A 54,213-nucleotide genomic window follows, 5' to 3' on the forward strand; every position below is an offset into this window, starting at 1 on the left:
GCCGGTGGCCGTCTTACGTTCTCAGGCGACACCCGCTACCGGGACGAAACCCCCGGAACGGGTGGAACCCGTACACCACTTCCCTGGACGCAACCAGGAGGCCGGGATAGCGCCGAGTGACGTCACTCCCTGGAACGCCTGCCCCTGGTACATCAACCGTTCACCGAACGCGGCTGAGCTCCAGGCTGGTGCCGAGGTCCTGAAGCAGCTGCTGGGGCTGATGCCAAAGGCACAGGTCGTGCTCCTCCAGGGCAACCAAGCCCAAGACGTGTGGCGCCGCCTGCTCAAGACACACCCCGAAGCCGTCCGTGATAGGAGCCTGGAGGTGGTCAGCACCTACCACCCCGGTCGGCAGGCTCTCTTCGTGCGAGATCCGGAGGAACGCGTCCGCCGCGCGCAGCACCGTATCGACTCCTACCAGAAGGTCGGTGACGTGCTCCGCAGCACAGGCGCACAGTTGTAGAGGCCCTGTTCTGGGGGGCCGGCCAAGGCGAGCCCCAGAAAGGCAGTGAGATGATCTTGGAGGCGTGAGAACTGGCGGTGCGCCCTCAGCGCTGGGGATCGTCGCCGCCTTCCGATTCCGTCGGGCTCCTGGTCGTGTTCGCCGGTCCATGTACCGAACGGTTCGGGCCGGGCTCCTCGGTGCCGAGCAGTGGGGCGCCACCCTTGCGGCGGAAATCGGCGGGGATCCTCGGGTGCCGCCTTCGAGCTGGGCGGGGATGCGGCTGGCACGGAGTTCGCGCAGGTCGGGATGTGGTTGTAGAGGGTTCCGGGGCTGACCCCGAGGAGCTTGGCGATCGAGGTGATCGAGTTGTCGGGGTTGGGGAGCATGTCGCGGGCGGCCCTGATGATCTCGGGTGTGGCGACGGTGGGCCGGCCCTGCTGCTGGCCGTCCCCGGCATCGAGACCCGGGCCGCCCAAGTCGTCCTCGCCGAGATCGGCCCGGACGCCTCCCGCTTCCCCACCGCGGCGGACCTCGCCTCCTGGGCGGGCGTCTGCCCCGGCAACCACCAGTCCGGCACCCGGCGGGGCAGCGGCACCACCCGGCACGGGGATCCCTGGCTCAAGGCCGCCCTCGGGCAGGCCGCGGTCAGCGCGTCTCGCACCAAGGACACCTACCTCGCCGCCCGCTACCGACGACTCGTCGCACGCCGGGGCAAGGAACGTGCCCTGGTCGCCCTGGAGCACTCGATCCTCATTGCCGTCTGGCACATGTTCACCCGCGACGCCGAATACACCGACTTCGGCGGCCACTACTTCATCGAGCGCACCGGCAGAGCCAGGCAGACCCGACACCTGGTGAGCCAGCTGAACCAACTCGGCTACCACGTGACCCTCCAGGCCGAAGGAGCTGTCTGACCAGCCGCAACGCTCAACGAACGGAGGATTTTCGAATCAGGCGGTGTGCAGCGCGGGGTCTGCGGTGCGGAGTTGTTCGAGGACTGCGAGGGCTCTGTCCCGGCCCGCGGATCGCGACACGGTGTTCTTGAGACCGCCGATCGCGCGCCCGAGGGCGGAGGAGCCGACCGGGACGAGGCTGACGGTGCGGGTGTCCTGGTCCTCGGTGATGTAGATCTGGACGATCCACCCGCCGGTGAAAGTCTTCAGGGAGGCGTAGGCCTGGAAGACCGGCGCGGTGTCGAAGGGGTTGTCGTCCGGCTGCACGGGGCCGAACTCGACCTTCGCGGAGTAGGCCTGGAGGACGGAGTTGAAGATTCTCTTCACCTCCTCGACGCCGAGCGTGGTGCGTGCCTCGATGATGTCTCTGCTCATCCGTTTCGCTCCTTGTGTCGCGGGGTCGGCCCTGTCGGTGGTGGGCGGCCGCCGGGTGGGTTGCCCGGCGACCGTGGTGGGTGGCTCAGCCGGTGCGCCAGGTGCTGATCCGGGCGGAGGCGCTGTGCAGGGCCATCTGGACACCGGCGTTGATCTTGATGGCGTTTCCCGTCCAGCGGCGGATCTGCCGCTCGGGGCGGTCGTAGTAGGCGTGTCCCGTGCAGCCGGTCGCCGTGGGGGTCAGGTCGACGTGGAACGCGAAGTACGTCTCGGCCGAGTTCCCGGCGGTGACGGTGATGCCGTCCACGCCGAGGCGGCTGAGGTAGATCGCCGCCATGGGGCCCGGCTCCGTGACGGCGAACTCCTGGACGGAGAGCTGCGATGCCAGGCCCGCGTAGAGGACCTGCAGGGTTTCCCGGGGCGGGTGCGGGGACTCGAAACGCCCCACGTCGCCCGGTGCCCGGGATGATCGGAAGAGTCCCATACGATATTTCCTCTCTGCTCGGGCCCGTTACTTGCCGTCGACGATCCGACGGGCGCGGTTGCCGCGGGAGCCGGCCTCCCGGTAGATCCGCATGAGGAGTTCGACCTCCTGCTTGGTGAGTGAACCGAGCCCGACGTGCTCGGCCTTCACGAGTACGGCCTCGTACTGCTCCTTGGTGGCCACGGCTGTTCCTCCCGATGGTGCGCGGGGCTGCTCCGGTGTGTCGTCCGCACCGGTCTGCCATGAGTCTTTCGCCGCCGGGGCGTTGGCGGTACCCGCGAAATCGGGGGGTCGGTGGGAGCTCAGCGCGGGTCGGTCGTCGATGGCTGCCAGTCGGTCAGACCGGAGGGCTCCAGGCCGAGGTAGTACTCCAGGTCGGCGGGGGAGTGGTCGCGCAGGTAGGCCGCGAACTTGGTCTTGACGCTGTTCATGTAGCCGGTCGCGGTCTGGGGCGTGATGTACAACCGGCGGGCGATGCTGCGGAAGGACTCGCCACGGGCACGCCCGGCCAGCACCTCGCGTTCGCGCGGCGACAGATTGGGCAACTGGTCGCGGCGCTCGGCGAGTTCGGCCAGCCCGGTCAGCTCCTGGGTGATGACGACCTGCCCTGCCGCCACGGCGTCCACCGCGTCGCCGAGCGCCGGCAGCGGCTCGGCCTTGTGCACGATCCCCTGGGCGCCCGCGGTCAGGCAGTCGACCAGGATCGTGCGCCGTACCTCGCTGGTGTAGACGAGCACCCGGTATCCGGCCTCGGCCACCGCTCTGACGGCGTCGGGGCCCTGGAGGGCAGGGGCGGGGCCGGTGCCGGCGAGGTTGAGGTCGACGATCACCACGTCCGCTTCCGGGCGTGCGGCGAGCAGGGCCTCGGCGTCCCGGTAGCAGCCGACGACGTTCCATGCGGGGAACAGCGGGCAGAGCGAGTCCCGGATGATGGTGTTGTCGTCGACGGCCGCCACTCGCGGTGCGGGGGTTGCTGTCGTGGGGCTTTCTGACTGCTCGGTGGTCATGCCGGTTCCTCCCATGGTCCGCGGAGCGTGACGGTGGTGCCGTCGTCCGGGAACGAGTCGAGTTCGACGCGGACGCGGTGGCGCGCCAGGGTCTCCGTCACCTGGACGCGCAGGCCGAAGCCGAGCGCCGTGGACGCCGGGTCGAAGCCGCGTCCGTCGTCCCGGACGGTGATCTCCCACTCGCCCGCGGCGCGGTCGGCGTCCGCGTGGACGACGACGGTGTGCGCCTGCGCGTGGAGGCGGACGTTGTGCAGCAGGGTCGCGGTCGCGGCCTCGACGGCGGCGGCGGTCGGTCCCGGCAGCGCGACGCCACGGGCGAGGTCCAGGTTGAACGTGACCGGCAGTTCCCAGAAGCCCTCCGCGGCGGACCGCACGACGGCGATCAGCTCGCGGGGCCCGCCGTCGCCGCGGTGCGCCGGTCCGGTGGTGGCCGGACTCGTCGAGCGGAGCGGTACGCCGTCGTTGTCGTCGATGAACGCGCGGACCTTGCGGGACAGGACCGTCGCCTGATGACGCAGCGGCTCCGCCGACTCGGGTGGCAGATCCTGGCGGGCCAGGAGGCTGAGCACACTGATGTTGTCGTGCAGCAGGGTCCGCTGGCGGTCGATCTCGGCGAGTCGGGCGGCCTCGGCCGCGGATTGCGCCGCGGCCTGCCGGGCCCGTTCGGCGGCGCCCGCCAGCCGTCGCAGGTATCCGGCGAGCAGGCGGGTGAGCAGGGCGAATCCCGCGTAGGAGAAGGCGTTGGCGACCACGGTGCTCCGTGCGGAGGGGAGTGCCCAGGGAAGGGCACCGACCAGGTAGGCGCCGGTCAGGGCGAGGACCGCGACGGCGGTGCCGCGACGCCGCGGGAAGACGATGGCCGCTCCGCAGGCCGAGCCGAGCGTGCAGGCGAAGCCCCAGGCGGTCCAACTGCCGGTGAGGTCGCGGGGCGCGACGTACCAGGGCTGTGCCAGGAGAACGGCGACGGCGACGGCCACGTCCGCGCGCCCCAGCCGCGCGTCCAGGTAGCCGCGTGCGCGGACGGTGGTGGCCGCGAGGAGCGCCGACTCGGCGAGGTACATGCACAGGGCGGCCGTGAACAGGACCGGCGAGGTGGTGTCCCGTAATGCGGTCGGCAACGAGATCAGCAACTGGCCGACGTTGACCACGCGCAGGCCCAGGAACACTGCCAGGGCGCACAGCTCCACCCCGGCCGAAGTGGTCGGCAGACTGCCCTCTCCTGAGCGCCACCTCGCGACGAGCACGGTGAACGGCCGAACGGCGGCGGGGTCGGCCGCCCGGTGCCCGCCGGGCGGCGGACTCTGCGACTCTTCGACAGGCGCGTTCGATGAGTGCGGGCTCGGCCGAGGAGATCGGGCACTCGGGATCCGTGGCCGGCCCAAGGGGGGTCGCGAGTCGGGCTCCGGCGGGAAACGGCCTCTCATGCACCGCATCCTCCCGGACCCCCGAGCGGCCTGTACACCCGCGGTTTCAGGGGTTCGGCAGCGGCCGCCAATCGGTCGGACCGGAGTTGCCGCGCCCGCGCCGGAGACGTCGGCACCTACGCGATCGAGTTTCCCGGCAGCCGTTCCCGCGCTCCTGTGAATCCGCTCGGTGCCGCAGCGTGACAGGGCGTCACCACGCGGTGGCGGCATGACCAGATAGTGAAACTCTGGGGTGCGCTTGCAGGGCCGACCCGGAGTTCCTTCCACCGACGCCGAGCTCAGCGCAGTGGAGAGCCGCACAGAACGGATACCCGCCCGGCTCGGTACATGGGACCCGCGCCTTTCGCTCCCGGGGGACTTGCCCCTCGCCTGGGTCCTCGGACATGCCTCCGGGCATTCTTGACCTGCCCGGTACCCGCGCGGGGTTGTCGTGGTCGGCCGGGAGCACTTGGTGGTGGTTGAACGCCGGGGCGCGCCGGTCCGGCGCGCCCCGGCGGCGGTTACCGATGGAGGGCGGTGAGGGTGGTGTCGAGGTCGGGTCCGCCGGTGCGGGGGCGGTTGTAGGGGAGTTTGCCGAGCATGGCGCCCATGGCGCAGGTGTTGGTGACGGCGGCGAAGGCGAGTCCGGCGCCGACGGCGGCGGAGAGCCAGCGGCCGCCGGGGAGGGCGAGGTCGGCCAGGACGCCGGCGACGACGAGGGAGCCCGCGACGAAGCGGACCTGGCGGTCCATCGCCCAGACGTTGCGGGCGCCGGGGATGCGGTTGACCGGGTGGCCGTTGCCGACCCAGGCGGTGGTGCCGCCGAGCAGGGTGAGGGCGGTGATGCCGGCGGCGGAGAGTTGTTCGCAGGCGGTGGCCGAGCGGTTGCCGGAGGCGCAGACGACGGCGATCTCGGCGCGTTCGGCGGCCGTGCGCAGTGCGGGCAGGGCTTCGTCGAGTCGGTCGAGGGGGATGTTGTGGGCGCCGGGGATGTGGCCGGCGGCGTACTCGCCGGGGGAGCGGACGTCGATGACGGTGAGCTGCTCCAGCTTGGGGTGGAGCTGTTCGACGGTCAGGGGCGTTGCCATGGGGTGGCGGGTCCTTTCGGGCAAGGGGGACCGCCCGGGCCGGGGGTGCCCGGGCGGAGTGCGGGGGTCAGCGCAGGGCGTCGACCAGCATGAGGGCGGCGACGGCCAGCAGGGCGACGGCGAAGGCGGTCTGCAGGGTGCGGCCGCTGAAGCGGTCGGCGAGGCGCTTGCCGTCCCAGGCGCCGAGGACGGCGGCGGCGGTGAACGGGGCGATGACCGCCCAGTCGAGGCCGCCGGTCGCGCCGAGGCGGGGGACGAGGGCGGCGAGGGAGTTGGCGGAGATGACCAGCAGGCTGGTGCCGACGGCCTCCGCCATGGTGAAGGCGAGGACGGAGACCAGGGCGGGGACGGCGAGGAACCCGCCGCCCACGCCCAGCAGGCCCGTGACCGCGCCGAGCCCCGCGCCGGCTGCGGCGGAGCGTACGGGGGCGCCCTCGGCGGGCCGGTCGCCCGCCGCGTCGCCGGGACGGTTCCGCGCGGCGTCCTTGGGCTTGCGGGCGGAGGCGAGCATGCGCCAGGCGGCGAACGCCGCCAGCACCGCGAACGCGGTGGTGAGCAGGGGTGCGGGCAGGTGGGAGGAGAGCGCGCCCGTGGCGGCGGCCAGGGGTAGGCCGGCAGCGGCGAACAGCAGGCCGGTGCGCCAGCGCACCCGTCCGGCGCGGGCGTGGGCGAGCAAGCCGGTCAGCGAGGTCGCGGCGACGATCAGGAGTGCGGCGGTGCCCGCATGGGCGGGGGTGAAACCGAGGAGGTAGATCAGGGCGGGGACGGCCAGCATGCTGCCTCCTCCGCCGAGTCCGCCCAGCGCCAGGCCGACCACGGCGCCGGCGATCAGGGCGAGGACGATCACGGTCATATGACCTGTCCGTCCCGGCCCTCGGCCGTGACGACGGGCAGCCCGGCCCCGGCCCAGGCGTACATCCCGCCGGCCACGTTCACGGCGGTGACGCCGCGCGCGGCCAGCAGGTCGACGGCGCGCTGCGAGCGGTTGCCCGAGCGGCAGATCGCGAGGACCGTGCGACCGGCCGGCGTGGGGAGTTCCGCGCCGGCGGCCAGGGCGATGAGCGGGAGCCACACGGCGGCCGGTGCGTGTCCCGCGGCGAACTCCTCCCGTTCGCGGACGTCGAGGAGGACCGCCTCGCCGGACGCGGCCATCGAGTCGGCCTCGACCGGTACGACCTGCGGTGGAACGGTCGACGGGTGGGGCAGGGACATGGCTTGGCCTCCGGGGTGCGTGCGATGAACGGCGGGAGCGGGTGCCCGCGCGGCGGTGACGCCGAGGGGGCGGGCGGCCCGTCCGGACGACCGGGCGGGGAGACGGAGAGCCGTCCGTGACGACGGCCGTCCGGCCGCCCCTTGCTTCCGATAATACCCGTGGGGGTATCTTTGGGTGCAAGGGATACCCCACCCCGTATTTTTTGAGGGTCCATGTCGCGGATCGTCCTCGTGCCGCGTCCGGACCTCAGACCTCCGGAACCAGGAGACTCGCGTGTTCTTCGCCCAGTACTACCTCGACTGCCTCTCCCAGGCCTCGTACCTGATCGCCGACGAGACGACCGGCCGCGCGGTCGTGGTGGATCCGCGGCGCGACATCGACGACTACGTCGCGGACGCCGAGGCGCACGGCTTCACGGTCGAGGCCGTGATCAACACGCACTTCCACGCGGACTTCCTGGCCGGCCACCTGGAGCTGGCGGCCCGCACCGGGGCGTGGATCGGCTACGGGCGGCGCGCGGAGACCGAGTACCCGATCCGCCACCTCGCCGACGGCGAACGGATCCACCTGGGCGACGTCACCCTGCAGGTCATGGAGACCCCGGGGCACACCCCCGAGTCGATCAGCGTCCTGGTGTACGAGCGGGCCGCCGACGCCGTCCCGTACGGCGTGCTGACCGGCGACGCGCTGTTCATCGGCGACGTCGGCCGACCCGACCTGCTCGCCTCCGTCGGCGTCACTGCGGACGAACTCGGCCGGATGCTCTACGACAGCGTCCAGAACAAGCTCATGGCACTGCCGGACGGGGTCCGGGTCTTCCCCGCGCACGGCGCCGGCTCCTCCTGCGGCAAGAACCTCTCCACCGAGCGCCAGTCCACCATCGGCGCGCAGCGCGCCACCAACTACGCCTGCCAGCCGATGAGCGAGGACCACTTCGTCGCCATCGTCACCGCCGGCCAGTCCGCCGCGCCCGGCTACTTCGGCTACGACGCCACCCTCAACCGCCAGGACCGCGCTCTCTTCGACACCGCGCAGGCCCACCACCCGCTCACCGCCGACGAGTTCCGCACCCGCCGCGCGGCCGGAGCCGTCGTCGTCGACGCCCGCAGCCCGCAGGAGTTCGCCGCCGGGCACCTGCACGGCTCCATCAACGTCCCCGCCGACGGCCGCTTCGCCGAACAGGCCGGAGCCGTCCTCACCCCGGACACCGAGATCCTCGTCGTGGCGCCCGACGGACAGGAGCAGGAGGTGGTCACCCGGCTCGCTCGCATCGGCTTCGACCGCACCGCCGGCCACCTGAACGACCCGGAGACCACCCTCGCCGACCTCGCCGACCAGCTCGCCCCGGCCAGCCGCCTCACCGTCGACCAGCTGAACACCGCCCTCGCAGCCGAGCAGCCGCCGCTCGTCATCGACGTCCGCACCTGCGGCGAGCGCGCCGAGGGGGCGGTGGACGGCTCCCTGCACATCGCCCTGAACGAGCTGCCCCGCCGCCTGGCCGAGATCCCCGCCGACCGTCCGCTCGTCCTGCACTGCGTGGGCGGACACCGTTCCTCCATCGCCGCCAGCCTGCTGCGCCATCACGGATTCGGCGACGTGTCCGACCTGCTCGGCGGCTACGCCGCCTGGGCCGCCGCCCACCAGCCCGCAGCCTGAACCGGACGGTCCGGAAGGAATACGAGCCGCTCCCCAACCGCTTCCATAAATACCCGCGGGGGTATTTATGGAAGGGTTGTGGGAGCCATGGCGAAGGTGATGGACCAGACGGCGGAGCCACTTGTCACCGCATGCGGGCGGCGGATCGACGTAGGACAGCTGAAAGTTGACGGACCGGCTGCCCGAATCGGCAGGGTCACCCTCGATGTCGGACCCGAGACTGGAGGAACCTCCCGCATCTGGGCCGGACTCAGCCCGGCCGAGGCGCGCGAACTCGCACAGCGCCTGCTCGACCAGGCGGCCCGTACCGAGAACGAGTCATCGTCCAGAGCCGGACGGGGAGTGGTCGAGGTCGCACCCGCAGGCCCCCGTAGCTGGGCCGCGACCGCACGGGGCCGTCACCTGTTCACCGCCGGACGCGGCACCGGTGAACCTTCCCCTGTGGAACAGCTGGTGGCGTCTGCGGCAACCTGCGCCGCCGAACGCGCCGCACGCTTTCTCCAAGGTCAGGGACTGCCGCACGACACCGTGCGCGTCACCGCCCACTTCGAAGAACTCGACGACCAGCCCGCCAGGATCACCGCCCTGCGTCTGGTCCTCGCCCTTCCGCCCGGTCTCGACCCGCAGCGGTATCCCGCCCTGCGCGAGGCGCTCACCAGGTGCGCGGTCACCAACACTCTCCGGCACCCGCCGAACGTCACGGTCGACCTGCGCTGAAACGGGCTGCGACCGGAGCCGGCAGGCTCCGGTCGCAGCCCGAGCCAGAAGGTTCTCTCCGAATCCTGCGCCCGCCGCGTTGTCGACCAGCAGCACCGTGGACGGTTGCATCGATGGCGCTGCCGCTGCTCCACCTGCACGGCCTGTCCTCTGATGGCTTCGTGCCCACGCTGGACCAGTTCCTCGGCGGAGCGTCCGGCCTGTCTGCGGCGACCGGGACGCTGCTGACCAGGCAATGGCAGGACGACCACGCCGCCGTCCAGCGGCGCGACCTGTCCGACCGTGACTACGTCTACGTGTGGGCTGACGGGGTGCAACCAAAGACCTGGCTCGGGAAGGCCAACTCCGGCGTCCTGGTCCTGCTCGGGGTCCGCCTCGACGGCGCGAAGGAACGCCAGCGAATTGGGTGAGCCTTCCTGGACGTTCGATCAGTAGAGGAAGGCCCGGTCGACTCATGAAGCCGACCGGGCCAACTCGTCAGTCGACGAGAATCGCGCTGAATCGCGACTTGGCTGCGTCGAACTCGATCACGCGCACGCGTACCGCCGCGCCGACGGTGGCACCGCCACCGCTGACGAGCCCTTGCACACCAGAATCAGACTCAACGAAGAGCCCAAACGGCTTGGCGGACTTGACGACGACGTCGACCTCGTCCCCGGCGTTCAGGAGGGTTCCGGACATACGGCTCACCTCCTCTCCATCCTCATGTGAGTCGGTCAGCGGTGCGCACGCGGCCCCAGGTTCTTTCTGTCGCGGGGTAGCGCAGGCGCCGGACTCTGCCCAGACATCACGTGAGCAGAGGGTACAGGCTGAGGCTCTGATCCTCCTCTCGGCAGGTTTCCCCGGCTGGGCTCGCCGCCGCGCCGATCGAGGCGTGGTCCTTGGAGGTGCGCGGCAAGCGGCATCGTCTTGGAGTCCAGCTGATGGAGAGTCGGCACGACCGGGGAGCGTCCCGGCCGTCTTCTCGTCGATATTGCGCGGGCGCAGAACGGGGGCGAGCTAAGCCTTGATCGGTGCGGCCGACCTGGCGGCCTGCTCGATCTTCGCGCAGTAGGCTGCACGGGCTTCCTCGTCGATCTGCTGCTCGTGCTCGGGGCGCATCCCGGTTCGGCCGTCGAGGCCCTCGCGCAGGATGTCGGCGTGCCCGGCATGCCGGTTGGTCTCGCCGAGGACGTGGACCAGGATGGCGAACAGGTTCGTGTTGGGATATGGCTCCGGCCACCACGGCACATGGCCGGGGGCGTCGAGGGGAAGCTCGTTGATCGTCGCGTCCGAGTGTTCCCACGTGCGCCGGTAGAACGCGATGATCTGATCGCGGGTCTCGTCCTCGGCCGCCCACTGATCGCTGCCGTCGTGGTCCTGCCACCGGGGCAGCGGTTCCGGGGAGGGGCGGTCGAAGACCTCGCCGAAGTACCTGGCCTCGACGGTGGCCACGTGTTTGACCAGGCCGAGGAGGTTGGTCCCGGTCGCAGTCAGAGGTCGGCGGGCGTCGTACTCGGACAGGCCGTCGAGTTTCCAGAACAGCGCCTCGCGGTCCCGCCGCAGTCTCCCGTGCAGGTTGTCCTTCGCGAATTCATCGATCATGCGGCACGAGCCTGCCACAGTCCAGGCAGGCGGGGGCGGAGGATTGCGCTCCTGCGAGATGATCTTCGTATGGCGGGAGTGATCGCGGTGTCCGAGCTGTCCTGGGCATCGCCGTTCACCGGGCTGAGCCCGCGTCCCTGCGGCAACTGGCCCCGCTGCTAGGCCTGTCGAAGTCCGCGGCCGACCGTGTCATCGACCACCCCCGTCCGAAGCTCGCTCTCCACCCGCGCCAGCGGTTCGCGAAGGACGCCGTGCCGATCGTGGACGGCTCCCTTGTATCACCCGGGATCACAAGGACGCCGAGCAGTCGAAGAACGAATGGGAAGACGCAGAGCGGCCCGGGAACCTACAGTCGGCTGCGGAGGAGTGGACTGCCTCCTGGATGTACAGGAGCGGAAGGAAAGCTCGCGCGGTGCATCGACGACCCGGCGTGGTCGGTGGGCGCAGGCAATCGTGCCGCATCCACCGCTGACGGGAGGATGCGGCACGCTGCTCTTCGCCGACCGCGGAGCCGGTCGGTGCGGCACTTCTCCCACCGCCCACGGCCCGCCCGGCGGCTCGTCGACTACACGGCAGCGGCCGCGATCTTCCGGTGGACCTCGTCCATGTCGACGGCGCGGACTTGGCGGATCACGTCCTCCAGGGCGGCCTCCGGCAGCGCGCCCGGCTGGGCGTAGAGGACGACGCCGTCGCGCACCGCCATCAGGGTCGGGATCGAGGAGATCCGGAAGTCCGCGGCGAGCTGCTGCTGCGCCTGGGTGTCGACCTTGCCGAACACGATGTCCGGGTGCTTCTGAGAGGCGCGCTCGTAGACAGGCGCGAACATCCGGCACGGACCGCACCAGGCGGCCCAGAAGTCCACCAGCACGATGCCCTCGCCGCCGGCGATCCCGTTGAAGTTCTTCTCGGTCAGCTCGACCGTGGCCATGGCCGTTCTCCTCTCGTAAATACCCCCATGGGTATGTGAACGGTGGAGTGCGGTCGTCTATTCCGGCCTGTCGGGCGGGGTCACCTCGATGCGGACGGTCGGGGGTTGGTGGAGCGTGTTGTGGACGGTGCACCGCGAGGCGACGGCGAGCAGCGCGTCGTACCGGGCGGGGTCCAGGCCCTTGGGTGGCTCCACGGCGAGGGTCACCTCGGTGACCCGGGCGGGGCGGTCGGCGGCCATGGTGAAGCCGGCGTTCACCCGAAGCCCTTTCGGATCGACGCCGTGCCGGGTCAGGTAGCGGCCGGCGTAGAACGCCACGCATGAGGCGAGCGACGCGGCGAACAGTTCGGTCGGGGTGGGGCCGGCGTCCTGGCCGCCGTCGTCGACCGGTTGGTCCACCACGAGTCGGTGGCCGCGGACCGCGATCTCGTAGCTGTCCCGACTCAGATGCTCGATGCGGATCCGGCCCGGGGGGAGGGCTGCCCCGGAGCCGAGGGGAGGGGTGCTCTCGGTGGGCGAGGTCAAGGTCTGCTCCTGTCGGGCGGGCTGCCTGGCGGCCGGTGGTGGTCGGGCCGGGGCTCCAGTACAGCCCGGCGCCGACCGGCGGCCCAGAGCCAACCGGCCCGGCCCGGCAGGGCCCGTCGGCCTGCAAGCCCGGCCCACGGCCCGATTTATACCCCAGGGGGTAAGCTGGTCGGAGAACGACACTCTGGAGGTGCGGAAATGCAGGTCGACGACGATGCGGTCGGCGCGGTCCTCAACCGCCTTCGCCGGGCGCAGGGGCAGCTCGCCGGCGTCATTGCGATGATCGAGGCGGGACGGGACTGCAAGGACATCGTGACCCAGCTCGCCGCCGTCTCCCGCGCCCTCGATCGTGCCGGGTTCAAGATCGTGGCCAGCGGTATGCGTCAGTGCATGGCCACCGTCGACGGCGACGCGCCGCCGATGAGCGAGGCCGAACTCGAGAAGCTCTTCCTCGCCCTCGCCTGACGCCCGGCCGCCCGCCGCCCGGCGGGCGTGAACCGTCAGGTGCCCCCCACGCGTGCGTCGATCCGCCCGGGCGCCGGGCGGTTGGGCCGATCCGGTCGGCCCCGCCGTCGCGCGCGAAGGCGACACGTCTGGCGGCCCGCGGTGGAATGCGTCACTTCTCTCCGGTGGTGCCATAGTCTTGATATACCCCATGGGGTATGGAGGGTTGGGGTCATGGTCCGAGAACTCGACATCGAGGCGTTCATCGCCGCGCGGGTGGAGGGTGCTCTGGTGCTCGACGCGCGCGAGGGGTTCGAGTTCGTCGCAGGGCACGTGCCGGGCGCCCGCTGGATCCCGCTGGGGATGCTCGCGGGCAGCCTCGTGTCGTTGCCCCGCGGCCGCGCGGTCATGGTGATCCGTTCATCCGGGAGCCGGGTCGGCGCCGAGCCGCTCACCCGGGCCGGCTTCGACGCCGCCTCCGTCCGGGGCGGAGTCCCCGCCCGGTCGCTCTCCGGCCGTGACCTGGCCGCCGAATCCGCCTGACCGTCCACCACGAATGGAGTTCAGCATGGACTACGGGATCCCCGTCACCCTGGATCTGCCCTTCGGTGATGCCGTCGAGCGAGTGCGGGCCGCACTCGCCGAGCAGGGTTTCGGCATCCTCACCGAGATCGACGTCCGGGCCACCCTGAAGGCCAAGCTCGGCGAGGAGATCGAGGACTACCTGATCCTCGGAGCCTGCAACCCGGCCCTCGCCCATCGCGCGCTGCAGGCCGACCGGCGCATCGGACTGCTGCTGCCGTGCAACGTCGTGGTGCGCGCGACCGACGGGCACGCCGTGGTCGAGGTGATGGACCCCCAGCTGATGGTCCGGGTGACCGAGCAGCCCGCGCTGGAGGCCGTCGCCGACGAGGCGGCCGCCCGCCTGCGCGCGGCGCTGAACAGCCTCGCAGGCTGACCGGCGCCCTCCGGGCCCGCCGCGGCGGGCCCTTTTCTCAGGCTTTCCATATACCCCTACCCGTATTTTGCGCCCATCGGGCCGCCCCAGGAACGGAGCATCACGTGAACCACCCGGACACGGCCGTCGCCCGGCCGTCCACCTCGCCCCCGTCGGAACCGCCCGGTACCCCGGGCCTGCTCGGCCGGCTCGGCGCCTGGTCGGTACAGCACTTCAAGGCCGTCCTGGTGGGCTGGCTGCTGGTCGTGATCGGCCTCGGCGCGTTCGCCCCCCAGGTGACGTCGGCGCTGTCCGGCGCCGGATGGCAGGCCAACGGCTCCGAGTCGGTGAAGGTCAGGCAGGTCGCCGAGCAGCACTTCGCGGGCAACGCCTCCACCGCGCTGCAGATCGTGGTCGCCGCCGACCGGCCGGTCACCGAGCCGGCCGTCCAGCAGGTGATCGCCAGGGCGGGCGAGGTCGCCGCCGCCGACCCCCGGATCTCCACCGTCGTCCCGCCGCAGCCCGGCGCGACCATCAGCCAGGACGGCCGCACCGCGATCCTGCTCGCCGGAGCCAAGGCGTCCCCGGACGACATGGTCCGCGCCGCCGACGACCTCAAGGGACCGCTGAACGCCCTGTCCACCGACGGCGTCAGCGTCCACGCCACCGGCGCCTCCGTGCTGTGGAGCGACTTCAACAAGGCCAACCACGACGCCATGATGAAGTCCGAGATCATGTCCTGGCCGGTGACGCTGGCCATCCTGGTCCTCGCCTTCGGCTCGCTGGTCGCCGCCGGACTGCCGCTGCTGCTCACCATGGCCGGGCTCGCCGCCTCCGCCGGATCGCTGGTGCTGATCAGCCACCTGTTCCCGGTCTCCATCTGGGCGATGAACTTCGCCATGATGTTCGCCCTCGCCCTCGGCATCGACTACGCGCTCTTCCTGGTCGTCCGCTTCCGCAGCGCCCGGATGGGGCGCTCGCTCACCAGCGCCGAAGCGGTAGCCGAGACGATGGACACCGCCGGAAAGGCCGTCCTGCTGTCCGGGGCGACGGTTCTGGTCAGCCTGTCCGCCGTGATGCTGGTCCCCTCCCCGGCGTTCCGGTCGATGGCCGGCGGCATCATGCTCGCCGTCCTGTTCGTGCTGGCCGCCACCCTCACCCTGCTGCCCGCCGTCCTGGGAAAGCTCGGGCACCGCGTCGACGCGCTCGCCCTGCCGTGGGTGAAGTCCGGCGAGCACCGCTCCCCGCGCTTCGCCGCCTGGGGCGAGCGGCTGTGGAAGCACCCGCTGCGCTACGGCGCACTGGCGCTGGCCGCCCTGATCGCGCTCGCCGCTCCGGTGATCGGGCTGCGCACCGCGATGCCCTCGATCACCGTCATCCCCGCCCACGACAGCGCCCGGGCCGGCTACACCGCCGTCCAGCAGGCGTTCGGCCCCGGCGCCCCGGGCACCCTGCAGATCATCACCCCCACCGGTGAGGCCGCAGACGTGGCGGCACAGGTCGCGGCCACGCCCGGCATCGCCGGCGTGATGCCCGCCCAGGGCGCCGCCGACGGCTCCGGCTGGTCGATGATCCAGGCCGTCCCCACCGTCGACCCGTCCAACCCGCAGCTCGCCTCCACCGTCCACACCCTGCGGGCCGAACTCCCGCACGACACCCAGGTCGGCGGCGCGGCCGTGGAGAACCTCGACCTGCAGCACCTGCTCACGGAGAAGACCCCGCTGGTCATTGGCGTGGTGATGGCACTCGGCTTCGTGCTTCTGCTGGTCGCGCTGCGCGCACCGCTGATCTCCGCGCTCGGTACGGCGGCGAGCCTGCTGTCGACCGGCGCGGCGTTCGGTGTCGCCCGGCTGGTCTTCCAGGACGGGCACGGCGCGGGGCTGCTCGGCTTCAAATCGCAGGGCTTCCTGGACGGGTGGGCGCCGGTGTTCTTCTTCGCGATGATCTTCGCGATCGCGATGGACTACACCGTCTTCCTGCTCGCCTCCGCCAAGGAGCACTACGAGCGCAGCGGCGACCCGCGCGAGGCGATGGTCGGCGCCCTCGCGCACTCCGGGCGGGTGATCTTCGCGGCGGCCGGCGTTATGGTCGCGGTGTTCTTCACCTTCGCCCTGTCCGGGCCGCTGCCGCCCAAGGAGATGGGCATCGTGCTCGGCGTCGCCGTCCTGCTGGACGCCGCACTGGTCCGCCTCGTCCTGCTCCCGGTCATCCTCCGGCTGACCGGCCGGGCCGCCTGGCACACACCCGCCTGGCTCGACCGCGTCCTGCCGAAGGTCACCTTCTCCCACGGCTGACCCGGACACCGACCGCCGGTGGCGGGAGCGCAGTTCGGCGCTCCCGCCACCGGCAGCCTTGTCATCTCGTCAGGTGGGCTCGTCCGGGCCGTCGACGCGCGGCCTGCAGAAACGGGCGCATGGACGGCGAACCGCATGTCCACACGGTGGAGATGGATCGGGCCGTGCCGGGGATTCCCGACACGGCCCGATCAACTGGCGCTCGCTCGCCCGCTCAGCGGCGGCCCAGCAACCTCGCCAGGAAGCCTCCACCCTTGCCTGCGCTCCGGTCGCAGCTACAGCGGTCGGCCTTGCGGACTCCGGCAAGCACCTGGTCGACGTGCATGCCGCACCCCGCATAGGTGGCCTTGCCGCAGGTGCGGCACGTGGTACGTCGACACATGGCAGAACTCCTCGCGATCAATTGGAAGGAGGGCATTCCCTCCACTTCCAATATACCCCGAGGGGTATATTGCGAGGGCTGGACATCCGGTCCTGCATCGGGGCAGGACCGTCAACTCACGCCCCGCGGCGAGCGTCGTCCGGGCGACGAGGCCCGGGGCGCGGCCCCGTCTTCCGGGAAGACGGGGCCCAGCCGCGGATACCCGGGCCATGTGGCGTCACGGAGCGCTGCAGCGCCGCGATGACCCGCTCTCCGCACGCCGTCTCCCGGTCGGCGGTCCGGCCGATGGGTGCGTGCTCGGTGCTGTCCGGGAAGGAGGGTGGGGCTGTCCGCGCTGTCCATCGCAGAGCGGGCTGCGGCCAGCCGGCCTTCGACTGGCACGGCCCGGGAATGCGGCCCGTCCGGCAGGACAAGGGGTGGGCGAGTCCTCTCAAGTCGGACTACCGGCGTGCTGTCCGTGGTCGAGTCGGTACGCCGTGAGGGTCTGTCGCGGCGTGCCAGCCGTGCGGAGGAACCGTTCGTCCAGGATGGCTGCGAGGTCTTCGAGGGCGGCTTTGAGGACATTCCCGGACTGCCGGACCGCTGGATCGTCGGATACTGCAGCGAGGTCGGCGAGCGTGAGCGCGCCGTCGACCTGGCTTGCGAGCGAAGTGCGGTCGTCGCCGTCGTAGAAGTAGTAGGACTCCGCGTACTGCATGAAGTCGACGGAGATGACCGCGATGTTCTTCGCGAGGCCGTCAAGAAGGTCCGCTCTCTCGGGGCGGAGTGCCGTGCCCCGGGTCCGGCCCGGCTTGTAAGAGCCGTTCAATGGACAGACCCTCCGCTGGCCGGTGTCACGCAAGAGGCGCCGCGGGCATCCGCGGCGCCACCCGCACACTGCGCAGGCCGACCGGCCGACAGCGCACGCCACCGTGCCGGAGTGCTATCCGGCGGTGTCCGCCGGGTCGAGGTGCTTGAGTGAGGTTGGTGCGGGCTTCCACCCGGTCGCCGGCCGGCAGGCTCTCCCGGAACGGGTGCGCCCACACGGCCAGCGCGGCCTCCTGCTCGCCCGTCAGCAGTCGCCGGTTCTCCTGGTGCTGCTCCTCGTTCCAGCCGGGCTCGGCGGGGACAACGGTGCCGTCCGACAGGGTCCGCTCGGCTACGGCCTCCGCCCACTTCGGGGCCAAGGCGAGGAACGCGGAGCGCGCGTCCCGCGCGGCCTTCAGCGCGCGCTGCGCCTCTCGCAGGTCGCCGGGGTGGTCGAAGGTCGTCTGCTTGCCCATGGCCAAAATCGTACTGACATTCGACCCGTGCCGATGGGCGCCCCACCGCCCCCGGGGAGGGGCACCGGGCGGCGAGCTCCAGATCCTGCGCACCGCCGTCTCCATGCCGTCCGCCAAGAACGCCGAGAAGACGATCGTGCCGTCCGTCGTCCTGCCGGTTCGCCGGGGCCGGCCGCCGGTGCGAGGCAGCCTCCTCCCGGAGTTGTTGGTAGCAGCCCCGGCTCCGCAGTTGTCGCCGTGAACGGACGGGCCGGTGCCGGAGAGCCCCGGCACCGGCCCCACCGCCCGGTGGGCAGCACGCCTGCTACCGGCGCCGCCGGACGACCCAGAGCACGGTGATCATGGACAGCTCGGCGGCCGGTGCGGCCGGCAGCGCCCAGGTGTGCGGGACGGCCCCGGAGAGGGCGTGCTCGGCGGCCGGGCCCACCGCCTTCACTACCATCTCCTCCATGGCCCGCTCGGCCCCGGCCCACCAGGCCACCGCCCACAGTGCCCCGCGGCTGTGCCGTACCGCCGCCGTCCAGGCGCCGACCACCACCACGGCCGCCGCCGCCGTCAGGACGGAGGTCATCGCGGCGCCGGCGATCACCGGGTGAGCTGCCCCTGGTGAGCGCCCATGCCTTCGGCCTCACCCTCCCCGGTTCTCACCCCGCCCGGCCGTGTCGTACGAGGTCGACGGCTCACGAGCATCGGAGGGCGGGGGACGATGCGGGTAGGGTGCCGGGGCACCGAAGCGACCGGAGGATTCAGCTCGTGACGACGATCCAGCACAGCCGGGCCGGCAGGCGGCAGACGCAGCGCCGCGTCCGGCGTCGGCGCTCACCTGCCGTACCCCTGCTCGTTCTCGCCTGCGGCGGGGCCGCGGCCGTGGTGTGGCTGTGGTGGCGGAACACTCCGGCCGTACTCCCCGACAACGGTGATCGGCTCATCCACGCGGGGCGGATCACCGGCCTGCTGGCCGGGTACGTGATCGCTCTGGTAGTGGTGCAGATGGCGCGGGTGCCAGCCCTGGAGCGGCGGGTCGGGTCCGACCGCGTGTCGCGCTGGCATGCGACAAGCGGCCGGTACGCGCTCTCCCTCACGCTGGCCCACGTGGTCCTGACGGTGTACGGGTACGCGCTTCAGGGGCGGGTCGGTGCCGTACCGCAACTGGTGTCCTTGGTGACGGAATACCCGGAGATGGGCAAAGCGGCGGTCGGGACCTCGCTGCTGGCCGTGGTCGGTTTCGTGTCCGCGGGGGCCGTACGGCGCAGGATGCGCTACGAGGTCTGGTACTACCTGCACCTGCTGACCTACCTCGCGGTGTACCTGGCGTTCTGGCACCAGCTCGCCACCGGTGCCGAGTTCATCGGCAGTCCGGCAGCGCGTACCGCCTGGTACGTGCTCTACGCCGTGCCCGCCGCACTCCTGCTGTGGTTCCGCGTGCTGATTCCCGTACGTCTCAACCTCGTCCATCGCATGCGGGTCGAGTCGGTGGTGACCGAGGCGCCGGGCGTGGTGTCCGTGCACATCCGGGGGCGGCGGCTGCACCGGTTGGGGGCGCAGGCGGGGCAGTTCTTCCGCTGGCGGTTCCTCTCGAAGGGGCTGCGCTGGACGGCGAATCCGTACTCGCTTTCGGCGCCGCCTCGCCCCGACCTTCTGCGGATCACGGTCAAGGCGGTGGGCGGGCACAGCGCGGCGCTCGCTGGGCTGAGGTCAGGGACACGCGTGTGGGCGGAGGGCCCGTACGGGTCGATGACGGCGGCCCGCCGCAGCCGCGGCAAGGTGCTGCTCATCGCTGGAGGCGCGGGCATCACCCCCATGCGGGCTCTGTTCGAGACACTGCCCGGGGCGGGTCGTGACCTGACGCTGCTGTACCGGGCCCGTACGGCGGACGACCTGGCGCTGCGCGAGGAGCTGGAGGCGATCGCGGACGAGCGCGGGGCGCAGTTGCTGTACGTGGTCAACAGGGCGGACGGCCGACGGCCGGTGATCAGTGCGAGCATGCTCCGCAAGATCCTTCCGGACATAGCCCGGCATGACGTCTACGTGTGCGGCCCGGCGGGGCTGGCGGAGGAGTCCTATACGGCCCTGCGGGAGGCGGGTGTGCCGGACCGGCGTATCCACCACGAGTCCTTCGCCTTCTGAGGTCCGGGGCCGTGCCAGGTGTGACGTCATGAGGCCGCTCGGCGCTGGGTGTGTCATGAGGAAGAAACATCCGCTCCGTCGCGCCGTGCTCGCCGGAGCGGGCACCATCTCGGGCATCGTTCTGCTGCTCGCGTTCAAGCCGGCCACGGATCCGGCGCTCGCCCGGGCGGCAGGCCCCGGCGACCCTGTGGCCTCTGCCGACGTGCTCGAGAATCTCTCCGCGAGCGGCGAGAGCATGCCCGCGGCTTCCGGGAACGCGCTCGCGTCCCCCAGTGCCGCTTCCGTCACCGCAACAGCCTCCGCCATCCCCGAGGCCTCCGCGTCGCGTTCCGCCTCCGCCGTCCCGGCGAAGACGAGCAGCGCTCTTCCCACGCCGAAGACGACCTCCGCCACCTCAGGCAGTTCGGGTGGGTCCATCACCCGAACCGTCACCGGCGCCACGGTCAGTACGCAGTACGGGCCGGTCCAGGTGAAGATCACCCTCAATGGCAGCACGATCACCGGGGCGATGGCCGTTCAGTCACCCTCCTCGACGCCGCGGAGCAAGGAGATCTCCTCCACGGCCGTCCCCCAGCTGAACCAGCGGACCCTGGCCGCACAGAGCGCGAGCATCGACTCCGTGTCCGGAGCCACCTACACCAGCGCCGGCTACCGCCAGTCCCTCCAGAGCGCCCTGGACAGGGCCGGTGTCTGACGCCGGGCGCGTGCGGCACGTGGAACACGTCATGGGCACCGTGTTCTCGTTCGACGTCCGCGGGTGCACCGACACGTCCCGTACACGCACGGCGCTCGCGGAGACCGTCGCGTTCCTGCACCGCATGGACCAGGTGTTCTCGACGTACCGCGAGGACAGCGACGTCAGCCGGCTGGCGCGAGGGGAGTTGACTTTCGAGGGCTGCGACCCGGCGGTGGGCGAGGTGCGGCGGCTGTGCGAGGAGGCGGAACGGCGCACGGAGGGCTGGTTCACGCCCCGGTACGCGCGATCCGGAGCCGACTGGGATCCGACGGGGCTGGTGAAGGGGTGGGCCACGGAGCGTGCGGCGCATCTGGTGACCGAGACGGCGCCCGCCGCGGCCGTGTGCGTGAACGGCGGTGGTGACATCCAGCTCCTGGGCGGCCCCTGGCGCATCGGCATCGCGGATCCGCTGGTTCCCGGCGCACTCGCGACGGTCGTCGAGGTCGGCGCGGAGGCGCAGAGCACGGCCATCGCCACCTCGGGTCCCGCCGAACGGGGCTGCCACATTCTCGACCCGCACACCGGAGCACCGCCGGAGCATGCGCTCGCCGCCCTGACCGTCGTCTCCCTCTCGCTCACGGACGCCGACGCCTTCGCCACCGCCGCGTACGCCCGGGGCGACGGCGCGCGTGCCTGGCTGGAACGACAGCCGGACACGGAGGGCTTCGCGATCGATGCCGACGGCGGTATCTGGCAGACCAGTGGTTTCGGCCGCTGGTCCGCAGCATCGCCTGAATAGGATTGTCCGGCCTGGACTTTGCGGCGCTGAAGGTAGCGACGGTCGGCCTGCCCGTCCTGTTCCTCAGTGCCCCTGAGGCTGCTATATCAAGTCAAGCTGCTTGAGGGGGTCTTCAGTGGTGATCAGCTGTGCGGGCTGTTCTCCTCGTTCGAGGAGCTTGAAGAGCTGCCGACAGATCGCTCGCTTGAGGCAGCGTTGTGCATCTCTCGCGGGTTTTCCCTCGGTGATTCGCCGGGCGACGTAGGCACGAGTGGTCGGGCCGAGGCGGATGGGGATCAACGTGATCGTGTGGAGGGCCCGGTTGAGCTGCCGGTCTCCGCTGCGGTTGATCCTGTGCCGGTTGGTCAACCCTGACGAGGCGGGGATCGGCACGACACCCGCGAATGCCGCAAACGCTGCCTCGGACCGGAAGCGACCGGAGTGTGACCAGCTGACCAGGATCTGGGCAGTGCTGATCGGTCCGACGCCCTGCAACGCCAGCAGCTCGGGGGCGATCGTACGAACGATCGTGAGAAGCTCCGCTTCGAGCTCCTTCGCCTCAGAGCGCAGGGCTTCGATCCGGTGAGCGGCGCTTCGCAGGGCGCGAACGGTCATACGGTGCTCGATGTCCTGGCTCGGCCGGTCCCGCAGCTTCGCGCAGTACGCAATCCGGTCCTTGCTCTTTCATGCCTCGGGTCCGACGCGGAGCTCGTCGGGCGCCGAGATGATCAGAGCCTTGAGCAGGTTGATCGCAGCAGTGCAGGCCAGAACGGCGCTCTGGCGGGTGGTGAGTAGGACACGGAGTGCCTCGCGCTCACCGCGGCGTCGTGGGCGGATGAGGTGTTCGGTCGCCAGGACCTCCCTGGCCGCGCGGACGGCATCGAGCATGCCGGTCTTGCGCCCGCCCCGGACGGCGGGACGCTTGGGCCGGCACACTTCGGCGACGCTTCACCAACCGCGTACAGGAAGGCAGTAAGCCCGGCGCCGTAGGAGCCCGTGCCCTCCAGCGCCCAGCAGCGCCGGCCCGGAATGTGCTGGCGGACGAAGCCCAGCAGCTGCTGGTAACCCCGGACGTTGGCAGGTGAATCGGTGCTGGCGAAAACTGCGCCGATGGGGCTGACGGCCGCTGCGGCAAGAGTGTCCCGGTGCGTGTCGACGCCGATGACGCCGTCGACCTGTTCTGCGAGCATGGTCACGTGGTTGTTCTCCTTCAAGGGCAGGACGACCGTGGTCGGCGTCGGCCTGGGTGGAGTCACCGCGTGGCAGAACTGTGATGAGTCACGTGGAGATGGCGGACAAGCTGCTGATCAAGCCAACGGGGTGGGCCAGGCCGACGCCGACGTCCGGCAGACATCTCGGGGGCACGGCAAGCTCTGACGAGCCGCCAGTTACCGTTTCGGGTCATGCCGGAACGCCGACGTCAGCCTGGCAGCAACCCAAGCCGGGGCGCAGGTCGACTATCACAGTCACCTTTCATCGAATGCCATCGACGATAACACTGATAATCGATTATTTGTGAGATCGTCTATGCTGTCGGCATGACCCAGACGGCCCACACCTCAACCTCGTCGGGGAAACAGATGCTCTCCGAGCAGGTCTACGCGCATCTGCGGGACGCGATCCTGCGTGGGGACCACGCCCCCGGTGATGCCCTCAAGCCCCAGGACCTGGCCAGGGAACAGGGCGTGAGTCTGGCCGTCGTGCGCGAGGCGCTCGTGCGGGTGGTGGGCGATGGCCTCGCCGACCGGCTGCCCAACCGTGGCTTCGCCGTCCCGGCCTTCTCCGACCATCGCTGGCAGGAGATCACAGAGGCCCGCCGGGCCGTCGAACCGGTCGTGCTGCGCATGTCCGTCGAGCGGGGCGACGTCGACTGGGAGGCCCGCGTTCGAGCCGCCCACCACCGTCTGGCCCGCACCCCGACGCACGTGCCGGAGGAGGGCGAGTACTACAGCGGCGCATGGTCGGAGGCCCACCGGGTCTTTCACCGCACGCTGCTGGAGGGTTGCGGCAACCCCGTCCTGCTGGAGACCTTCGACCGGATGTGGACCGCGAGCGAGCTGGCCCGCCGCTGGTCCGCTCACCGCCACCCCGACCGGGACCACGTCGGCGAGCACCGTCGGCTGGAGGAGGCGGCGCTGGCCCGCGACGCCGACACAGCGGCCGAGGTGCTGGCCCGGCACCTCACTCTGAGCGCGGCCGGACTGACCGACTGCACCCACCACGAACCCGCGAAGGAAGCCTGATCGCCTCGCCATGACCCGATGAGCGGTGTGCATCGTGAAGTTGCTGGTCGCTGGTCTGGCGTGCGTGGGCTTTCGGGGTGCTCGAGTTAGGGTCTGTGCGTACTCCGGCAAGAAGACCGCTCTCCATCGGGAGAAGGCGACTACCCCGAGCCCAGTACGGGCCGGCGGTCTCCTGGCGGAGCGCCGCCAGGTCACGCTTTCACGAGTTCCTTCCTGATCAGGCTCTCGGCGGTTGCGAGGATCGCGGCCTCAGGACTGTTGCGGGGCTGCCAGCCCAGCACGCGGTGGGCTTTTGCGCTGGTCATCTTCCTGGCGAAGCCGAGGTCGGGCACGACCGTACGGAGCTCCTTGTTGAAGAGGGAAACAATGCGCACCACGGCATCGGGGACGGACCGGACCGGCACGTGCTTGGCTGCGTCTCCGAGGTTGGCTCTGAGGACGGCGCCGATCCGTTTCATCGAGATCGCCGGTCCGCCGGCGGTGAGGAAGCGCTGGCCGGCAGCTTCAGGGGTGGTCATGGCCAGCAGGTGCGCGCTTGCCACATCGCGTACGTCGACGATCGGGATCCACAGATCGGGATAGCCGGGCATCGCCCCGTCGAGGATTCGCTGGATGAGGTGGTTCGATCCGGAGATCGCCTTGCCCATCACGGGTCCCATGACCGCGACGGGAAGGATCGTGGCGAGTTCCGTCGAACCGCCCTCGGCGTCGATGAAATCCCACGCGGCGCGCTCGGAGAGCGTCTTGCTCTTGGTGTACGCGGTGGCACCTGGCCCGTCGAGGACGCTCCAGTCCTCCTCGGTGAACTGGTGGTCGGTGCGCGGGTAGCCGTAGGCGACCGCATGGAACGCAGAGGTGAGGACGACCCGTTTGACACCGGCATCGCGTGCTGCGCGCAGCACGCGCAGAGTGCCTTCACGCGCCGGAACGATGAGATCGTCCTCGTTCTCGACCTGCCCCACGTGCACGGGAGAGGCCACGTGCAGCACGAAGTCGCACCCGGCGACGGCATCAGCCCACCCTGCGTCACTCGCCAGGTCCGCTGCCACGAAACTCAACGCGCCGCCGTTCACCATCCCGGCGTCGCCGAGCTGCGTCCGGACCTCGGACTCGCGCCCGAGGGCGCGCACGGTCGTGCGCACCCGGTAGCCCTGCTCCAGCAGTTGGAGAATGCAGTGTCCGGCGATGAAGCCGGATCCGCCGGTGACGAGGACGTGAGGCTGCGGCGCGGTCATGTCTGCATCCCCGGGGGGCGGTGTGGTGATCATCTGTTTTCCTTCCTTGCTCGCCCAGTTCGCTGGGCCGTTGACAACTGTTCGGGCCATCGAGCAGCCCGGACCGGAGCCTGCCCGCCGGAGGGCCGGGCGGCTCCGGGCCTTACCGCGCTGACACGGCCGCCGGTTCGGTGCCGCGGACGTGCTGGGTGAGGAAGAGGGCTGCGCGCTCCAGTGCCTCGTCGGCCTCGTCGAGGACGCCGGCGAAGGACTGGAACACGTGGGGCACGTCGGCGGTGACGTCGAGGATCACGCTCACGCCGGCGGTGCGGGCGCGGGCGGCCATGCGGGTCGAGTCGTCCAGGAGGACCTCGTTCGTGCCCGCCTGGAGGAGCATCGGCGGGAGGCCGGTCGGGTCGGCTGACAGGGCCGGGCTCACCAGCGGGTGGCGCGGGTCCTGACCCGCGAGGTACCGGGGCGCGATGGTCTCCGCGAGGTATTCGCGGGTGAAGATCGGGTCGATGCCCGCCTTGGTGTCCATGCTCTCGCCCGACCCGGTGGCGTCCAGGGAGGGCGAGAAGGCCACGATCGCGGCGGGCAGCGGAAGTCCTGCGTCGCGGGCGGCGAGGCAGGTGGTGACGGTGAGGGCGCCGCCGGCGGAGTCCCCGGCGAACGCGATGGCCGAAGGGTCCTGCCCGCTGTCGAGGAGGGCGCGGTAGGCGCTCAGCGCGTCGTCGATCGCGGCCGGGAACGGGTGCTCGGGGGCAAGCCGGTAGTCCAGCGAGTACGAGGTGAACCCGGTTTTGGCCACGAGGTGTCCCGTCATCGACAGCGCGGTCTCCGGGGAGCCGGCCACCCAGCCGCCGCCGTGGAAGTACAGGATCGTCCCGGGTCGCGGGTTGTCGTCCGGCGCGACGTGCAGTGCGGGTCGGTCGCCGAGCGTCGTCCGCGTGGTGCGGATGCCGCCCGGCACGATCATCCGGGCCATCACCGACTCGAATCGGTCCCGGAACGCCTCGACCGACTGCGGGCCCCCGGGTCGGGGCTGCCTCAGCATCGCGTCGACCCGGACGCGCTGTTCCCTGCTCATGCGGATCGGTCCTTTCGGCTGCCGGTCGTGGTGGCCGGGGTGCGGCTCTCGCGGAGCCAGGTCATTTCGTCGCGGTACTGGTCCCGGACGGCCTCGGGCCGGTCGTCGCCGAGGTGGTCGTCGCCGACCTGGTAGCCCTTGCGGTTCAGGTCCCAGGCCAGGCACCGGTAGGAGGGCCGGTAGGCGGCCAGGACCTGCGGGTCGATGTCCAGGCGGGTGTTGGGCAGGGCCGGGGTGAGGGAGTCCTTCTCGTAGATCGACGTGATCCGCACGATGCGCCACACCCCGTCAGCGCCGCAGTGGGCCCGGTACTGCGAGCGGCAGGCGGAAGCGAGGTCGGCCTCGACCCCGTCGACCTCGATACGCCGCTCGATGACCAGCGGCAGCTCCACCAGCGCGCGGTCCTGATCGATGCGCACGATCGGCGGGCCCAGGCGGTGGACCGCAAGATCGCCGCGGCCGGCCATGTCGTGGGTCGCACGGACGAAGCCGGCGCCGCTGCCGGAGTACCAGCTCATTTTCACGACCGACTCCTCGGCGAAGCAGGCCGCCATCTCCTCGTACCAGCCGCGATCCCGGCTCTGCCGCTCGCGCAGCACCAGCTGCGCGACGTCTTCTGTGCTCATGACGGGCCTTTTCGTCCTTTGCCGACAGGTGAGATGAGGAGGGATGTCAGGGGTTGAGCCGGCCCACGAGGTCGGGCAGCCCGCGGGCGCCGGTGAGTCCCCGTGCGGTGACAGCGTCGGAGTCGATGCGCGCCTCGCCCATGGCCTGGTCGAACAGCTCGATGTCCAGCGCCTGGACGGCGGAGAGGTGTTCGACGGTGTCGGGGGTGACCATGGTGTTCAGGAGGGTCAGGGCGGTGCTGGAGGCGCTGCCCAGTTTCAGCACCTCGACCAGCCGGGGCACGTCCAGCTTCAATTCGGCGGCCAGGCCGACGATGTCGACGATGGCGGCCTGGTTCAGCATCAGCAGCGCGTTGTTGAACAGCTTCGCCGTCTGCCCGGCCCCTGCAGCGCCGAGGTGGACGACGTGGCGGGAGAAGGAGGTGAAGACCTTCTCGCACCGCTCGGCCACCGGCTGGGGTCCGCCGACCATGGTGGTCAGCCGGTGTTCTTCGGCGCCCGGCCGGCCGCCGCTGACCGGAGCGTCCAGAACCTCGACGCCGACCGTGGCGCACACCTCGGTGAGCCGCACGGCGGCGCTGGGCAGGCCCGTGCCGTGATTGACGACGACCGACCCCGGACGCAGTCCGTCCAGCAACCGCTCGGCCAGCCGCAGAACGTCGTCGTCCGTGCCGACGCACAGGGCGACGATGTCGCTCGCGGCGGCCAGGTCCTTGATGTCGTTGTGGCGGACGTGCGGCACGCCGCTCAGCCCGTCCAGGGAAACGGGCCGCCGCGCCCAGGCGTGCAGGGGGAACCCGGCTTGGGCGACGGCCCTCGCCATGGGCAGGCCCTGGTCGCCCAGTCCGATCCAGCCCACTGCGGGGGCGGCAGATGTTCCTGTCGCTGTCATGCCTCCACGATGGGTACAGAACACGGGAACAGGTAGTAGACCCGCCTTCGTAGGACTACCGGTACCAGGCACGCCTGGTGGCACATGAGCCAGACTGTCCGGTATGGCAACGACAGAACTCGGCGCAGCCCTGCGGCGCTGGCGTGACCAGGTCTCACCGGAGGCGGCGGGCTTTTCCGCAGGCGGTCACCGGCGCGCCACAGGGCTGCGGCGCGAAGAGCTGGCCCAGCTGGCCGGTATCTCCGTCGACTACGTCACCCGCCTCGAACAGGGCCGGGCCACCAGCCCCTCCGCGCAGGTCGTCGAAGCCCTCGCCCGGGCCCTGCGGCTCACCACCGGCCGGCGCGCCCATCTCTTCCAACTCGCCGGCCTCGTTCCCCCGGGGCCGGAGACGGTCCCGGCGCACATCACGCCCAGCGTCCAGCGGATGCTGGACCGACTCACCGGCACACCCGTCGCGGTCTTCGACGCCACATGGACCCAGCTGCTCGCCAACCCCCTGTACACGGCGCTGATGGGGGAATGGCACGGCAACGACCTCAACGCCGTGTGGCGCAACTTCCTCGGCACCGGCACCCGCGTACGTGACACCCCCGAATCCCGGGGCGCACTACGTGCCGCGCAGGTCGCCGACCTGCGCAGAACAGCAGGCCGCTACCCGGCCGATCGGCGACTGCAACACCTCGTCTCCCAACTGCGCACCAGAAGCGCCGAGTTCGATGACCTCTGGGAAGCCGTCGCTGTCGGCGAGCACCAGTTCGCCCGCAAGACCATCGACCACCCCCACGTCGGCGCTCTCACGCTGGACTGCGACGTACTCGTCGTCGCAGGCAACGACCTGCGCATCATGATCTACACAGCCGAACCCGGCAGTCAGGACGCCGAACGCCTCGCGCTCCTCGCCGTCATAGGGACCCAGGCACTCACCGGATAGCCGACAATCCTTCGGCCATTGCCCATGCGGAGCCTCACCCTGCGGAGACGCTCGAGCCGACGATGCCTCAACCGTCGGCGGCGAGGCGGCCCAGCCACTCCCTCAGCAGATGTTGTTCCGCGCTGCTGAGGGTCGTCTGCTCGGGCAGCGCTGCGCGCAGGGCGCGGGCGGCGCCCGCCGGGCCCGCGTCCTGCACGGCGGGTCGTTGACCGGTCACGGCGGCGACCATGGACTCCCGCATAGTGGTCAACAGGGCCGGGTCGCGCCGGTGCTCCGGCAGGGACAGCCAGGTGAGCACCGCGCCGCGCGCCGTGGCATGGATGATCTGGGCCGCGAGCTCCTCGTCGACGCGGAGCCAGCCGCCGGCGGCGAGGCGCCGGATGCGGCCCATCAGGATCTCCATGCCGGCCTTGAAGGCGGCCGAGGTGGCCCTGGTGGGCTCGCTGTACATCAGCGTGTACAGCGCGGGATTGGCCAGGCCGAACTCGACCGCGACATCCCATCCGGCTCTCAGGTCCTCGACGGGGTCCTGCGGGTCGGGGTCGACGTGCTTGGTGGCGAGAAACGCGGCGAAGCCGTGCTCGGCCACCGCATCGAGCAGCCCGTCCTTGTCGCCGAACAGCCGGTAGATGGCCGGCGGCTGAAGGCCCGCCGTCTCGGCGACGGCGCGGGTGGTGACCGCCTCGCGCCCGCCTCGGGTCAGCAGGTCGACGGCGGCCTCGATGACCCGCTGTCGGGTCTGTTCGCGACCGATGGCCGCAGCGTCGGAGGCGCTGCTCCCGCCGGGTGGACGTCGTGACATGGATCAACGATATCGCGTGAACGGTTCCGTCGTTAGTATCAGTGATACGCTCATGATGATTCCACTGGAAACAAGCATGGGGGAGCACTGCATGTCCGACCGACTGCGGATCATCGCGCTGGAAGAGCACGTGGCCCTGCCCGCGATCATGGAGGCATGGTCGCGGTCCGGGGTGCCGGAGCTGCCGAACCTGGGGTTCGGCGACAGCCCCGTCGCCCGCCGACTGCGCGACACCGCGGAGACGAGGCTTGCGCACATGGACGACCAAGGAGTCGACGTGGCGGTGCTGTCGATCTCCTCACCGGGCGTGCAGAACCTGCCCGACGCGGATGCGGTCGCCGCGGCCCGCGACACCAACGACCAGCTCGCGGCGGTCGTGGCCGGCAATCCCGACCGGTTCCAGGCGTTCGCGGCGATCCCGACACAGTCGCCGTCGGCCGCGGCCGCGGAGCTGGAGCGGGCGGTCACCGAGCTGGGATTCCCCGGCGCCATGCTCTACGGACGCACCGGATCCAAGCTCGCCGACGACCCCGAGTACGACGAGCTGTACGCCGCTGCGGAGCGGCTTCAGGTCCCCCTCCACTTCCATCCGCAGATGCCCGTGCAGGCGGTGATGGACGCCTACTACTCCAACATCGGGTCCATCGGGACGGCACTGGCAGGCCCTGCGATCGGCTGGTACTACGACCTGGGCGTGCAGTACCTGCGAATGATCTTCTCCGGCGTCTTCGACCGGCACCCCGATCTCCAGGTGATCGCCGGCCACTGGGGAGAGGTCGTGCTCTTCTACCTCGACCACACCGGGTTCTTCGCCGACGCCGGTGGCCTGGCCCGCCCGCTCGCCGACTACTTCAAGCAGAACTTCTGGATCGCCGGCAGCGGCACCGTCAGCCCCCGCTACCTCCGGTGGACCGCCGAAGTCGTGGGGACCGAGCGGATGCTGTACTCCACCGACTACCCCTTCACCTACGGGTTCCGCCCCGGCGGCTTCCCCTTCGTGGACACCAGCGCCGGCGCCGCCCGGTCCTTCCTGGAGGACGCCCCCTTCACCGACGAGCAGAAGGCCGACATCGCGCACCGCAACTGGGAACACCTCACGTCCCGCGCCACGAACCGCACCCGGCGACGTCGGCAAGGCCTGCCGCGCACCTGATCGGGCCTTGCCGTCCGAGGGCCACCGCACCCGACGACCGGTTCCCCAAGGCAGTCGGTGAGCAACGGCGTCCTTGCCGAAGCGGCGATCAGCTGTTGGACGGCTGAGAAAGTGTTGGGTAATCGGGTGACTACTGGTTCTTGAGGTCGTCGGCGAGGCGGCGGGCTGCTTCGGTCTCGATGGGGCCGCGTGGTTCGATCTCCTCGCCGGCGAGCCGGGCGGCCATGAGCCGGATCATGGCGACCTTGATCATCGATTCGGCGTGCGCGGTCTTGCGCTCGTAGTCCCGGGCCAACCGTCTGCACCGTCCCAACCAGGAGAATGTCCGCTCGACCACCCACCTGCGGGGCAGCACCTGGAAGCCTTTCACATCCGCGTTGCGCGGCACGGCGACGATCTCCAGGTTCTCCCGCTCGGCCGCCCAGCCGACCAGCCGGCATCGCCGACGTTGACGTAGCCGCCGTCGACCCAGACCAGCCCGATCTGCGGAAACTCCTCTCGGATCCCGGCGAGGACCAGCTTCGCGCCCGCCCGGTCCTGCACCGAGGCCGAGTGGACGACCGCCCGCAGCACGAGCCCGCCGGTGTCCACGAGCAGGTGTCGCTTGCGGCCCCGCACCCGCTTTCCCGCGTCGTAGCCGATTGCCTGCCCGCCCTGGTGGCTGCGGGCCGACTGCGAGTCCAGCACCGCCGCCGAGGGCCGTGGGTCCCGGCCGTCCGCCACCCGGACCCGCTCCCGCAGCGTGTCGTGGACCCGATCCCAGGTGCCGTCCGCCGTCCAGGCGCGGAACCAGCGATAGGCGACGTCCCACGGGGCGAGGTCGTGCGGCACCAACCGTCACGCGCAGTCGCTGACCAGCACGTACAGCACGGTGTCCACGACCAGCCGGCGCGGGAACTTCAGCCGACGGCCGGCCCGGCGCGGATCCCGCACCGGCAGCAGCGGCTCGATCACCGCCCACTGATCATCCGTCAACGACGAGTCATAGAGCGGCTTGCACACGCAGACACACATGGCGGTGATCTTTGCGGACACCTCGACCGTGAAGATCACCGCCAGTGAACCACGCCATGCAGTCGATCAATAGACGGTGACCCGCACCGGCTGGTGCGCTACCTGACCAGCTACGCCAGCCACGAGGGAACGGCGCAGGGGCGGCTGCGCTCCGCCGGTGGGGACACCTTGGACGACTCCGAGGGCTACATGGAAGGCTTGCCTGGGCGGCGCGCGGGGCGCCGGCGGCCGAACGGGAAGCTGACGGCCGATGACGGGCGGCCCGGAGATGTGGCCGCCGGAGTCACGGTGCGGGGCGGCGCCCGGCCTGGCGCAGGCGGTGGTCCGGGCAGGTCAGCCGGAACGGCGGTAGTAGGTGACGGAGACCTTGACCGGGCCGTCGTCCGAGGCCGTGGTGAGCGTACGGACGACGGCGATGTCCTGGCCGCCGTGGGCGCGCACGCAGAAGCTGCGGTCGGCGTGCAGGGTGGTGAAGGGCAGGGTCGAGGTGGGACGGGTGTCGATGCCCTTGAGGCAGTCGGGGAGGGCGAGGGCGCCGGCCGGCGGGAGGTAGGCGTCGCTGTCCTCGGGGATGTAGAAGGCGCCGGCCTCGCGGCCCAGGTACCAGCCGGACGTGTCCTGGGTGACCTTCCCGGCTTTGAGGTCGAACTCGTGGTCGGAGTCGGGGGAGGTGAGTTCGAGGTCCGTGTAGACGGCGGTGTAGCCGGGGGTCGCAGCCGGCTGCGGAGATGCGGAAGAGGTGGACGGGGTGGCACCGGCAGACGGGGAGACGCTCTCGGCAGCGGTGGCCTTCTGGTCGCCGGAGTCGTCGAAGTAGTCGGAGTGGTCGAGCAGCAGGAAGGCGGCCGTGGCGGCGGCGATGAGGAGGGCGGTGCCCGTCAGGAGTGCGGTGCGGGTGCCTCGGCGTGCGGTTCTCGTGGATCTGCGTCCTGCGGTCGGGGCGGCCTCCAGGCGGGTGGGGGTCGGGGCGGGGACACGTGCGGTGGCGGCGTCGGCCGCGGCCGGGTCGAGAACGGTGGCGCGCGGGAGAGGGGTGGCCGGCAGCTCGGTCTGGCGGTTCAGTTCGCTGCTGACCTGCTGCGGCAGCCAGCCGTCGGAGAAGCGCAGTTCCCCTCCGGTCGCGGGATGGTGGCGGGCGGCATCGATCAGCCAGGCGGTGCCCGGCCGGTCCTCGGGGTTCTTGGCCAGGCAGTACCGGACCAGCTCGTGCAGCCCGTACGGAAGGCGGGACAGGTCGGGCTCCTCGTGCACCGCCCGGTACAGGGCGGCGGGCTCGGGACCGTCGCCGAACGGGGATGCGCCGGAGGCGATGTATGCGGTGAGGGCGCCCAGCGCGAAGACGTCGGTGGCCGCCGTGGCGGGCCGTCCGAGGACCTGTTCGGGAGCCATGAAGCCGGGTGAGCCGATGCGCAGGCCGGTGCCGGTGAGGGGGCTGGCGTCGGCGGCGCGGGCAATGCCGAAGTCGATGACGCGCGGGCCGTCGGCGGCGACGAGGACGTTGCCGGGCTTGAGGTCGCGGTGGACGACGCCTGCGGCGTGGATCGCCTGCAGGGCCTCGGCGATGCCGGCGAGGAGCAGCAGGACGGTGCGTTCGGGCAGCGGGCCGTGGCGGTGGACGACCTGCTGGAGGGAGGGGCCGGGCACGAAGGTGGTGGCGAGCCAGGGGGTGGTGGCGTCGGTGCCGGCGTCGATGACCTGGGCGGTGTAGAGGCCGTGGATGCGCCGGGCGCTGGCGACTTCCTGGGCGAAGCGGTGCCGGAACTCGGGGTCCTCGGCCAACTCGGGCCGGACCACCTTGAGCGCGACGGGGCGGCCTGCGGGGGTGTAGGCGAGGTAGACGCGTCCCATGCCGCCCGCGCCGAGCCGCGCGCACACGCGGTAGCCGCCGACCTCGCGGGGGTCCTCGAGGCCCAGCGGCTGGAAGGCGGAGGACAGTTGGGTGCCGAAGGGCTGTGTGGTCATGCTGGCTCCCAGCGGGTCGTGCGGTGGGTACGGGGCGCGGTGGAACGGGTGCGGCGGCAGTGGCGCCCCGGGTGTGGCCAGCGTCCGGAATCGCAGCGGATCATATCCGGCCGCGGTCGCTGTCGGTGTCGGTGTCGGCCCCGTCCGACCGGTCGGGCGGGGCGTGGCCGGGTCGTGAGGGGCGCGTCGTGGGCGGCTGAGGGGTGCCGACCCAGGCGTGCCCCCGCCGGTGCTCTCGGGGGTGAACACCGGCGGGGGCTGCCGTCCCGCGGGGCGTGGAGGGTGGCCCGCGGGGCCATGGTGGACAACCCGGGGCTTCGCCGTGTGATCAGCGGTTCAGCCGGCGATCTCCTTGGCCGCGCGGATGCCCGACAGGTAGGCGCCGTGGACGGTGGCGGGGTCGCCCCTGTGGGTGGCCTCGCCGGCGAAGTGCACGCGACCGTCGACGGCGGCCGCGAGTTGGTCGCGCATGGCCGGCGTGGAGCCGAGCTTGGTGAACGAGTACGAGCCCAGTGCGTACGGGTCGGACGCCCAGCGGGTGATCTGGTGGTCGAGCGGTGCGGGGATGCCGCTGCCGTACATGGTCCTGAGCGTGGCCATGGCGCTGTCGACGATCTGGGTGTCGCTCCAGCCCTCGATGGTGCGGCCGAAGTCGGCGGCGTTGAAGCCGAGCAGGACCGGCTGGCCGGTGGGGCGGGTGATGTTGATCCACTGCGTCCACTGGCCGTACCTGTCGACGCGCGGTACGTAGCCCAGCCAGTCGGTGTCCGCCCAGAACGCGATGGGGAAGCGCAGGTAGCACTTGTTGAGAACCCCCATGCCGAGCCTGCCGATGGCGGTGAGCTTCTTGCCGGGCAGGCCGGGGCCGAACTTCACGGCGCCGCCTTGGAGCACACCCAACGGCAGCGTGACCACCACCCGATCGGCCTGGAAGGCGCCCTTGTCGGTGGTGACCGTCACGCCGCCGGAGTTCCAGTCGATGCGCTTGACGACCTGCCCGGTCCGGACGGACAGCTCGGCCGCGAGCAGATCGGTGATCTGGTGGTAGCCCTGCGGGAACAACACGTCCTTGCCCTTGACCTTGTTGTCCTCGTCGAAGTGCAGGCCCGACATCTGCTCCACGCTGCCGGAGTACTCGTGCTCGTAGTCGTTCATGCTGTAGTTGAGCAGGGCCCTGTCCTCGTCCGACAGCGAGGACCAGTCGACCGCGTCCTCAACGACGCCGCGCACCGACGCGTCCTTGCCCTCCTCGCCCTGGAACGAGGCCAGCGCGTCGGCGCCCTTCTTCCGCCAGCGTTCCAGCGCCTGGGTCTGAGCGCCGCTCAACTTGGTGCCGTCGGCGGAATAGTCGGTGATGCTTTCGAGATCCGTCACGACCGTCTTCGCGTTCGCCTTCGCGGCCAACGCGGTGATCGGGTTCTTGTCGATGCCGTGGATCCACGAGGCGCCCAGATCGAGCGGCGCGCCGGTCCACTGCTGACTGGTCCAGATGCGGCCGCCGATCCGATCGCGCGCTTCGAGCACCGAGACGTCGTGGCCCTTGTCGGCCAGGTAGCGGGCGGCTCCCAGGCCGCTGATCCCGGCGCCGACGACGATCACCCTCTGGCGCTCGGACGAGCCCGGTGAGCCGTTCTCATCACCGTCCCCGTTGTCGCAGGCAGACAAGGAGCCGAGAGCGGCCATGCCGGTCAGGCCCAGCCCCATGGTCGTCAGGAAACGTCGGCGGTGCATCGTCATGGCTGTTCTACCGATCTGCGATCTGTCACGGGCTTCCACAGAGCTGCCGATGAACGCGTCGTTGCGCTCGGCGACCTGCCTGCATGGGTGAAGGAGCCACGCAGCTTCCGGTGACGGCCCCGACTCGATGGGGCCGCCGCATGCGCGGCAGTGTGTATCCGCTTGCCGGTCCATGCGGACCGTCAAGTCCCGCGTGGCGCGGCATGGGGCAGGGCCCGGCGTCGGGACTCAGGTGGAGCGGTCACTTAGACCGACCGGCAATTGGGGGGTGGGTGAAGGAACGGCGTCAGGGCCGAGTCCGGGCGGTGCCGACGAGGGAGCCGCAGCGGAGCTGCGGCGACCGAGGAGAAGCCGTCCGGGCGACAGCCATGGCGTCGCGACGCCGCCCCCCAATTGCCGGTCGGTCTTATGTGCCGGGGCACCGCCTGAGAAGTCGTCGGCGGTCGGGGCCGGAGCCGGCGCCCTGGTTTCGAGCGTCGGTGATTTCCGCGGCAGCAGCGGCGTGGTGACGAACAGACGGTGCATCACCAGGAGCAGGTCAGGCCGCGGGGAACGGCGATAGCCCCCTCCTTCAGTACAATGAGTCTGACACTGCACAGCATATATTGAGGCACTGATGTGTCAATAGAGGCATGGGGAGCTGACCGGCGATGCGTACCGACGCGGCAGAGGTACTGGACTCGGCGATCCCGGTACTGGCCAAGGACCGGGCGGCGTCCATGCAGCTCATCGCCAAACGCGCGGGTATCAGCCGGGCGACCCTGGTCCGCCTGTTTCCCACCCGCCAGGACCTGGTGCAGGCGATGGCCGCGAAGATCCTCGACGACTGTGACCGGGCCCTGTCCCAGGCCGAGGCCGATACCGCACCCATGGGGCAGGTCCTCGCCGCGCTGGTCGCCGAGTACCCACCGTTCGCCCAGCTGTGGAACCTCGTCTACGTCGAACCCGACGTCCTGGGTGTTCCCGAGGCCAGCAGGCGGGCGGATTCGGTCTTCGGCCGGACCGTCGAGCTCTTCAAGCGCGGCCAGAGAGCCGGGCTGCTGCGCAATGACATGCCGGCCAAGTGGCTGGCCTCGACGTTCTGCGGCCTGGCCGAGACCGCGTGGGAGCTGACCCTCGAAGGCGACATGGGCGCCCGCCAGGCGCCGGACTTCATCGCCGCGATCCTGCTGCGCGGCGCCGCAGCCTGACCGCGGCCCCGAAGCCTCAGGCCTCGGCGACAGACGGCGGCCTGACGAAGGGGGCAGGCGGGGAGCTGGATGTCATGGAGGTCGATGACCTCCAGAGCGCCGGCGAGCTGCGCGCCGCAGAGGCGCAGCTGGCCGGCCTGCTCGCGGAAGAGGACGTCGTCAACCTGGCCGCCGCCATGGAGCCCGGTACGACAGCCGGGGTGCTGGTCTGGGAGAACGTGTGGGCGGGGGCCCCTCGCCGCCGCCGCACGCCGCTCGGGAGGCCAGCTCATCGCCAACGGGCGTATTCCGATCCAGGCCCTCCTGGCCTCGATCGAAGCCGACGAAGAAGGAGAATGAGATGCCCCTCGGACCCACGCGCAGAGGACGACGTGGGGTCATCGGCGCCCCCGTTGTTCGCACAGCGGCGGTCGCGGGGACGGCAACGGTCGTCGCCCGCGGGGTCGACCGCCGCAGTGACCGGCGCGAGGACCGCCGGGACCGGCGCTGAGGACCCGGCGCACCCCGGCCTCCTCCAGGAGGGACAGCAGGACTCCTCCGTCGACGCACGCGGTGATGAGTCCGCCGAATACCGCCTCCGGTACGTCGCGGTTGGCGAAGGGCTGGCGGCCGGAGTGGCGGTGACGGACCGCCGGGTAGAGGTCCCGGCCGAAGGGATCGGGGCTCATGACGGGTAGGGAGAGATCGGCCACGGCGAGCAGATGCGAGTCGGCCCGGTCAGGGGGCAGCGGCACCCGCGGATCACGGCCCGGGCGGGCGGCCGCGACCCGCAGGTTGAACACGGCGGCGCCCGCCGAGACGTGCAGGGCCCTGCCGTACAGGTCGGTGAGCCGCACCGCCCGCTGCGGGTCTCCGTAGACCACGAGCCCGTCCGCGTCGGGGGGGGGCAGGCGGAAACGCCGGGGCCGGCTGTTGTGGATCGAGGGTGCTGCGCCGGCGGCACCGGCCAGTAGCTGCAGCTGCTCCAAAGTGAGGGCCTGATCGCTCATGGCGGGCCGCTCCCTCGGCCCGCCTGGCGACGGGCAGTCGACACGACGGTGCGAGGTGTGCACGGGCCCCTCCCACCGGTGGTGTGTCCAGCATCGCCCCGGCCCGCCGTTCCGGGCCTGGGCCGACCGGCCCCGAGACCAGGGGCGACGGGCCCGGTCCGGCACCGCACGCCGGGCACGGTGGGCCGGCTCCGGGGTGCCGGACGGGTGTAGCCGGTCCAGGCTGGAAGGGCACCGTGGCGCGGGTCGGCGCGTGGAGGTGGAAGAGACGGGAGATCGTCGTGAACCGTCTGAGCGGGCGTACCGCGATCGTCACCGGCGGCGCGCGGGGGATCGGAGCGGCCGTCGTCCGGGGCTGCGTGGCAGAGGGCGCCGCCGTGGCGGTGGCGGACGTCCTCGCCGATGAGGGCCGGGCACTGGCAGCCGAGCTCGGGAGCCGTGCGCGGTACCTGCGCTTGGACGTCACCAGCCCGGACGACTGGGCCGCCGCCGTCGCCGGGACCGAGGACGCCTACGGGCCGGTGTCCCTTCTGGTCAACAACGCGGGCATCGTGGAGTTCGGCGCGATCGAGGAGCAGACGCCGGAGTCGTTCCGCCGCGTGGTCGACGTCAACCTGTACGGCGCGTGGCTCGGTCTGCGCACGGTCGCCCCGTCGCTGCGCCGCGCGGGCGGCGGGGCCGTGATCAACATCTCCTCGACCGCCGGCCTGATGGGGTACGCCAACCTCGGCGCCTACGTGGCGAGCAAGTGGGGCCTGCGCGGGCTGACGAAGACGGCTGCGCTGGAACTGGCCGCCGACGGTGTACGCGTGTGCTCGGTCCATCCGGGCCCGATCAGGACGCCGATGACCGAGGGCATGGACGAGTCCATCGCGCAGGCGCAGCCGATCGCCCGTTTCGGCACGCCGGAGGAGGTGGCCCGGATGGTCCTGTTCATCGCCGCCGAGGCCACCTACTCCACGGGTTGCGAGTTCGTGGTCGACGGGGGAGCGACGACGGGGAGCATGATCCTCGCCGAAGCGGACGAGTAGACGGATGTCCGCGTCGCGTCTGCGCGGGGCGGGAGCAGACCGGCGTTCGACCGGCCGCCGGCGATGGTGGCCGGGACCCTCCGGGCCCGCCGACAGGCCCGTTCGGCCCAGGAAACCGCGAGGAGCCGAGCGACAGGCTGGAATCGGAGCGAAGCGCCGTCGGAAGGGTGTCGTGGTGGACGACGAGCGACTCGTGCCCGGAACGCCGGACGCGCTCTCGTCCCCGGCCGACCGCTCGTAGGACCGGCGCGGCTTCTCCTGGCGGCAGGACCGGGAGCGGCTCGACGGCCTGCCCGGGGGCCGGGGGCCGAACATCGCGTACGAGGCGGTGGATCGGCACGTGGTGGCGGGGGCGGGACGTGAAGACGGCGCTGAGGTGTGGCGGCCGACCGCACGGTCACCCCCCTGTCCTGCGCGGACCTGGCCCGCCGCAGCAACCGGTTCGCGAACGCGCTGCGCACGCTCGGCGTCGGACGGGGTGAGCGGGTGGCGTCGCTGCTCGGCCGGTGCCCCGAGCTGTACGTGTCGGTTCCGGGCACGCTGAAGAACGCCTCGGTGTTCTGCCCGCTGTTCCCGGCCTTCGGCCCGGTTCCGGCGCTGCGTCCCTTGGCGGTGAACTCGGCGGTGAGGACGTGCCGGCCCGGGGTGATGTCGCGGTCGCTCTCCACGTTCTGGAGGTGGGTGCCGACCCAGTTGAAGGCGTAGTGCAGACGGCGGTCCTTGACGTAGAGGCTGTGGTCTCCGGCGACGCCGCCGTGGGCGTACAGGACGCCCGGAGCGTCAGGCGACTGGATGTCGACGCCGGCGGCGTGGACGTACTCCTCGCGCACCTCACCACGGGCCGCGATCGTCGAAGACCCAGGCCCAGCCGGTGTCGTAGTGGTTGTACGACGACCGCAATCCCGCGAGCCAGGAGTCCGGCCCCCGGGGTGATGTCCACGACGGCCCAGGGCCGGGCTCTCGTGGCTGAGGTGCTCGACGACATGGACGGCGGGGAACTTCTCACGCCACGGAGCCGGGGCGGCGGTCGGTTCGCGCCGGTCCGACTGTTCCGGGGCCTCGCCCGGCGGGCTCTGCCAGGTGAGGGCAGCAGGCCTTGCGGCCGGCGGCGTGGACGGGAGCGGCCCGCCGGTCGGCGGGGGCGAAGGCGAACTCGAGGACACCGTCGTACCCGGGCCACAGGCTCAGCACGACGGCCACCGCCCCGGACTGCGTTGCGGGCGTGCGGACCCCGCGAGCCCGAGGCTCGTACCCCGCCGGGTGATGCCGGGAGTGCGGTCTGATCAGACGTCGACCAGGCGGGCCAGCTCCACCCGGGAGCAGATGCCGAGGCGCGCGTAGATACTGCGCAAGTGGTGGTCCACCGTACGAGGGCTGAGGACCAGGCGGGTGGCGATCTCTCGGTTGGTGGCGCCGTTGGCGACCATCCTGGCGATCAGTGATTGTTGGGCGGTGAGGATCTGGATCCCCGGAACGCGGGCCGGGGCCTCCCCGGACGTGCCCGCCGGCCCGGCGACGGGGTCGCCCATCGCCCGCAGTTCGGCCGCCGCCTGGCGGGCGCTCGGCTGCGCGCCGAACTGTTCGAACGCCTGGTGGGCGGCGCGCAACCGGTCGCGCGCCTCCGGGCGATGGCGCATCCTGCGCAGCGCGATGCCGTACAGCAGCTCCGTGCGGGCGCGTTCGAGGTGACGGCCGTCCGCGTCGTGCAGGTCCAGGGCCTCGCGGTAGTGCCCGAGGGCCTGCTCGCCCGAGCAGAGCAGCGCGCGGCACCGGGCGGCGAGGGCGAGATGCCCGGGGCTCGCCACCGTCGCCGCCCACTGCTCGTACCCGGAGAGGGCCGCGGCGGCCGCGGAACTGTCGCCGGTACGGACGGCGGCCTCCACATAGTGCGGCGTGGTGAGCCGCCGGATGGCGGGGTGTCCGTGGCCCGGCCCCAGGCGAGCGAGCGCGCGCAGTCTGGAGACCGCCTCCGCGGGCCGGCCCAAGGTGAGGTCGAGATAGGCGAGCGCCCACAGGCTCAGGGCGGTGGCCAGACCGATCCCGTGCTCCGCCGCATGGCTCTGCGCGCTCCGGGCATGGGCCAGGCAGGCGCCGCTATCGCCCCGGACCGCGGCCAACAGGGCCATGCCCGCCCGCACATGGCAGGCGATGTTGTCCTGCCCCGTCTCCTGGGCGAGACGCAGCGCGTGGACCGCGGTGGTGGTCGCGGCGTCGAGCCGCCCGGACCAGGCCTCGGCGTAGGCGCGGAACTCCAGGGCCTGCGGCAGCGCGGACAGCTCCCCCTGGGCCCGGGCGGCCGCCTCGGCCTGGTGGGACGCGGCGAGGGCGTGATCGTCGTCGCCGAGGTAGAGGGCCGCCATGGTGGCGTGCACCAGTGCCGTGGGGTCGTCGCTGAGCCGGGCCAGCGCCACGGCCTCGCGCAGCCGGCCCACCGACTCGCCGTATCTGCCGCGGGCGGCCGCGGCGACCCCGGCCAGGCCGGCCAGGAGCGCCCGGTCGGCCGGCGCGGACGGTGGCGGGTCCTGGCCGGAGAGAGCCGCCGCGAGGCGGGCGACCTGCTGGCAGCGCCGCAGATCGCCCGTGTAGTGCCCGACTTCGGCGGCATGCGCGAGCGCGTACGTGGCGAACGCCGGGACCGGTGGGGCGGCGGCACCGGGGGCGGCCGCGTCCGCCGCGTCCGCCAGGTCGTCGTATGCGGCGGGAGCGTGTCCGCACCGCAGAGTGACGATTCCGCGGAGCAGAGATATCCGGGGGTCGCGGCCCGCAGCGGCCGGTGCGATGCTCTGTGCGGCGGCGAGGAGCCTGCGGGCATGGTCGGACTGGCCGCCACGCCAGGCGTGCAGGGCGGCGGAGGCAAGGCCGGCGAGGCGCCCCGCGGAGTCGGGGGAGAGCAGCGCGGCGCGCTCGGCCCGGTGAGCCGCTATGCGGTGGTCGGCGACGGGCGTCGCGGCGAGATCCCTCGCCAGTCGCCGGCTCGGGCCCAGCGAGGTGCATGCGCGATGCCAGTTCCAGGGGAGCCGCTCGGTCTTCGGGTCCAGCACGCGTGCCAGCAATTGGTGGGCGGCACGGCGCTCTTCGGGGCGGGCGCTGTCGTGCACGACCGCCCGCAGCAGGGGATCGCAGAACTCGATTCCCGCGGCGGTGGACCGGAGGAGGCCGGCGTCCTGGGCCGGTGCCAGGTCCGCCGTGTCGTATCCGGCTGCCGCGACGGCTCGCAGGAAGGCCCTGCTCTCCACCGGGTACTGGTCCGCGGCGGCGAGCAGCAGCAGGCGGCGGCCGGCCGCGGGCACCTGGGCCAGGCGCATACGGTAGGCCTCGACCGACGGCAGCCGGCGACAGAGGGGATCCGGGAGCGGATCGACACCGGCGCGTTCGCGGGGAGTGAGGGCGGCGGTGAGTTCCGCTGCGGCACGGGTGTGGCCGTGGACGGCCCGCAGAACGCGGACGGCGACGCCTTCGACCGGGGATACGGGAGTTTCGCCACCTGACTGCTCGCCGAACGCGCTCTCGCCATCAGGCCCCATCAGCATGGCTGTGTACGCTAATTGGAAGTTACTGGAGTGTAAAGACTGGCGACTCTGCCGATGGCGGGAAGGCGGCGCCGCCCCCACGCTCGGACTCCCTACGAGAGTGAGGAACTCCGATGCGTCGACTCGCCCGTGCTCTGTCCGCGGCCGCGACGGCCTGTGCCGCGGTGGCCGCGGTGCTGCTGCCGTCGGCTCCGGCCCAGGCCGCAGTACCCGATCCCGTGCTCTTCGTCCACGGCTACAAGGGCGGTGCGTGGAACTTCGATCTCATGGTGTCCGACTTCAAGAACTCGGGCTGGCCCGCCGACCGGCTGTACGCGATGTCCTACAACCCGTTGCAGTCGAACCAGACGACGGCCGCGCAGATCCGTGACCAGGTCAACGCCCTTCGCGCGCGCACCGGCGCCGCCAAGGTCGACGTGGTGACGCACTCGATGGGCGGCCTGGGCTCGCGGTGGTACCTGAAGTTTCTCGGCGGTACGTCCTACGTGGACGACTGGGTGTCCCTGGGCGGCCCCAACCACGGCACCAACGCGGCCCAGGTGTGCGACTGGGCGGTGGCGTCGTGCAAGGAGATGGCGGCGGCCAGTTCCTTCCTGACCCAGCTGAACTCGGGTGACGAGACGCCGGGCGCGGTGAACTACGGGACGTTCTGGTCGTCGTGCGACGAGCTGATCAACCCTGACACCAGCACGGTGCTCTCGGGTGCGACGAACACCAACGTGGGCTGTGTGGAGCACGCCTGGCTGCTGGTCAGCGAGAACGTCTCCCAGCTGACGCGGAACTTCGTGAGATGACCCCGCGGGAGGCGGCGTGCGCGTGCGCGTGCCGCCTCCCGTGTACGCCGATGACCACGCCGATCCACCGGAGAGCCGCCGGGCCGTATCGTCGGTACGAGCAGCACACCGCTCGAAGACATGCCCGGTGACCGGCACGCGCTCGCGATCGTCGCCCACCCCGACGACATCGAGAACAGCCGTGCCGCCGTGCACAGTCAGGACCAGCGGGCCGGCCGGAGCGGAGATGCCGATGTCCTTGCAGGTCGATGTCCACGGAGGGAAAAGCGCAACTCGACTCGAGGCGTCCTACGACGAGCAAGATCATTCACGTAAAGTGCCGTAGCCGTCGGCGAGCGCTCCGGCGGTGGCATCGGTGGCCATGGCGGTGGCCGCCACGGCGTTGCAGCCGGCGGTCGAGGTCACGCCTGTGCGCCCACCCGGGTGCGCAGGTTGTGGAACTGGCGGGTTTGCATGACGAAGTGTGCGGGTTCTCCCAGCAGCAGGTCGAACGGCCGGGTCAATGGCCGCGGGCGGCTCACGCCGCGGGTGCGGACGACCAGACGGGTCCGGTCACCGGGGGCGGGCCGCAGATGGAAGCCCCAGATGCCGTCCATGTGTGCCCGGGGCAGGGAACCGGTCCGGATGTCGTAGGAGCGGCCGGAGGGCAGCTTCAGGTCCGCTCTCAGCACCAGGGTTCGGTTCGGCTCCAGGACGGCCACGGTGAACCAGGACCGGCCGTCGGGCGCGGTGAGCAGGTGCTGCCCCTCCTCCAGGTCCTGCCACTGCGGCACGATCCGCTCCGCACTCGGCTCGCCGTAGTGGTCCAGCCTGTCCCAGCTGTACCAGCCTCCGCGGTCGCCGCCCATCTGCACCAGCCAGGCCCAGACCGCCTCGGGTGGCGCCGGAAGGGTCGTGGCCATGGTCGACGAACTGTCCGCCTCGGCGACTAGTTCGTCGCCGGGGTAGACACTCGTGCTCTCGTCCCGGGTCGCGCCCCAGGTCAGCAGCCGCGGCCGGATCCACAGCGCGTAGAGGGCCGGCACGGCGAAGGCCACCGCGAGAGGGAATGGACGGGCTGTCGGTCGGTGTCCACTCATGGCCTCAGCGTCGCACCACCGACCGCGCCCCACCACCGGGATCACCGCGCCGTAGGCCCGGCCGGGCGCCGGAAACCACGCTCGGACGCCCGTGTCCTGCTCATGGAACCCCCCGCCGACTCGATCTCAACCTGGCAGAGGCCCGTGCTGTCCGTTGACGGCGAGCCCGACGAACCGGCTGTCGGCTTCCGCCACGCGCACCCGGCTGCCGATGCGCACGATCCCCGGGCAGCCCGGTATGCGCGCCCCGGAGCCGCCGACAGGTCCGGGAAAGACGCCGATGGTGTGCCACCGCCCCCGCCCGGACCATGGCTCGCGGCCACTTCAAACGCCTCCCGGTGGTCGACGCCGAGGACTGTCTGATCGGCATCGTCGGCCGCAGCGACCTGCTGAAGATCCACCTGCGCACCGACGAGGACCTCGCCGACCAGGTGAGGTTCGAACTCGTCATCCCACGAGAACGGCCGTCAAGGGCCTCATCGACGGCCTGATCGGCGAGATCGACGCCAAGACCAGGGGCAGAAGAGCTGACATCCTCATGAGCGACAACCAGAACGAGGCCCGGTCAGGGGTGTTCAGTCGTGCGGGCCGGGTCGGGAGCGGTGGTCGCGCGACCCGGTGGTTGGCTGACGTCCGGCGCCGGGGGCCGGGTGAGGTCGATCAGGGTGTCGTCGGTGGCGTAGACGAGGTTCTGGCGGACGTCGACCACGCCGTCGACTGCGCGGCACAGTCCCTCGACGATCGGGATGAGGCTCTTGCGCTCGACCCTCCCGGACAGCGTGACCACGCCGCCATGGACGGTCAGGTTGACGGCCCGGAGGGCGCTGGCGGGCTGCGGCAGCGTCTTCTCCAGCACCTCGTGGACGATCTCGGCGCCGATCTCCCGGTCGTCGCGCAGGAAAGGTTGCAGCAGGTCGCATCGACTCACGATGCCGATGAGAATGTCCTCCGCCCCGATCACCGGAAGCCGCTTGAGTTTCCTGCGATCCATGACCTTGGCCGCCTCGGCGATGTTCCAGTCGGAGCGTGCGGTCACCACCGGGGTGGTCATCAGCCCGTCCGCCGTCATGGCCTGCGCGCGCGTGTGCTCGCGGCGCCGAAGTCGGCGCAGGACCGCCGGGTGGTCCTCGGTGTCCCACAGGACGGCCTCCTTGCGGATCAGGTCGGCCTCCGAGACGATCCCGAGCACGTGCCTGCGCTCGTCCACGATCGGGACGGCGGTGATGTCGTTGCGGTGGAACAGTTCAAGGATCTCCTTGAAGGTGCTCTCCGGCTGTGCGACGACGACATCGTGCGTCATCACGTCGTGAACGGTGCGCCGGCTCATGGTCCAGCTCCTTCCCGATCACCCCTCGCCTCGGTGGCGGGTGCGTGCCGCCCAGTTACTACCGTGCACCCGGGTGGGGCCGCTCTCAAGGTCAGCAGGTTCGGGCGGCCGCCGGGCGGCGAGGTCGTGGCGTGGGGCGGGATCGCCAGTTCAGCTCGTCGGCCACCTCCTCCTCGTCGTGGGTGCGGTACCTCCACAGCCCGCGAGGAACGGAACGATCGAGCTGCCGGCGAGTTCAACGTGGGGCCGTCGGCAGTCCGCCGTGCAGCGCCCGGCCGTGCTTGACCGTGATGGTTGGAGACAACGGCGCCGACGCGTTCGTCGCCTACAGTCAGGCCGACCAGAACTACGGCACCCACCTGCTGCGGACGCTGTTCCTGCTCATCCCCGTCCTGTACGTGAACCGGGAGATGATGCTGCGTGCCGCGGGACCCGAGGTGCCGGCTCTGTGTCTCGTAGCAGGGCGGCCACGACGCGGTCGGCCCAGCCCGGATCACCGGTGCGACCGGCGAGGTAGTCGGCGTAGAAGGCGCCCAGCAGCGCGGAGGCAAGTGACTCGGCGTCCGGGTGAGCGGCCACGGTACCCCCGGCGCGGGCCTGGTCGAGAACCTGTACGAGGCCGGCGTGGCGGGGAAGCACCGCGTGTTCACGCAGCAGTTCCAGCAGTTCGGGAGTGTGCTTCTCCTCGGCGAGGCAGGTGCCGATCAGGGCCATGCCGCCGGTGCGGGTGAGGGCGGCGGCGAAGTCGGACAGCTGGGCGGCGAGGTCGGCGCGCACGTCGCCCGTGGTGTGCGGAGTGGAGCACGGACGCAGGGTCGCGAGAGCGGCGGCGGCCAGTTCGGTCTTGGTCTTCCAGCGCAGGTGGATGGTGGCCTTGCTCACCCCGGCGGCCCGGGCGACGTTGTCCAGCGTCATCCGGGTGAAGCCCTGCTGGGTCAGCAGGGTGAGTGCCGCGGCGAGGATCGCGGCTTCCTTGCCCGGGCAGCGCGGCCGACCGGCGGTGCCGCGGCAGCCCTTCCGTGTCGTCTCCATGCCGCCAGCATAGCTTCTTGCAATACCGAACGACTCGGTTTAGATTCAAAACGGCGCCAGCCACCGGACAGCCCGGCGGAGGCGTCCGCACCTCCTGGAAGGACCCCCTCATGCGTTACGCAGTTCTCGGCACCGGCACGGTCGGCCGGACCATCGCCGCCAAGCTCGCCTCCCTCGGCCACGAGGTCACCATCGGCACCCGCGACCCGGAGGCCACCCTCGCCCGGACCGAAACCGATGCCATGGGCACGGCGCCGTTCGCCCACTGGCACCGGGCCAACCCCGGAGTCCTCCTGGCCGCCTACTCCGACGCCACCGTTGCCGCCGACGCCGTCGTCAACGCCGCCTCCGGCGCCGGAGCCCTGGACGCACTGGCCCTCGCCGGCGCCGACAACCTCGCCGGCAAGCTGCTGCTGGACATCGCCAACCCGCTCGACTTCTCGCAGGGCATGCCCCCGTCGCTGAACCCGGTCAACACCGACAGCCTCGGTGAGCAGATCCAGCGCGCCTTCCCCGAGGCCAAGGTCGTCAAGACGCTCAACACCATGAACGCCCAGATCATGGTCGACCCGGCCAAGGTCCCCGGCGAGCACAACGTCTTCGTCTCAGGCAACGACGCCGACGCCAAGAAGGCCGCCACCGAACTCCTGGTCTCCTTCGGCTGGCCCGCTGCCGACGTCCTGGACCTCGGCGACATCACCACCGCCCGCGGCACCGAGATGCTGCTGCCGATCTGGCTGCGCCTGTGGGGCGCGCTCGGCCACGCCGACTTCAACTTCCACATCGCCGGCGCCCGCACCGGCGCCTGACCGCGGACCCGGGCCGTCGGCCGGCGGGAGCCCCGCCCACAGCACCCCGCAGCCCCACCTCCAGCAGGTGGGCCGCACGGCGGCGCGGCCCACCACTCCACCCGGCCACCCGGAAAGGACCGGTCCGATGAGTGGCAAGATCCTGCACAGCATCACGTTCACCTGGAAGGCGTCGGTGACTCCCGACGACATCGCCCGCCTCAGCGCACTGCTGGACGAACTCAGAGGCGCAATCGCGGGTGCGGAGCGCTTCGACTTCGGCAGCGGCCTCGGCCTGGCCCCGAACGCCAGGGACTTCGGGTTGGTGATCGTCTTCGACGACGAACCCGCGTTCCGCGCCTACGTAGCCCACCCCGCGCACGGCGAAGCGGCGGGCCTGGCCCGAGCGATGGCCGAGGACCTGGCCACCGTCCAGCTCGCTCTGTGAAAGGACGCCCCCGGTGAAGACCGGCATCCACCTCGTTTCGTACGACGTACCCGGCGGCACCCCGGCCATCGCGCCGGTGCTCGCCGAGACCGCGGCCCTCGCCGAGGAGGGCGGCATCGCCACGCTCTCGCTGATGGACCACTACTTGCAGATCGGCGGCATGGGCCTCGGCGAGATCGACGCGCCGATGCTGGAGGGCTACACCACCCTCGGCTACCTCGCCGCCTGCACCAGCTCCGTCCGGCTCCAACTGCTGGTCACCGGCACGACCTACCGCCACCCCGGCCTGCTCGCCAAGATCGTCTCAACCCTGGACGTCCTCTCCGGCGGCCGGGCCGCCCTCGGACTCGGAGCGGCCTGGTACGAACGCGAGCACCACGCCCTGGGCGTGCCGTTCCCGCCGCTCGCGGAACGTTTCGAGCGACTGGAGCAGACCCTGCAGATCGTCCGCCGGATGTGGAGCGACGACAACGGCCCCTACGAAGGCCGCCACTACCGGCTTGCGGAGACGATCAACTCTCCCCAGCCCCTGCGCACACCCCGTCCACCCGTCATGATCGGCGGAGGCGGAGAGAAGAAGACCCTGCGCCTGGTCGCCAAGTACGCCGACGCCTGGAACCTCCCCGTCCGGCCGGGCGAGGGCGTCGAAACCTTCCGCACCAAGCTCGGGGTGCTGCACGACCACTGCGAGCGCGAGGGCCGCGACCCCGCCGACATCGCGACCACCGTCATGTACGTCGGCGCCCCGCCCTCCGACACCGTCTCCACCGGGACCTTCCTCCGGGAGATGGAGGCCTACGCCGCGATGGGCGTGCAAGAGGTCCACCTCATGCCGTTCGGACCCGACCCCCGCCCCGTCGTCTCCCACCTCGGCGAACGGGTCGTCCCGCTCCTGGCATCCCTGTGAAAGCCCCCGAGCATTCACCCCGCCCGCACACCGGAGAACCGCACCGCATGCCCGCCCCGCGCACCCTGGTCGTCGTCGCCCACCCCGACCTGGCCTCCTCCCGCGTCACCGCCCGCCTCGCCGACGCGATTCGCGACCTGCACCACGTCACCGTCCACGACATCGCCGCCGCCTACCCCGACGGCCGCATCGACGTCGCCCGCGAGCAACAGCTGCTGCGCGAACACGAAGTGATCGTCTGGCAGTTCCCCTGGCACTGGTACTCCGTCCCCGCCGTCCTCAAGTCCTGGATCGACCAGGTCCTGGAATTCGGCTTCGCCTACGGCCCGGGTGGTACCGCCCTGCACGGCAAGACCCTCCGGCTCGCCACCTCCACCGGCGGCCCCGCCCACTCCTACCGCCCCGACGGCCACAACCGCTTCACCATCGCCGAGTTGCTGCACCCGATCGAGGCCACGGCGCACCTCACCGGAATGAACCTGATCGCGCCCTTGGTCCTCTTCGGCGCCCGGACGGCCTCCGACGAGGACCTCGCCCTGCACGCCAAGCAGTACCGCGCCCTGCTCACCCCCTGAACCTGCCACGCCACCGCCTCCGCCCCCGAAAGGCGCACACTCGATGAACGGCCCCATGACCGGCCGCCACCTCGGTGTACCTCGCCGCCTCGCCGGAGGTGGCCGACACCACCGGCTGCTACTTCGCCGACAGCAGGCCCAGACGCTCCGGCAAACACTCGTACGACACCGCTCTCGCGGCCCGTCTGTGGCAGGTCAGCGCCGAACTCACTGCCGACACCCCCGCGGCTGCCCCCTGACACGACCCGCAGTGCGGCCTGCTCCTGCTGGCCCGCCTGCCTTGAGCGCGCGCCGACCGACTTCTGACCCGGCGCCGCGCCGAGCGCCGGTCAGGGCGTCGGGGGACGCAGCCCGGCCAGGGTCAGCTCGACCGCCTCCTCGGCCCAGTCCGTACGGTCGGTGCGGCCGGCCATGTAGTCCGCGTAGAACGGGCCGAGCAGTGCCGAGACCGCGACCTCCAGGTCGGCGTCGGGGCGGATCTCGCCGCGCTCGCGGGCCTGCTCCAGCACGCCGCGCAGCAAGGCGCGGCGCGGCAGCACGGTCCGCTCGCGCAGCATCGCCAGCAGCTCGGGAGTGTGGGTCTCCTCGGCCAGGCAGGTGCCGATCAACGCCATCCCGCGCACCTGCCGTACGGTGGCGGCGAAGTCCTCCAGCACGGCCACCAGGTCCGCCCGGGTGTCACCGGTGGTCGGCGGTGCCTCGGCCATCCGGACCGACTCGAGGGCGGCGGTGACCAGGTTCCCCTTGCTCTTCCACCGCAGATGGATCGTCGACTTGCTCACCCCGGCCGCCGCGGCCACCTGGTCCAGCGTCATCCGCACGAAACCCTGTGACGCCAGCAGCTCGAGCGCCGCCCGCAGGATCGCCGCGTCCTTCTCCGCAGACCGCGGACGTCCCGCGCTCTTCACCTCGCCCATCCCCGCAGGATAGCCAATCCCGTCCCGAACCGTTCGGTAACGGTATACGGGTACCGGCGACGGGGCGCGGCCGGCGTCCGGCGGCGTCGCGATCACCCGGCAGGCACCTGCGCTCCGGGCCCCCGCAGACCGTGGAGCAGGTGGTCGACGTGCCGGCCGACCAGTGCGGGATCGAGCGGGGCGTGTCCGACCAGGAGCCGGTACCAGAACGGCCCGAAGAACAGGTCCACGGCGTAGTCGAGGTCGAGATCGGCCCGCAGTTCGCCGCGCCCGCGGGCGCGGGTCGGGATGACGGCGACGACGACAGCGCGGCGGCTCTCGACCCCAGCAGACCCTGCTCTGTACGTACCTGTCGGCCGTGTTGCTGGTCGGCCTGTTGCTCAACGCCATCCTCGGCTGGTCCTGGGCCCACCCGATCGCCGCCCTGGTCATCGCCGCGATCGCGGTTAAGGAGGGGCGCGATGCCTGGCAGGGCAAGGGCTGTTGCGCGGCCCCGCCGTCGGCGCCGGGTCGGATGCCTGCGGCTGCCGCCCCGGCTGCGACTGGCGCAACTGACCCCAGACGCCAAGAGGGCCCGGCGCTGCCAGGACCCGGCCGTGGCCGCCGTACACGCCTCCCGATCGAGCCCTACCCCCACCTCCACACCCGACTTCTGCAGTGTGCGGAGCCCCAACCGCGTCGTTCTCCGCCAGCCGCAATCGCTCGTCCCGGACTCCCCGCTGACGCTGCCGGGACCCGACGCCGATCGGCCGAGCCCTTGAGGCCGCCACATCCGGGCGGGCGAGACGGACGCCGCCGCGGCGGTGCCCGACAGTCCCGGGCACCGATTCCGCCGCGCGACGGCCTCCTGTTCATCGCAGGATGGAGGGGCGGGCCCGGAGTGTGCGATCGGCCGTCCGGGCCGGCAGGCAGACCCCGGTCAGGAGGAGTCGCCGTGCATGCTGACGGCCCGGAACGAGTGCCGGGCGTACCGGTTGCCGAGAGCCGACAGGCTCGTGTCGAGTACTGGCGCCGAGCCCGGGACCGGCTCGACGGTCTGCCCGGGGGGAGGGGGCTCAATATCGGGTACGAGGCCGTCGACCGCCACGTCGCCGCCGGCCTGGGCGGCAAGGCCGCGCTCCGCTGCATCGCCGTCGACGGCACCGTCGCCGATGTCACCTACGGCGAACTCGCCCGGCTCAGCAACCGCTTCGCCGGCGGCCTGCAGGCCCTCGGCGTCGGCCGGGGCGAGCGGGTGGCCTCGCTGCTGCACCGCTGTCCCGAGCTGTACGCGTCGGTGCTCGGCACGCTGAAGAACGTTTCGGTGTTCTGCCCCCTGTTCCCGGCCTTCGGACCGGTTCCGGTCGAGGAACGGCTGCGGCTGGGCGACGTGCGGGTGCTGGTCACCACGGAGGACCTCTACCGCCGCAAGGTGGCCGGCGGCCGCGAGCACCTGCCGCGGCTGGAACACGTCCTGATCGTCGGGCCGACCTCCGGGGCGTTCCCCGAGACCCTGCCGTTCGACGCGCTGACGGCCGGCGCGGCCGACGACTTCACCGTCCCGGACACCGACCCGCAGGACATGGCGCTGCTCCACTTCACCAGCGGCACCACCGGCACCCCCAAGGGCGCGGTCCACGTCCACGAGGCGGTGGTCGCCCACCATGCCACGGCCGCGCTCGCCCTCGACCTCCGCCCGGACGACGTGTTCTGGTGCACGGCCGACCCGGGGTGGGTCACCGGCATGTCCTACGGGATCATCGCCCCGCTCACCCACGGGGTCACCGCCGTCGTCGACGCCGGGGAGTACGAGGCCCGGCGCTGGTACGGCATCCTCGCCCGGGAACGGGTGAACGTCTGGTACACCGCACCCACGGCGATCCGGATGCTGATGCGGGTGTCGCCGCGCGGTGCCCCGCCCGAACTGCCGCGCTCCTTCGACCTGTCGGCGCTGCGGTTCATCGCCAGCGTCGGCGAGCCGCTCAACCCTGAAGCTGTCCGCTGGGGGGAGGAGATCCTCGGCATGCCGATCCACGACAACTGGTGGCAGACCGAGACCGGCTGCATCATGATCGCCAACGTCGCGGGCGGCGAGGTGCGGCCCGGGTCCATGGGACGACCGCTCCCGGGCGTCGAAGCGGGAGTCCTGGAACGCGGGCCGGACGGCCGGGCGGCCGTCGTCGACGGGCGCGTGACCGTCCTGGAGGAGCCGGGGGCGGAGGGCGAGCTGGCGCTGCGCCCCGGCTGGCCGTCGATGTTCCGCGGCTACCTGAACGCCGACGACCGCTACCGGGCCTGCTTCGCCGACGGCTGGTACCTCACCGGTGACGTGGCACGGCGGGACGCCGACGGCTACTTCTGGTTCGTCGGGCGGGCCGACGACGTCATCAAGTCCGCCGGGCACCTCATCGGGCCCTTCGAGGTCGAGAGCACGCTGATGGAACACCCGGCCGTGGCCGAGGCCGGAGTGATCGGGCGCCCCGACCCCGTCGCAGGGGAGGTCGTCAAGGCCTTCGTCTCGCTCAAGCCGGGATTCGAGCCGGGGGCCCCGCTCGTCCGCGACATCACGGCATTCGCCCGGAGGCGGCTCGGCCCCGCCATCGCCCCGCGCGAGATCGCCTTCGACCAGCACCTGCCCAAGACCCGCAGCGGAAAGGTGATGCGACGGCTCCTGCGGGCCCGTGAACTCGGTCTCCCGGAGGGCGACCTCTCCACCTTGGAGGAGACACGATGACGGCCCGCAAGCGTGCACATGCCCGTCGCTCCGCGGAGCAGGCCGGCAGCCGGACGGAGCACCGGCAGGATCTGCTGCGCGAGATGGTGCGGATCCGCCGATTCGAAGAGCTCTGCGTGCAGCTCTACAGCGCCGGGGAGATCCGCGGCTTCGTCCACCTGTGCATCGGCGAGGAGGCCGTCTCCGCCGGCGTCCTCGGCGCGCTGACGCCGGACGACGCCGTGGTGACCACCTACCGAGAGCACGGCCACGCCCTGGCGCGCGGCATCCCGGCCGAGGCCGTCCTCGCCGAGATGCTCGGCCGGGTCACCGGATGCAGCCGTGGCCGGGGCGGATCGATGCACCTCTTCGACACCGACCGGCGCTTCTACGGCGGCCACGGCATCGTCGCCGGCGGCCTGCCCGTGGCGGCCGGCCTGGCCCTCGCCGACAGGCTCCGCGGCAACGGGCAACTGGCCTGCTGCCTCTTCGGCGACGGCGCCTTCGCCGAGGGCGAGTTCCACGAGACCGCCAACCTGGCCGCCCTGTGGGAACTGCCCCTGCTGCTCGTCTGCGAGAACAACCTCTACGCCATGGGCACCCCGCTGACCAGGGAACACGCCCAGATCGACCTCGCGGCCCGCGCCGCCTCCTACGGCATGGTCGCCTGGGCCGTGGACGGCATGGACGTACTCGCCGTCGAGCGGGCGACACGCCGTGCGGCCGAACTCGTCCGCGAGGGCCACGGCCCCTGCTTCCTCGAACTGCGCACCTACCGCTTCCGCGCCCACTCCATGTACGACCCCGACCTCTACCGCGACAAGGCCGAGGTCGAACGCTGGAAGCAACGCGACCCGATCACCGCACTCGTCCGCCGGATGCAGACCGAGGACGGCTTCGGCGAGGATGCCCTCGCACTCCTGGAGAAGGACGTCGCCGGAGAACTCGACCGGGCCCTGGAAAAGGCCCGCCAGGGCGGCCCGGAGCCGGTGGAGGACCTCCTGCGCTTCGTGCACAGCCCGCAGGAGGCCTCATGACGCCGGCCGGGACCGCTGCCACGAGCGTCACCTACCGCGAGGCGCTCCGCGAGGCCATGCGCGAGGCGCTGGCCGCCGACGACCGGGTCTTCCTCATGGGCGAGGACGTCGGACGCTACGGCGGTGCCTTCGGTGTGAGCCTGGGCCTGCTCGACGAGTTCGGACCGGACCGCATCCGGGACACACCGCTGTCGGAGTCCGCCTTCGTCGGTGCGGGCATCGGCGCCGCCATCGCGGGGATGCGCCCGATCGTCGAGATCATGACCGTCAACTTCAGCCTGCTGGCGCTGGACCAGATCCTCAACAACGCCGCCACGCTGCTCCACATGTCCGGAGGCCAGGTGGCCGTGCCCCTGGTGATCCGCATGACCACCGGCGCCGGCCGCCAACTCGCCGCCCAGCACTCGCACAGCCTGGAGGGCTGGTACGCCCACATCCCCGGCATCCGCGTCCTGGCACCCGCCACGGTCGCCGACGCCCGGCACATGCTGGCACCGGCGCTGGCGGACCCGGATCCCGTGGTGATCTTCGAACACGGCTCGCTCTACAACGCCTCCGGCTCCCAGGACCCGGACGGCGGACCGACGGACCTGGCCACCGCAGCCGTCCGACGCCCCGGCACGGCCGTCAGCCTCATCACCTACGGCGGTTCGCTCGGCAAGGTGTCGGAAGCCGCGGAACGGCTCGGCGAGGACGGCATCGACGCCGAGGTCGTCGACCTGCGCACGCTCCGGCCGCTGGACGATGCCACGGTCGTCGGCTCGGTGCGGCGGACGCACCGTGCCGTGGTCGTGGACGAAGGCTGGCGCACCGGCGGCCTGTCCGCCGAGATCGCCGCCCGGATCACCGAGCAGGCCTTCTACGACCTGGATGCGCCGGTGGAGCGGGTCTGCGGGGCCGAGGTGCCGGTGCCCTATGCCCGGCAGCTGGAG

At 71.4% G+C, this 54,213-nt stretch carries 57 protein-coding genes and 5 pseudogenes (1 of these 62 only partly in view); 30 read left to right on the plus strand and 32 right to left on the minus strand.

What is annotated here, in order from left to right; genetic code table 11:
• Together AB0M03_RS24115 and AB0M03_RS24120 are read left to right on the plus strand one after the other, a co-directional pair.
• On the plus strand, positions 1-463 hold a 463-nt coding region (locus AB0M03_RS24115), incomplete at its 5' end, for a uracil-DNA glycosylase family protein (protein ID WP_363494145.1).
• 290 nt (positions 464-753) lie between these two features.
• Positions 754-1,359 carry a transposase gene (locus tag AB0M03_RS24120; protein ID WP_363494147.1) on the plus strand — a complete coding sequence of 202 codons (606 nt, stop codon included), beginning with the start codon at positions 754-756 and terminating at the stop codon, positions 1,357-1,359.
• Between the two features lie 36 nt (positions 1,360-1,395).
• On the opposite strand, the gene AB0M03_RS24125 is transcribed toward AB0M03_RS24120, so the two are convergent.
• The 8 genes from AB0M03_RS24125 to AB0M03_RS24160 form a co-directional block, all read right to left on the minus strand.
• Entirely contained in the window at positions 1,396-1,773 is a 378-nt protein-coding gene (locus AB0M03_RS24125) for a hypothetical protein (RefSeq protein WP_363494149.1), read from the minus strand.
• An 85-nt stretch (positions 1,774-1,858) separates the two neighbouring features.
• A complete protein-coding gene (locus tag AB0M03_RS24130) occupies positions 1,859-2,257 on the minus strand; it encodes a hypothetical protein (protein WP_363494150.1) in 399 nt (132 codons plus the stop codon).
• Between the two features lie 27 nt (positions 2,258-2,284).
• Positions 2,285-2,440: a hypothetical protein gene (locus AB0M03_RS24135; RefSeq protein WP_363494152.1), complete on the minus strand. Its 156-nt coding sequence runs from the start codon at positions 2,438-2,440 to the stop codon at positions 2,285-2,287.
• Positions 2,441-2,559: 119 nt separating this feature from the next.
• A complete protein-coding gene (locus tag AB0M03_RS24140; RefSeq protein ID WP_363494154.1) occupies positions 2,560-3,264 on the minus strand; it encodes a response regulator transcription factor in 705 nt (234 codons plus the stop codon).
• Positions 3,261-4,508: an ATP-binding protein gene (locus AB0M03_RS24145; RefSeq protein WP_363494156.1), complete on the minus strand. Its 1,248-nt coding sequence runs from the start codon at positions 4,506-4,508 to the stop codon at positions 3,261-3,263. Before AB0M03_RS24145 ends, AB0M03_RS24140 begins: the two co-directional genes overlap by 4 nt.
• A 680-nt stretch (positions 4,509-5,188) precedes the next feature.
• Positions 5,189-5,755: a rhodanese-like domain-containing protein gene (locus AB0M03_RS24150; RefSeq protein WP_363494158.1), complete on the minus strand. Its 567-nt coding sequence runs from the start codon at positions 5,753-5,755 to the stop codon at positions 5,189-5,191.
• A gap of 67 nt (positions 5,756-5,822) precedes the next feature.
• Positions 5,823-6,608 (minus strand): sulfite exporter TauE/SafE family protein, encoded by a 786-nt coding sequence (locus AB0M03_RS24155; RefSeq protein WP_363494159.1) that lies wholly within the window; start codon positions 6,606-6,608, stop codon positions 5,823-5,825.
• Positions 6,605-6,907: a rhodanese-like domain-containing protein gene (locus AB0M03_RS24160; protein ID WP_363494310.1), complete on the minus strand. Its 303-nt coding sequence runs from the start codon at positions 6,905-6,907 to the stop codon at positions 6,605-6,607. The genes AB0M03_RS24155 and AB0M03_RS24160 overlap by 4 nt, the downstream gene beginning before the upstream one ends.
• A 334-nt stretch (positions 6,908-7,241) precedes the next feature.
• On the opposite strand from AB0M03_RS24160, the gene AB0M03_RS24165 reads away from it, so the two are divergent.
• The 3 genes from AB0M03_RS24165 (at position 7,242) to AB0M03_RS24175 (ending at position 9,751) form a co-directional block, all read left to right on the plus strand.
• Complete coding sequence (locus AB0M03_RS24165) at positions 7,242-8,624, plus strand: MBL fold metallo-hydrolase (protein WP_363494161.1); 1,383 nt, start codon at positions 7,242-7,244, stop codon at positions 8,622-8,624.
• 99 nt (positions 8,625-8,723) lie between these two features.
• Complete coding sequence (locus AB0M03_RS24170) at positions 8,724-9,341, plus strand: OsmC family protein (protein WP_363494312.1); 618 nt, start codon at positions 8,724-8,726, stop codon at positions 9,339-9,341.
• A 113-nt stretch (positions 9,342-9,454) separates the two neighbouring features.
• Complete coding sequence (locus tag AB0M03_RS24175) at positions 9,455-9,751, plus strand: hypothetical protein (protein WP_363494163.1); 297 nt, start codon at positions 9,455-9,457, stop codon at positions 9,749-9,751.
• 67 nt (positions 9,752-9,818) lie between these two features.
• On the opposite strand, the gene AB0M03_RS24180 is transcribed toward AB0M03_RS24175, so the two are convergent.
• Together AB0M03_RS24180 and AB0M03_RS24185 are read right to left on the minus strand one after the other, a co-directional pair.
• Positions 9,819-10,022 carry a hypothetical protein gene (locus tag AB0M03_RS24180; RefSeq protein WP_363494165.1) on the minus strand — a complete coding sequence of 68 codons (204 nt, stop codon included), beginning with the start codon at positions 10,020-10,022 and terminating at the stop codon, positions 9,819-9,821.
• Positions 10,023-10,340: 318 nt separating this feature from the next.
• Complete coding sequence (locus tag AB0M03_RS24185; RefSeq protein WP_363494167.1) at positions 10,341-10,925, minus strand: DinB family protein; 585 nt, start codon at positions 10,923-10,925, stop codon at positions 10,341-10,343.
• A gap of 69 nt (positions 10,926-10,994) precedes the next feature.
• Between AB0M03_RS24185 and AB0M03_RS24190 the strand changes: the two are divergent.
• Positions 10,995-11,241 (plus strand): annotated as a pseudogene (locus AB0M03_RS24190) (IS5/IS1182 family transposase); the annotation flags it as partial.
• Between the two features lie 249 nt (positions 11,242-11,490).
• On the opposite strand, the gene trxA reads toward AB0M03_RS24190, so the two are convergent.
• Both trxA and AB0M03_RS24200 read right to left on the minus strand, forming a co-directional pair.
• Positions 11,491-11,853, minus strand: a complete 363-nt coding sequence (trxA, locus tag AB0M03_RS24195; protein WP_363494169.1) for a thioredoxin — start codon at positions 11,851-11,853, stop codon at positions 11,491-11,493.
• A 57-nt stretch (positions 11,854-11,910) separates the two neighbouring features.
• The gene (locus tag AB0M03_RS24200) at positions 11,911-12,378 is read right to left on the minus strand and encodes an OsmC family protein (RefSeq protein ID WP_363494171.1); all 468 of its coding nucleotides are present in this window, start codon (positions 12,376-12,378) and stop codon (positions 11,911-11,913) included.
• Between the two features lie 198 nt (positions 12,379-12,576).
• Between AB0M03_RS24200 and AB0M03_RS24205 the strand changes: the two genes are divergently transcribed.
• From AB0M03_RS24205 to AB0M03_RS24220, 4 genes are all read left to right on the plus strand, one after another.
• On the plus strand, positions 12,577-12,843 hold the full coding sequence (locus AB0M03_RS24205) for a metal-sensitive transcriptional regulator (protein ID WP_360626860.1): 267 nt from the start codon (positions 12,577-12,579) through the stop codon (positions 12,841-12,843).
• 213 nt (positions 12,844-13,056) lie between these two features.
• Positions 13,057-13,365 carry a rhodanese-like domain-containing protein gene (locus tag AB0M03_RS24210; protein WP_363494173.1) on the plus strand — a complete coding sequence of 103 codons (309 nt, stop codon included), beginning with the start codon at positions 13,057-13,059 and terminating at the stop codon, positions 13,363-13,365.
• Positions 13,366-13,390: 25 nt separating this feature from the next.
• Positions 13,391-13,780 carry a DUF302 domain-containing protein gene (locus AB0M03_RS24215; protein ID WP_363494175.1) on the plus strand — a complete coding sequence of 130 codons (390 nt, stop codon included), beginning with the start codon at positions 13,391-13,393 and terminating at the stop codon, positions 13,778-13,780.
• Between the two features lie 104 nt (positions 13,781-13,884).
• On the plus strand, positions 13,885-16,053 hold the full coding sequence (locus AB0M03_RS24220; protein ID WP_363494177.1) for an MMPL family transporter: 2,169 nt from the start codon (positions 13,885-13,887) through the stop codon (positions 16,051-16,053).
• Positions 16,054-16,865: 812 nt separating this feature from the next.
• Here the strand turns inward: AB0M03_RS24220 and AB0M03_RS24225 are convergent.
• The 3 genes from AB0M03_RS24225 to AB0M03_RS24235 form a co-directional block, all read right to left on the minus strand.
• On the minus strand, positions 16,866-17,243 hold the full coding sequence (locus tag AB0M03_RS24225; protein ID WP_363494178.1) for a hypothetical protein: 378 nt from the start codon (positions 17,241-17,243) through the stop codon (positions 16,866-16,868).
• Between the two features lie 25 nt (positions 17,244-17,268).
• Positions 17,269-17,697 carry a hypothetical protein gene (locus tag AB0M03_RS24230; RefSeq protein ID WP_363494180.1) on the minus strand — a complete coding sequence of 143 codons (429 nt, stop codon included), beginning with the start codon at positions 17,695-17,697 and terminating at the stop codon, positions 17,269-17,271.
• Between the two features lie 304 nt (positions 17,698-18,001).
• Positions 18,002-18,286: a hypothetical protein gene (locus AB0M03_RS24235; RefSeq protein ID WP_363494182.1), complete on the minus strand. Its 285-nt coding sequence runs from the start codon at positions 18,284-18,286 to the stop codon at positions 18,002-18,004.
• 164 nt (positions 18,287-18,450) lie between these two features.
• Between AB0M03_RS24235 and AB0M03_RS24240 the strand changes: the two genes are divergently transcribed.
• From AB0M03_RS24240 to AB0M03_RS24250, 3 genes are read left to right on the plus strand one after another with little or no spacing between them, the layout of a single operon-like run.
• Positions 18,451-19,824 carry a ferredoxin reductase family protein gene (locus tag AB0M03_RS24240; protein WP_363494184.1) on the plus strand — a complete coding sequence of 458 codons (1,374 nt, stop codon included), beginning with the start codon at positions 18,451-18,453 and terminating at the stop codon, positions 19,822-19,824.
• A 28-nt stretch (positions 19,825-19,852) separates the two neighbouring features.
• Positions 19,853-20,518, plus strand: a complete 666-nt coding sequence (locus AB0M03_RS24245) for an FMN-binding protein (protein WP_363494186.1) — start codon at positions 19,853-19,855, stop codon at positions 20,516-20,518.
• A 31-nt stretch (positions 20,519-20,549) separates the two neighbouring features.
• Positions 20,550-21,299 (plus strand): FAD:protein FMN transferase, encoded by a 750-nt coding sequence (locus AB0M03_RS24250; RefSeq protein WP_363494188.1) that lies wholly within the window; start codon positions 20,550-20,552, stop codon positions 21,297-21,299.
• Positions 21,300-21,380: 81 nt separating this feature from the next.
• On the opposite strand, the gene AB0M03_RS24255 is transcribed toward AB0M03_RS24250, so the two are convergent.
• Positions 21,381-21,893: an IS110 family transposase gene (locus AB0M03_RS24255; RefSeq protein ID WP_363494190.1), complete on the minus strand. Its 513-nt coding sequence runs from the start codon at positions 21,891-21,893 to the stop codon at positions 21,381-21,383.
• Positions 21,894-21,962: 69 nt separating this feature from the next.
• On the minus strand, positions 21,963-22,214 hold the full coding sequence (locus tag AB0M03_RS24260) for a hypothetical protein (protein ID WP_363494192.1): 252 nt from the start codon (positions 22,212-22,214) through the stop codon (positions 21,963-21,965).
• 602 nt (positions 22,215-22,816) lie between these two features.
• Here AB0M03_RS24260 and AB0M03_RS24265 point away from each other — a divergent pair.
• The gene (locus AB0M03_RS24265) at positions 22,817-23,521 is read left to right on the plus strand and encodes a GntR family transcriptional regulator (protein ID WP_363494194.1); all 705 of its coding nucleotides are present in this window, start codon (positions 22,817-22,819) and stop codon (positions 23,519-23,521) included.
• 191 nt (positions 23,522-23,712) lie between these two features.
• Here AB0M03_RS24265 and AB0M03_RS24270 read toward each other — a convergent pair whose 3' ends face one another.
• The 4 genes from AB0M03_RS24270 to AB0M03_RS24285 all read right to left on the minus strand — a co-directional run bounded on the left by AB0M03_RS24270 (position 23,713) and on the right by AB0M03_RS24285 (position 27,343).
• Complete coding sequence (locus AB0M03_RS24270) at positions 23,713-24,789, minus strand: aldehyde reductase (RefSeq protein ID WP_363494196.1); 1,077 nt, start codon at positions 24,787-24,789, stop codon at positions 23,713-23,715.
• 109 nt (positions 24,790-24,898) lie between these two features.
• A complete protein-coding gene (locus AB0M03_RS24275) occupies positions 24,899-25,825 on the minus strand; it encodes an alpha/beta hydrolase (RefSeq protein WP_363494198.1) in 927 nt (308 codons plus the stop codon).
• Positions 25,822-26,451: a nuclear transport factor 2 family protein gene (locus AB0M03_RS24280; protein WP_363494200.1), complete on the minus strand. Its 630-nt coding sequence runs from the start codon at positions 26,449-26,451 to the stop codon at positions 25,822-25,824. Before AB0M03_RS24280 ends, AB0M03_RS24275 begins: the two co-directional genes overlap by 4 nt.
• A gap of 46 nt (positions 26,452-26,497) precedes the next feature.
• Complete coding sequence (locus AB0M03_RS24285) at positions 26,498-27,343, minus strand: NAD(P)-dependent oxidoreductase (protein ID WP_363494202.1); 846 nt, start codon at positions 27,341-27,343, stop codon at positions 26,498-26,500.
• A 103-nt stretch (positions 27,344-27,446) separates the two neighbouring features.
• Here AB0M03_RS24285 and AB0M03_RS24290 point away from each other — a divergent pair, with 103 nt between their 5' ends.
• Positions 27,447-28,277 (plus strand): helix-turn-helix transcriptional regulator, encoded by an 831-nt coding sequence (locus AB0M03_RS24290; RefSeq protein ID WP_363494204.1) that lies wholly within the window; start codon positions 27,447-27,449, stop codon positions 28,275-28,277.
• 67 nt (positions 28,278-28,344) lie between these two features.
• Here AB0M03_RS24290 and AB0M03_RS24295 read toward each other — a convergent pair whose 3' ends face one another.
• Entirely contained in the window at positions 28,345-29,079 is a 735-nt protein-coding gene (locus AB0M03_RS24295; RefSeq protein WP_363494206.1) for a TetR/AcrR family transcriptional regulator, read from the minus strand.
• 91 nt (positions 29,080-29,170) lie between these two features.
• On the opposite strand from AB0M03_RS24295, the gene AB0M03_RS24300 reads away from it, so the two are divergent.
• Positions 29,171-30,232: an amidohydrolase family protein gene (locus AB0M03_RS24300; RefSeq protein ID WP_363494208.1), complete on the plus strand. Its 1,062-nt coding sequence runs from the start codon at positions 29,171-29,173 to the stop codon at positions 30,230-30,232.
• A gap of 130 nt (positions 30,233-30,362) precedes the next feature.
• Here the strand turns inward: AB0M03_RS24300 and AB0M03_RS24305 are convergent.
• The 3 genes and pseudogenes from AB0M03_RS24305 to AB0M03_RS24315 form a co-directional block, all read right to left on the minus strand.
• Positions 30,363-31,246 (minus strand): annotated as a pseudogene (locus AB0M03_RS24305) (IS5 family transposase).
• A 333-nt stretch (positions 31,247-31,579) separates the two neighbouring features.
• Positions 31,580-33,208, minus strand: coding sequence for a serine/threonine-protein kinase (locus AB0M03_RS24310; protein WP_363494210.1), 1,629 nt, complete (start codon positions 33,206-33,208; stop codon positions 31,580-31,582).
• Positions 33,209-33,544: 336 nt separating this feature from the next.
• On the minus strand, positions 33,545-34,939 hold the full coding sequence (locus tag AB0M03_RS24315; RefSeq protein ID WP_363494212.1) for an NAD(P)/FAD-dependent oxidoreductase: 1,395 nt from the start codon (positions 34,937-34,939) through the stop codon (positions 33,545-33,547).
• Between the two features lie 656 nt (positions 34,940-35,595).
• Here AB0M03_RS24315 and AB0M03_RS24320 point away from each other — a divergent pair.
• Positions 35,596-36,135 (plus strand): TetR/AcrR family transcriptional regulator, encoded by a 540-nt coding sequence (locus AB0M03_RS24320; protein ID WP_363494214.1) that lies wholly within the window; start codon positions 35,596-35,598, stop codon positions 36,133-36,135.
• A pseudogene (locus tag AB0M03_RS24325) lies at positions 36,048-36,344 on the plus strand (DUF6325 family protein); the annotation flags it as partial. The gene AB0M03_RS24320 and the pseudogene AB0M03_RS24325, both read left to right, overlap by 88 nt.
• A 168-nt stretch (positions 36,345-36,512) precedes the next feature.
• Here the strand turns inward: AB0M03_RS24325 and AB0M03_RS24330 are convergent.
• Positions 36,513-37,124 (minus strand): hypothetical protein, encoded by a 612-nt coding sequence (locus tag AB0M03_RS24330; RefSeq protein WP_363494314.1) that lies wholly within the window; start codon positions 37,122-37,124, stop codon positions 36,513-36,515.
• 281 nt (positions 37,125-37,405) lie between these two features.
• On the opposite strand from AB0M03_RS24330, the gene AB0M03_RS24335 reads away from it, so the two are divergent.
• On the plus strand, positions 37,406-38,155 hold the full coding sequence (locus AB0M03_RS24335) for an SDR family oxidoreductase (RefSeq protein ID WP_363494216.1): 750 nt from the start codon (positions 37,406-37,408) through the stop codon (positions 38,153-38,155).
• A 378-nt stretch (positions 38,156-38,533) separates the two neighbouring features.
• Positions 38,534-38,860 (plus strand): AMP-binding protein, encoded by a 327-nt coding sequence (locus AB0M03_RS24340; RefSeq protein WP_363494218.1) that lies wholly within the window; start codon positions 38,534-38,536, stop codon positions 38,858-38,860.
• 578 nt (positions 38,861-39,438) lie between these two features.
• Here AB0M03_RS24340 and AB0M03_RS24345 read toward each other — a convergent pair.
• On the minus strand, positions 39,439-41,460 hold the full coding sequence (locus AB0M03_RS24345) for a LuxR C-terminal-related transcriptional regulator (protein ID WP_363494220.1): 2,022 nt from the start codon (positions 41,458-41,460) through the stop codon (positions 39,439-39,441).
• Positions 41,461-41,798: 338 nt separating this feature from the next.
• On the opposite strand from AB0M03_RS24345, the gene AB0M03_RS24350 reads away from it, so the two are divergent.
• On the plus strand, positions 41,799-42,479 hold the full coding sequence (locus tag AB0M03_RS24350) for a triacylglycerol lipase (RefSeq protein WP_363494222.1): 681 nt from the start codon (positions 41,799-41,801) through the stop codon (positions 42,477-42,479).
• A 401-nt stretch (positions 42,480-42,880) separates the two neighbouring features.
• On the opposite strand, the gene AB0M03_RS24355 is transcribed toward AB0M03_RS24350, so the two are convergent.
• Positions 42,881-43,516, minus strand: coding sequence for a hypothetical protein (locus AB0M03_RS24355; RefSeq protein ID WP_363494224.1), 636 nt, complete (start codon positions 43,514-43,516; stop codon positions 42,881-42,883).
• 341 nt (positions 43,517-43,857) lie between these two features.
• Here AB0M03_RS24355 and AB0M03_RS24360 point away from each other — a divergent pair.
• Positions 43,858-44,010 (plus strand): annotated as a pseudogene (locus tag AB0M03_RS24360) (CBS domain-containing protein); the annotation flags it as partial.
• A gap of 113 nt (positions 44,011-44,123) precedes the next feature.
• Here the strand turns inward: AB0M03_RS24360 and AB0M03_RS24365 are convergent.
• Both AB0M03_RS24365 and AB0M03_RS24370 read right to left on the minus strand, forming a co-directional pair.
• On the minus strand, positions 44,124-44,885 hold the full coding sequence (locus AB0M03_RS24365; protein ID WP_363494226.1) for a CBS domain-containing protein: 762 nt from the start codon (positions 44,883-44,885) through the stop codon (positions 44,124-44,126).
• A 381-nt stretch (positions 44,886-45,266) separates the two neighbouring features.
• The gene (locus AB0M03_RS24370) at positions 45,267-45,917 is read right to left on the minus strand and encodes a TetR/AcrR family transcriptional regulator (RefSeq protein ID WP_363494228.1); all 651 of its coding nucleotides are present in this window, start codon (positions 45,915-45,917) and stop codon (positions 45,267-45,269) included.
• A gap of 110 nt (positions 45,918-46,027) precedes the next feature.
• On the opposite strand from AB0M03_RS24370, the gene AB0M03_RS24375 reads away from it, so the two are divergent.
• The 5 genes from AB0M03_RS24375 to AB0M03_RS24395 all read left to right on the plus strand — a co-directional run bounded on the left by AB0M03_RS24375 (position 46,028) and on the right by AB0M03_RS24395 (position 48,874).
• Complete coding sequence (locus AB0M03_RS24375) at positions 46,028-46,726, plus strand: NAD(P)-binding domain-containing protein (RefSeq protein ID WP_363494230.1); 699 nt, start codon at positions 46,028-46,030, stop codon at positions 46,724-46,726.
• A 127-nt stretch (positions 46,727-46,853) separates the two neighbouring features.
• Complete coding sequence (locus AB0M03_RS24380) at positions 46,854-47,153, plus strand: Dabb family protein (protein ID WP_363494232.1); 300 nt, start codon at positions 46,854-46,856, stop codon at positions 47,151-47,153.
• A gap of 13 nt (positions 47,154-47,166) precedes the next feature.
• Positions 47,167-48,060 carry an LLM class F420-dependent oxidoreductase gene (locus AB0M03_RS24385; RefSeq protein ID WP_363494233.1) on the plus strand — a complete coding sequence of 298 codons (894 nt, stop codon included), beginning with the start codon at positions 47,167-47,169 and terminating at the stop codon, positions 48,058-48,060.
• Positions 48,061-48,107: 47 nt separating this feature from the next.
• The gene (locus AB0M03_RS24390; protein ID WP_363494235.1) at positions 48,108-48,635 is read left to right on the plus strand and encodes an NAD(P)H-dependent oxidoreductase; all 528 of its coding nucleotides are present in this window, start codon (positions 48,108-48,110) and stop codon (positions 48,633-48,635) included.
• 98 nt (positions 48,636-48,733) lie between these two features.
• Complete coding sequence (locus tag AB0M03_RS24395) at positions 48,734-48,874, plus strand: hypothetical protein (RefSeq protein ID WP_363494237.1); 141 nt, start codon at positions 48,734-48,736, stop codon at positions 48,872-48,874.
• A 90-nt stretch (positions 48,875-48,964) separates the two neighbouring features.
• Here AB0M03_RS24395 and AB0M03_RS24400 read toward each other — a convergent pair whose 3' ends face one another.
• Complete coding sequence (locus AB0M03_RS24400; protein ID WP_363494239.1) at positions 48,965-49,552, minus strand: TetR/AcrR family transcriptional regulator; 588 nt, start codon at positions 49,550-49,552, stop codon at positions 48,965-48,967.
• 92 nt (positions 49,553-49,644) lie between these two features.
• Positions 49,645-49,863 (minus strand): annotated as a pseudogene (locus AB0M03_RS24405) (TetR-like C-terminal domain-containing protein); the annotation flags it as partial.
• Positions 49,864-50,486: 623 nt separating this feature from the next.
• Between AB0M03_RS24405 and acsA the strand changes: the two are divergent.
• The 3 genes in view from acsA to AB0M03_RS24420 are tightly spaced (each overlapping or abutting the next) and all read left to right on the plus strand, a layout consistent with a single transcriptional unit that may run on beyond the window.
• Positions 50,487-52,265, plus strand: a complete 1,779-nt coding sequence (gene acsA, locus AB0M03_RS24410) for an acetate--CoA ligase (RefSeq protein ID WP_363494241.1) — start codon at positions 50,487-50,489, stop codon at positions 52,263-52,265.
• Positions 52,262-53,281, plus strand: a complete 1,020-nt coding sequence (gene pdhA / locus AB0M03_RS24415; RefSeq protein WP_363494243.1) for a pyruvate dehydrogenase (acetyl-transferring) E1 component subunit alpha — start codon at positions 52,262-52,264, stop codon at positions 53,279-53,281. Before acsA ends, pdhA begins: the two co-directional genes overlap by 4 nt.
• On the plus strand, positions 53,278-54,213 hold the 5' portion of the coding sequence (locus AB0M03_RS24420) for an alpha-ketoacid dehydrogenase subunit beta (protein WP_363494245.1). 60 nt of this gene lie beyond the right edge of the window; only the first 936 of its 996 coding nucleotides appear in the window; its start codon is at positions 53,278-53,280; the stop codon falls past the right edge of the window. Before pdhA ends, AB0M03_RS24420 begins: the two co-directional genes overlap by 4 nt.

The sequence above is a fragment of the Kitasatospora sp. NPDC051914 genome, assembly GCF_040680995.1.
Lineage (GTDB): Bacteria > Actinomycetota > Actinomycetes > Streptomycetales > Streptomycetaceae > Kitasatospora.

Excerpts from the sequence above, each read along its gene's own strand:
- AB0M03_RS24265 (WP_363494194.1), top strand. The coding sequence starts at position 22,817 with ATGACCCAGACGGCCCACACCTCAACCTCGTCGGGGAAACAGATGCTC.
- AB0M03_RS24150 (WP_363494158.1), bottom strand. The coding sequence starts at position 5,755 with ATGGCAACGCCCCTGACCGTCGAACAGCTCCACCCCAAGCTGGAGCAG.
- AB0M03_RS24160 (WP_363494310.1), bottom strand. The coding sequence starts at position 6,907 with ATGGCCGCGTCCGGCGAGGCGGTCCTCCTCGACGTCCGCGAACGGGAG.
- AB0M03_RS24320 (WP_363494214.1), top strand. The coding sequence starts at position 35,596 with ATGCGTACCGACGCGGCAGAGGTACTGGACTCGGCGATCCCGGTACTG.
- AB0M03_RS24380 (WP_363494232.1), top strand. The coding sequence starts at position 46,854 with ATGAGTGGCAAGATCCTGCACAGCATCACGTTCACCTGGAAGGCGTCG.
- AB0M03_RS24185 (WP_363494167.1), bottom strand. The coding sequence starts at position 10,925 with ATGATCGATGAATTCGCGAAGGACAACCTGCACGGGAGACTGCGGCGG.
- AB0M03_RS24330 (WP_363494314.1), bottom strand. The coding sequence starts at position 37,124 with ATGAGCGATCAGGCCCTCACTTTGGAGCAGCTGCAGCTACTGGCCGGT.
- AB0M03_RS24245 (WP_363494186.1), top strand. The coding sequence starts at position 19,853 with ATGAGGCCGCTCGGCGCTGGGTGTGTCATGAGGAAGAAACATCCGCTC.
- AB0M03_RS24205 (WP_360626860.1), top strand. The coding sequence starts at position 12,577 with ATGCAGGTCGACGACGATGCGGTCGGCGCGGTCCTCAACCGCCTTCGC.
- AB0M03_RS24170 (WP_363494312.1), top strand. The coding sequence starts at position 8,724 with ATGGACCAGACGGCGGAGCCACTTGTCACCGCATGCGGGCGGCGGATC.
- AB0M03_RS24255 (WP_363494190.1), bottom strand. The coding sequence starts at position 21,893 with ATGACCGTTCGCGCCCTGCGAAGCGCCGCTCACCGGATCGAAGCCCTG.
- AB0M03_RS24285 (WP_363494202.1), bottom strand. The coding sequence starts at position 27,343 with ATGACAGCGACAGGAACATCTGCCGCCCCCGCAGTGGGCTGGATCGGA.
- AB0M03_RS24130 (WP_363494150.1), bottom strand. The coding sequence starts at position 2,257 with ATGGGACTCTTCCGATCATCCCGGGCACCGGGCGACGTGGGGCGTTTC.
- AB0M03_RS24400 (WP_363494239.1), bottom strand. The coding sequence starts at position 49,552 with ATGGGCGAGGTGAAGAGCGCGGGACGTCCGCGGTCTGCGGAGAAGGAC.
- AB0M03_RS24125 (WP_363494149.1), bottom strand. The coding sequence starts at position 1,773 with ATGAGCAGAGACATCATCGAGGCACGCACCACGCTCGGCGTCGAGGAG.
- AB0M03_RS24155 (WP_363494159.1), bottom strand. The coding sequence starts at position 6,608 with ATGACCGTGATCGTCCTCGCCCTGATCGCCGGCGCCGTGGTCGGCCTG.
- AB0M03_RS24210 (WP_363494173.1), top strand. The coding sequence starts at position 13,057 with ATGGTCCGAGAACTCGACATCGAGGCGTTCATCGCCGCGCGGGTGGAG.
- AB0M03_RS24290 (WP_363494204.1), top strand. The coding sequence starts at position 27,447 with ATGGCAACGACAGAACTCGGCGCAGCCCTGCGGCGCTGGCGTGACCAG.
- AB0M03_RS24390 (WP_363494235.1), top strand. The coding sequence starts at position 48,108 with ATGCCCGCCCCGCGCACCCTGGTCGTCGTCGCCCACCCCGACCTGGCC.
- AB0M03_RS24300 (WP_363494208.1), top strand. The coding sequence starts at position 29,171 with ATGTCCGACCGACTGCGGATCATCGCGCTGGAAGAGCACGTGGCCCTG.
- AB0M03_RS24270 (WP_363494196.1), bottom strand. The coding sequence starts at position 24,789 with ATGATCACCACACCGCCCCCCGGGGATGCAGACATGACCGCGCCGCAG.
- AB0M03_RS24175 (WP_363494163.1), top strand. The coding sequence starts at position 9,455 with ATGGCGCTGCCGCTGCTCCACCTGCACGGCCTGTCCTCTGATGGCTTC.
- AB0M03_RS24140 (WP_363494154.1), bottom strand. The coding sequence starts at position 3,264 with ATGACCACCGAGCAGTCAGAAAGCCCCACGACAGCAACCCCCGCACCG.
- pdhA (WP_363494243.1), top strand. The coding sequence starts at position 52,262 with ATGACGGCCCGCAAGCGTGCACATGCCCGTCGCTCCGCGGAGCAGGCC.
- AB0M03_RS24365 (WP_363494226.1), bottom strand. The coding sequence starts at position 44,885 with ATGAGCCGGCGCACCGTTCACGACGTGATGACGCACGATGTCGTCGTC.
- AB0M03_RS24310 (WP_363494210.1), bottom strand. The coding sequence starts at position 33,208 with ATGACCACACAGCCCTTCGGCACCCAACTGTCCTCCGCCTTCCAGCCG.
- AB0M03_RS24280 (WP_363494200.1), bottom strand. The coding sequence starts at position 26,451 with ATGAGCACAGAAGACGTCGCGCAGCTGGTGCTGCGCGAGCGGCAGAGC.
- AB0M03_RS24350 (WP_363494222.1), top strand. The coding sequence starts at position 41,799 with ATGCGTCGACTCGCCCGTGCTCTGTCCGCGGCCGCGACGGCCTGTGCC.
- AB0M03_RS24345 (WP_363494220.1), bottom strand. The coding sequence starts at position 41,460 with ATGCGCCTGGCCCAGGTGCCCGCGGCCGGCCGCCGCCTGCTGCTGCTC.
- AB0M03_RS24275 (WP_363494198.1), bottom strand. The coding sequence starts at position 25,825 with ATGAGCAGGGAACAGCGCGTCCGGGTCGACGCGATGCTGAGGCAGCCC.
- AB0M03_RS24180 (WP_363494165.1), bottom strand. The coding sequence starts at position 10,022 with ATGTCCGGAACCCTCCTGAACGCCGGGGACGAGGTCGACGTCGTCGTC.
- AB0M03_RS24375 (WP_363494230.1), top strand. The coding sequence starts at position 46,028 with ATGCGTTACGCAGTTCTCGGCACCGGCACGGTCGGCCGGACCATCGCC.
- AB0M03_RS24215 (WP_363494175.1), top strand. The coding sequence starts at position 13,391 with ATGGACTACGGGATCCCCGTCACCCTGGATCTGCCCTTCGGTGATGCC.
- AB0M03_RS24370 (WP_363494228.1), bottom strand. The coding sequence starts at position 45,917 with ATGGAGACGACACGGAAGGGCTGCCGCGGCACCGCCGGTCGGCCGCGC.
- AB0M03_RS24230 (WP_363494180.1), bottom strand. The coding sequence starts at position 17,697 with ATGGGCAAGCAGACGACCTTCGACCACCCCGGCGACCTGCGAGAGGCG.
- AB0M03_RS24295 (WP_363494206.1), bottom strand. The coding sequence starts at position 29,079 with ATGTCACGACGTCCACCCGGCGGGAGCAGCGCCTCCGACGCTGCGGCC.
- AB0M03_RS24250 (WP_363494188.1), top strand. The coding sequence starts at position 20,550 with ATGGGCACCGTGTTCTCGTTCGACGTCCGCGGGTGCACCGACACGTCC.
- AB0M03_RS24315 (WP_363494212.1), bottom strand. The coding sequence starts at position 34,939 with ATGCACCGCCGACGTTTCCTGACGACCATGGGGCTGGGCCTGACCGGC.
- trxA (WP_363494169.1), bottom strand. The coding sequence starts at position 11,853 with ATGGCCACGGTCGAGCTGACCGAGAAGAACTTCAACGGGATCGCCGGC.